This window comes from Thermosynechococcus sp. M98_K2018_005, assembly GCF_015295825.1.
Lineage (GTDB): Bacteria > Cyanobacteriota > Cyanobacteriia > Thermosynechococcales > Thermosynechococcaceae > Thermosynechococcus.
On sequence record NZ_DVEH01000039.1, the window covers coordinates 1 to 54,445 of the forward strand.

Sequence of the window (54,445 nt, forward strand, 5' to 3'; positions counted from 1 at the left end):
TTATCACCATTTGCCCCCCCGCCCACCCCAAATGCACCAGCAGGTCTATGGCTGTCCCGCTGAGGAAGTGATTGCCTTCAGTGACACATTGACCTTTTTGCGAACACTGTTGACCCTGCGCTATGGTCCCGGCGATGCCTTGGTGGCGGCAACGCTGCGTTCCCTGTATCAACTCCGCCAGCGCGATCGCCAGTGGCTGGTGCAGGCAGCCCAATACCTGAACCGACTCCTCAAGGATGACTACGATCGTCTGCGGGGCATTATCGAGCAGTTAGGATAGCGGGCAAAACAAAAGCAGCCACAATTCCCAACAAAATAACAATTTCTAGACCCAACAACACTTGATTGGCAGGCTTGAGCCTACCCCCACGCCACCAGTTCTCGACCCGCCGATCCTCTGGCCGGATTGCAAAACTCACCATTGAAACCAAAAGTGGCCGCCCCCCTGCCTTTGCCCCCAGAATCAAGTGAGACAGCAAACTCAGGAGCACCACACTCCAAGCCCCCAAATGAGCCAAGTACCAGCCTCGATTTACCTCGCCTGTGGGCAACCACTCCTCCTGCATCATCCGTCCGGTGAGGAGGGCAAACGTGACGGCCACCAGCATTAGGGTATTTGCCAACCGTTGCCAAGCGTGCCAATTCCCTTGGCAAAGTTGCGCCCAGGATTTCTTAGGCAACAGCCGGCGATCGCCCCAATGAAAGCAGTAAAGCGCAAAGAAGGGAAACAGCAATAAAAGGAGGAGGGCAATTGTACCGTGGAGGCCTTGAATATCGGGAATCTTGGGTAGGGGCAGTGATCCCCAGCGGCCATCGTAGGTGTTATAAACCCAAAACCCTGAGATGAGAGCGAGGAGTGCCAAAATCGCCACCGCCCCATGGGCCAGGCGCAGCAGAAGGGGTTGATAGGGAATAGATTTGGCCATCGCTATTGACGAACAGGGTGTAATTGCTTGACGAGGCGATCGTACTGTTGAGTTTCTGCCCAATCAAGAATTTCCCGTGCCCGCAGAACAGGTAGAGGGTGGGTGAGTTGACTGGCTTGCAATTCCTTGAAAAGGTTGTACCAACCCCGATCAGCAGCCTCATATTCGCGGGCTTGGGCAACAAAGGCGTCGAGATTCAGGCGATCGCTCCACTGCGGCGAGCCACCACAGAGTTTCATGAGCACCGAGGCCACAATACGCGGGTCTTGGGTCACCAGTAATGCCGCGCGATCGCAGCTCAGTTCAGCACAGCGCAGCCAATGCATCAACTGGGTTTGCAGTCCTTGCGCCAAGAGCCAGCCCCAGGGGGAGAGTTGACTGGTGGCAAAAAGCAGCAGGTTGGCGATCGTCAGATACACGCCATGCTCGCACTTCAGATGTCCCAACTCGTGCGCCAGCACTGCCTGCAATTCCTTTGGTGTCAGCAGTTCCACAAGGGAGGAGTGCAGTACAACAAAGGGCTGCTTGCCCCGCATGGCAAAGGTATAGGCATTGGGGACAGGATGCTGTTTCAAATACAGTTGGGGTGGCTCTAGGTCTAAAATACGGCAAGCCTCGATATGAAGCCCGTAAATGTCTGGGAGTTGCTGTTCACTCAGGCGCAGGCTACTGCCAATATTTTCAAGGTAAAAGGCCTGCTCCGCCACCGAACCTAGGAGCGATCGCACGAGAATATCTAACCCCGCTAGTTGTTGGAGGGCTTGGGTGGCCTCGCGATCGCGGGGATGACGAAACTGATCAGCCCTGAGGTTGGAATACGCTGAAACAGGCATGAAATCGTAATGTTTACTCTGACCCCTCCACTGCCAATTTTAGAGGATGGCACAGGTTTCTTGCATCCCTGCCAAAACGTTCTGCGGTGCTCGGCATGATCTGTAACCTGAGACCAAAAAAGCTACGGCAAGGGCACCTACAGTTTGTCCTCAGGACATTCCTAGATTAGGTGCTAACCTCTACCGTAGCCTTCTGCAATCAAGGGAATTTTAGTTAGAAGGCGTCATCCTCCTCTTCCTCCCCATAGTCATCGTCCTCGTCTGTGAGGTCATCTTCCTCATCATCACTACTGGCGAATTCAAAATCGCGAGTCCGTCCAGTGATTTTTTCAATCACGTGGGGCGCCGTTTCATCGTCAATGAGGACATCCTCACCGAGGTCAGCGGTCACATTGACCATCATTGAGGGGGGTTCAGGTTCAGGGCTGATAACGTGGGTTTGTCCCAAACACTCCTCACCTTCTTCCCACTCCTCGTTGCCGTTGCTACTTTCCTCATAGCTGTTGAAGCCGGTTCCCGCTGGGATGAGACGGCCAATGATCACGTTTTCCTTGAGTCCCCGTAGCCAATCGGACTTGCCTTCAATGGCCGCTTCTGTGAGTACCCGCGTCGTCTCTTGGAAACTGGCGGCTGAAATGAAGCTATCGGTATTCAGCGAAGCCTTGGTAATCCCTAAAAGGACAGGGGTATATTGGGCAGGTGCACCACCGGTGAGTGCCATGGGTTCGTTGGCTTGCTCCGCTTGGCGCAGACTCATGAGTTCCCCAGAGAGAACGATTGTGTCGCCGGCATCATCAATCCGCACTTTTGAAGTCATCTGGCGGACAATGATCTCAATGTGCTTGTCAGAAATCTCAATGCCTTGGGTCAGGTACACCGACTGCACTTCGTTGACCAAAAACGACTGCACCTTTTCAAAGCTAATTTGGGCAGCTTTGAGTAACCCTTGGGGTTTGTAGTACTCAAAGTAAATCGAGAGGATGTCGTGGGGATCCACAAGGCCATCGGTGAGGGGGTCAGCGAGATTAACCTTTTGCCCATCCACCACCAAGGGGTTTTGACCCGGCAAGACAGGGTATTCCTGAATCGTGCCATCCTCTTCAATGACTTTGATATCTACGCTGTCATCACTGTTGTAGGTGACTTGACAGGTGCCGGGGCGCACAGCCAGCACGCATTTTTCCTTGGGATGGCGAGCTTCAAGGAGTTCTTCAATCCGAGGTAACCCCTGAATGATGTCACCCGTTTTCGCCCGCTCAAACACCAGCAGGGCGAGGTTATCCCCCCGTTGCACAAGGTCACCGTCCTCAATTTGCAGCACTGCCCCCGGCGAGACAAGGTAGGGACGGGCTAAGCGCAGGATGATGTGGTCATCGGCCACCGCCATTACCGCTGCTGTTTCTGGGGCAGTCACTCCCTTGGCAAGTTCATCGCCGGGACGCACGAGATCGCCAACTTTGACCGTAGGTTTAGCCCCGTTGGTCTCGATCCGCAGGCAATCGCTCTCGGTAACGACCAGAATGCGGCGAACCGCTTCCCCACTGCGCAAGATCCCCTGCACTTGACCCGCCTGCTTGGCTTTGATGTCCGTGCGGGCAATCACGGCACCGGGGCCAATGTGATCGCCATCTTTGACAAGAAGGGAAGTAAACGTACTGCCTTGGGTTTGATCCGCAGCAATGTCACGGCGAATTACCAAGGATTCCAGAATCACCAGTTGCAGGCGCTGGGCTTCTGCATCCACCTCATCCGTCACAATTTCAATGTCAGCAGCCAGTTGGGGGGCTTCGCTGCCAATCTCAAGGACTAACTGCGTCCGCAGCAGATCAACACCATCAACGGATTTCACTCGCTCATCGTGCTTGTAGGGCAACCGCTGTACGGCTCGCAGGCGAATGGACTGCCCTGAGCTATCGCTGGAGTCTTGGCTGGGTACCGATGGCTCATCAGGCACGCTAAATTCTTGGATGGGTCGCAGCAGAATCGCTGGCCCTTCAGGGGTGTCCTCTAGATAGTCCACTTGTGAGAGGGTTTCGACCACAAGGCCGGGGAGTACCTCTTCACCGGGACGCGCTAAGGTACCATGCTTCAGCCGCGCGGCTTCCGGATCATCTACAAGGTGCAGTTCGCCGGGCTTGATAATAATTTCCCGCAGGATGTCGTTTTTCTGGATGACTTCGACAACACCGCTGTTTTGACAGAAGATGTCCTTGACAACCTCCGTCCCCGCTTCGACGTATTGATTGTCCTCCACCATGAGCAGTGAGATATCTTTGTTGACCTCATGGGTTTCTTCGGGGATCCACAGGAGCGTCCCCCCCTTGAGGACTTCATAGCCCTGCTTGGCTTTGCCTTTTTTGGCCACTTCAATGTCGGCGTACTTGAGAATACCGCCAGTGATAGTGTGGTAGCGATCGTCAATGAGTTCAGCCACCACTTGACCATTGGCGACTTTTGTACCGGGGGCAGCCTTCAAGGAGAAGCGCTGACCAGTAGCGGTTTCAATAATGTAATGCTCGCGTCCCTGCTGCGTTTCTTTGAGCACCTTGGCCTTATCAAGCATCACCGAGGCAGTAATAATTTCCACCTCGCGACCTCCTTTGCTGTCCTGTTGCTCAGGGAGACGCACGACGCCGCCATGCTCGGTTTTCACCGTGGTTTCTGCAAGCACGGCTCCGGCTTCAATGCAATCGCCATTTTTAACAACCGGCTCCGCACCGGGAGGCAGGTTATAGACTTCCCCAGACAGTACCCAAATCAACCCACCTTTGGGGGCAATGCGCGTTGTGGTGCCTTGGCGATCGCGCTTCTCCTCTACCTCGAGGTTGACGAACTTCACTTGACCCGCCAAATCCGAGGCCACATCCTTGGTCACTTTCTCCGTGGACTTGCGGACACTGCGAGAGGCCTGCGCCACTTCCGCCAACAATTGACCCGCTTCAACGGTTTCACCATCCGCCACTAGCACAATTGACCCTTGGGAGAGGTCAAATTCTTGGCTCTGCTGACCACCTTTGATCACAAGCTTGCCAGCGGTTTCGACAATAAAGGCATCATCGCCATGACGAGTGCGGTAGGGACGTACCCGTAATTTCTTGCCGTACTCCACCGTGCCGGCAAAGGGCGCACGTTCTTGGCGAGCCACTTCCCCCGTAAACACCCCGCCGGTGTGGAACGTGCGCATTGTCAACTGCGTACCGGGTTCACCAATGGATTGAGCAGCAATAATCCCTACGGCTTCCCCCATATCCACGAGTTGGGCATGGGCAAGGCTCCAGCCGTAGCAGAGACGACACACAGAGCCAGTGGCCTCGCAAGTGAGGGGCGATCGCACCACTACTTCTTCGATACCGGCATTGACAATTTTCTTTGCTAGATCAGCAGAGATGGCTTGATTTTTGGCCACCAGCACTTCGCCCGTTTCCGGATGGCAGACATCATTGAGCACCACCCGACCCAAAAGCCGATCCTCTAGCGCCAGTACCTTATCCCCCACCGTCATACTGCGCAGCGTAATGCCCCGCTCCGTTTCACAATCCTCTTCGCGGATAATCACATCTTGGGAGACATCCACCAAGCGACGGGTCAGGTAACCGGAGTCCGCCGTCCGCAGTGCTGTATCCACCAACCCCTTGCGGGCACCATAGGAGGAAATAATGTACTCCGTCACCGTCAGCCCTTCGCGGAAGTTGGTTTTAATCGGCAGGTCAATGATTTCCCCTTGGGGATTGGCCATCAACCCCCGCATTCCCACCAACTGGCGCACCTGCGAGAGATTCCCCCGTGCCCCCGAGAAGGCCATCATGTACACGGAGTTGAGGACATCGGTATCGCGGAAGTGCCGCACCACCTCATTTTTCAGTTCTTCGTTGGTGGTGTTCCAAGTGTCAATCACCTTCTGGAAGCGTTCCACCTCCGTGATTTCACCCCGCGAGTAGCGCTCCTGAGCGGTTTTAATTTCCTTTTCGGCCGCTTCGAGGAGTTCCTGTTTTTTCGGCGGCACGAGCAGGTCATCCACACTGATAGAGACGCCGGCGCGGGTGGCATAGCGAAAGCCAAGGTCTTTGACTTTGTCGGCCATTTCCGCTGTGCGGGCGGTGCCAAAGTTGCTAAAGGACCAAGCAATCAGGTTCCGCAAGCCTTTTTTGTCAATGATGCGGTTAAAGAAAACAGGCTTTTTCTCAGTCATGGTGTTGGGGTCTCCCAAATTAACTGGCTAGGGCTTCTTGAATCGTTTGGTTGTAGATGATGCGACCGGGGGTGGTGCGGATGTATTGGGAAATCAGTTGACCGTTGGCATCCTCCTTGACCCGCCGCAGGGGATACTCCAGCAAACGAGAACCATCTTCATAGGTCGTAATCTGGGGTTCACTAGTGTCGCCATCGTCCACCTCACCGTCGTAGCGCACCCAGACAAAGGCATGGAGCGGCAAGTGTCCCTGTTCGTAGGCGATGACCACGTCTTGCAAGTTGGCATAGTAGCGATCGCTATAATCCGGCAGCTTTGGATTTTCTGCCGTCAAGTAATAGCAGCCCAAAACCATATCTTGGCTAGGGGTAATAATCGGCTTGCCCGTGGCCGGCGACAGAATATTATTTGAGGCTAGCATCAGCATCCGCGCCTCCGCTTGAGCCTCAATCGAGAGAGGCACGTGCACCGCCATCTGGTCACCGTCAAAGTCCGCGTTGAAGGCAGGACACACCAAGGGGTGTAGTTGAATGGCACGCCCCTCCACTAGAATTGGCTCAAAGGCCTGAATCCCCAAACGGTGGAGTGTCGGCGCACGGTTGAGCAGCACCGGGTGACCCTCAATCACCTCCTCCAGCACATCCCAAATTTGGGGGTCATTGCGCTGGATCATCCGCTTCGCTGCCTTAATGTTGTTGACAATTTGTTGGCGAATCAGGCGGTGAATCACAAAGGGCTGGAAGAGTTCAATAGCCATTTCCCGAGGCAGGCCGCACTGGTGCATTTGCAGTTTTGGCCCCACCACAATCACCGAACGACCGGAGTAGTCCACCCGTTTCCCCAGCAGGTTTTGGCGGAAGCGACCCTGTTTGCCCTCAATAATGTCGGAAAGAGACTTCAGGGGACGGTTATTGGCGCCCACCACTGTGCGACCGCGACGACCATTATCAATCAGGGCATCCACCGCCTCTTGCAGCATCCGCTTCTCATTGCGGACAATAATCTCCGGGGCGAGAATCTCTTGCAGGCGGGCAAGGCGGTTGTTGCGGTTAATGACGCGGCGGTACAAGTCATTGAGGTCAGAGGTAGCAAAACGCCCGCCATCTAACTGCACCATTGGCCGCAGATCCGGTGGAATCACAGGAATCACCGTCAAGACCATCCATTCCGGCTTGGAGCCAGTGGCAATAAAGTTATCGATCACCCGCAGCCGTTTGATCAGCTTGGCGCGTTTTTGCCCCTTGGAGTTGAGGATTTCCTGCCGCAGTTGGTCAGCCTCCGCTTGCAAATCTAAATCCCGAAGCAGGCGTTGAATGGCTTCAGCCCCAATGCCCACCTCAATGCCCTCTAGCTCTGAGTCTTCGCTGTAGATCTCTTCCTCGATTTCCTGCCACTGATCTTCGCTCAGGAGCTGCTTGTAGCTGAGACCGGGGTGATTGCCCGGATCTAGCACTACATAGGAGTTGAAATAGACAATTTGCTCTACATCCCGCAGGGGCATATCCAGCAGGATCGCCATGTAGCTGGGAATCCCCTTCAGATACCAGACATGCGTAACTGGGGCAGCTAACTTAATATAGCCCATGCGATGGCGGCGCACTCGCGATTCAGTGACTTCAACGCCACAACGTTCGCAGACAATGCCACGATGGCGTACCCGCTTGTATTTACCACAGTGGCACTCCCAATCCTTAGCAGGCCCAAAGATCCGCTCGCAGAAGAGGCCGTCCATCTCTGGCTTGAGCGTGCGATAGTTAATGGTTTCTGGTTTGGTGACCTCGCCCACCACTTGACCGTTGGGTAGCGTGCGCTGCCCCCATTGGATGATGCGCTCCGGTGACGCGAGAGACACTTTTACATAATCAAAGCGTTGCTCGATTCTGGGCATAAGCTCACAAATCCTTTGACGGTGAATGGATCAAGGGGGCGATCGCCCCCAAACAAGCTGACTCAGTTCTGAGTGTTTAGAATGTCGTTGCCCCTTCTTTGTCGTCCGTGTCGTCTAGGGCACTGTAGTCAATTGTGGGTCGTGGCGGTGTACGGCGAGGGCTGACATCCACCATCAAGTCCACCTCGGGGTCAGGTTTCATTTCGCCATCATCATCAAAGCTGGGAATACTGGCCTTGCGCACGGAAATATCCAAGCACAGGGATTGTAGCTCCCGCATCAGCACCTTGAAGGACTCTGGCGTGCCCGGTCGTGGAATGGATTGCCCCTTAACAATGGCATTGAGGGCTTCATTGCGTCCTTGCATATCATCGGACTTGACCGTCAGCAACTCTTGGAGAATATAGGCGGCACCATAGGCTTCCAATGCCCACACCTCCATTTCGCCGAAGCGCTGACCCCCTTGTTGGGCTTTACCACCGAGGGGCTGTTGGGTAACCAAGGAGTAGGGACCTGTGGAGCGGGCGTGGATCTTATCGTCCACCAAGTGCACGAGCTTCAGCATATAGGCCATCCCCACCGTCACTGGTCGGTCAAAGGGTTCACCAGTGCGGCCATCATAGACGACCATTTTGCCCGGATCCTCAGGATTAAAGACCCAATCTTGACCCGTGACTTCTTTGGCCTCTTGCAGCTTGGCATGGACGGTTTCGCGGGATTTTTCCTTGCCGTGCATTTCATCAAAGGGAGTAATTTTGAAGCGACGCCCCAGGCACTCCCCAGCCCAGCCCAGCAAACACTCATAGACTTGCCCCACATTCATCCGTGAGGGCACCCCCAGGGGATTGAGGACAATATCCACGGGGCGACCATCGGGCAGGAAGGGCATATCCTCTACAGGGAGAATGCGCGAAATAATCCCCTTGTTGCCGTGGCGGCCAGCCATTTTATCCCCCACTTGGATTTTGCGCTTCTGTGCCACATAGACCCGCACCACCATATTGGCACCAGGGGGTAGCTCATCTCCCTGCTCACGAGTAAAGACGCGCACATCGACAACGCGACCTTTTTCACCATTGGGCACCCGCAGGGAGTTATCCCGCACATCCCGCGCTTTTTCACCAAAGATGGCCCGCAGGAGTTTTTCTTCGGGGGGCTGATCCGATTCCCCTTTGGGGGTGACTTTACCCACAAGAATATCGCCCGCCTCTACAAAGGCACCAATGCGGATAATGCCGTTTTCATCCAACTGCCGCAGGGCATCTTCAGAGACGTTGGGCACTTCGCGGGTAATTTCCTCAGGACCTAGTTTAGTTTGTCGCGCCTCGATTTCGTACTTCTCAATGTGGATGGAGGTATAGACATCCTCTTGCACCAGCCGTTCGCTGATCAGGATCGCGTCTTCGTAGTTGTAGCCCTCCCAAGGCATATAGGCGACAAGGATGTTTTGGCCAAGGGCAAGTTCACCCCCCTCAGTGGCGGAGCCATCGGCAATCACTTGCCCCGCTTGGACGCGATCGCCGACAAAGACAATCGGTCGTTGATTCAAGCAGGTATCTTGGTTGGAGCGCTGATACTTTTGCAGCGTGTAGGTAATCTCAGGGCCGTTATCGGTTTTGACGCGAATTTGATTGGCATCCACATAGGTGACCACGCCGTTGGTCTGGCTGAGAATTACCATCCCAGAGTCCCGTGCTGCCTGAGCCTCTAAGCCGGTACCCACTAAGGGACGGTGCGATCGCAACAGGGGGACTGCCTGCCGCTGCATGTTGGATCCCATGAGGGCACGGTTGGCGTCATCATGCTCCAAAAAGGGAATCAGCGATGTGGCCACAGAGATAATCTGTACTGGCGAAACCGCTACATAGTCCACCTGATCGGGGGTGGTGGTGGTGAAATCTTGACGATAACGTACAGGCACTACATCCCCAAGGATATAGCCGTTTTCATCGGTGGGCACATCCCCCGGCGCCACTCGCTTATCATCCTCTTCGTCAGCGGTCATGTAAACAGGAGGCTGATCCTTGAGGACGCGACCATCTTTCACCGGATAGAAAGGCGTCTCAATAAAGCCATATTCATTGACGCGGGCATGGGTCGCCAAGGAACCAATCAACCCAGCGTTGGGGCCTTCAGGGGTTTCAATGGGGCAAATGCGACCATAGTGACTCGGGTGAATATCCCGCACCGCAAAGCCCGCCCGCTCCCGAGTGAGACCACCGGGGCCTAGGGCACTCAAGCGCCGTTTGTGGGTGAGTTCCGCGAGGGGGTTGGTCTGATCCATGAATTGGGAAAGCTGGCTAGAGCCAAAGAATTCCTTAATGGCCGCCACCAAGGGCTTTGGATTCACCAGCGAAGTGGGTGTCAAAGAATCTGTGTCAGACACCGTCATCCGCTCACGAATAATGCGCTCTAGGCGATTGAGGCCAACGCGCACTTGGTTTTGCAGCAATTCACCAACAGAACGGACGCGGCGGTTGCCCAAGTGGTCAATGTCATCAATCGTTCCTAGATCAAACTCTAGGTTAATCAGATAATCAATGGCCGCAAGAATATCCTCTGGGGTGAGGATGCGCACTGAGTCAGGAATATTCAATTGCAACTTGCGGTTGAGCTTGTAGCGACCCACCCGGCCAAGGTCGTAGCGTTTGGGATCAAAGAAGCGCGATTCCAGAAGCTGTTGTCCCCCTGAAACCGTGGGCGGCTCCCCTGGCCGCAGTTTTTTGTACAGTTCAATAAGGGCATCTTCCTCGGAGAATTTGCCTTCTTTTTCAACGGTTTTTTGGTAGTACTCGGGGTGGCGCAGCCGCTCTAGGATTTCGCTATCGGTTAATCCTAAGGCTTTGAGGAGAACGTGCGCCGAGAGCTTACGGGTTTTGTCAATGCGTACCCACAGCAGATCGTTTTTATCGGTTTCAAATTTCAGCCAAGCGCCCCGGTTGGGAATCAGGCTGGCATTGTAGGTACGGCGACCATTTTTGTCGGTTTCTGATTTGTAGTAAACGCCGGGACTGCGGACAATCTGGTTGACAATGACGCGCTCTGCACCATTGATAATGAATGTCCCGCGATCGGTCATCAGGGGCAGATCGCCAATGAACACATCTTGGTCAATGATATTGCCGTTTTCTTTGTTAATGAGGCGAGTCGGGACATACATTTGCATTGAGTAGGTGGCATCCCGCCGCTTGGCCTCATCTACGCTATACTTTGGCTCCTTGAGTCGGTAGTCCTTGGCCAAAAAGTGCAACTCAATTTTGCCAGTATAATCAGTAATTGGGGAAAAACTCTCTAGCTCTTCAATGAGTCCTTCTTCAAGAAACCATCGGAAGCTGGCCCGCTGAATCTCGACAAGGTCTGGCAAGGTAAAAGCGGGTGGCGTGTAAATCTGATTACTAGCCATGTATATCCTCTAGAGGGTATCGCTAAAACGCGGATCTTGCATCTTAAACGAAGAGGCGTTGCCCTGTCAAGCACACCAAAGACTCCGCTTACAGCAAAAGTTGCCGCCGGAGACCTCTGGCAAGATGAAGCTGTTGGGAACGAGAAGAATTGACAAGTGCCACTGCCGCGCTTGCAAGCCGCTACCTATGACCATAGCACAGAGTTCTTACACTTAATCAACGGTTATTCTCAATCCTGTGTGTAGGGTTTCCAAAACAAGGTTTAAATGACCATCTCTCAGGGCTGGCCAGGGTAGCCACAATCCAAGAAGTGCCTACTGCGAAAAATGCCGTGGTCATCGGGCGCTTGAGGATCGTAGGCGGCACTGCTACTGGCAATTGCGACAATGAGTTCAGGTGCCCCTTCAAGATAATCCTCCTCGCTGATACGGGAGGTGCCATTGACAAGACGCAGGAGGGCATCGGGTTGCACCACTGTTCGGGCATCTCAGCGGAGTGTGGCATGTCGAGCACCATGACGTTGGCCGTTGCTGCTTCAAAGGTCATTAGCCAGCCCATGATGAGACGGTGGGGACGGCTGTGGGAATTCACCCGCGTACACGACTCCGTTAATTAGTTCCGCTGTTTAATGTGGGGACATTGGGCATACAGGCGCTCAAAGGCCTCGCGACTGCGGCGATCGCCACTCTCTAAAATGGGTACTGTTCGAGCCACAAACATCATCAGCGGATTTATTCTAGGCTAGACGGAAATGCCAATCGTGGTTTCTGAGAGGCGGCCATCTTCCATGTGAATAATGCGATCGGCGACATCGAGAATACGGTTATCGTGGGTCACAATTAAAATCGTGCAGCCCTGTTCACGGGCAAGGGTACGCATAATTTCCACCACATCGCGACCAGATTTTTTATCGAGGGCAGCCGTGGGTTCATCTGCGAGAACAATTTTGGGATGTCCCACGAGAGCGCGGGCGATCGCCACCCGTTGCTTTTGCCCCCCCGAGAGTTCATGGGGATAGTAGTCAAGGCGCTCTCCAAGGCCAACGGCACAGAGCATTGCTTCCACTCGTTCTCGGACTTCCTGTCGACTGAGGTGGGGTTGCAGATCCAGTGCCATCTGCACATTTTGGCGAGCTGTCAAGGCATGGAGCAGATTGTGCCCTTGGAAGATATAGCCCGTTTGCCGCCGAATTTGAATCTGCTGCTCTTTTGTGGCGTTGCGTAGCTCCTGACCCAGCACCCGCAGACTGCCCTCTTGTGCCGATCGCAAAGCACCAATCAAGGTTAACAGTGTGGTTTTCCCTGACCCCGAAGGCCCCGTCATGATCACAATTTCACCCGCCTCAATGCGAGCGCAGAGATCAAAGAGAATTTGCTTACGCAGTTGCCCCTGACCAAAGTAGTGATTGAGGCCTTGAATCTGGATCACCGGCTCCATAACACCATCCTAGAAAATATCCGCAGGATCGGCTTGTTGAATCCGCCGCAGGGTGATCGCCCCTGAGAGAGTACACATAAGCACCGTGAGTGTAAAAACCAAACTGGCCCGCTCCACCGTCATCCAAACTGGCAGCGATGTGGCATTGGCAATGAGGATATACAGTAGAAACGAAACAATGAACCCCGGAATATAGCCCATACAGGAAAGAATTAACGATTCCTGCATCACCACACCATAGAAGAATACGTCGCGATAGCCCATCGCTTTGAGGGTGGCATACTCTGCCAAGTGATCCGTGACATCGGTGTAGAGAATTTGATAAACAATCACAGAGCCAACAATAAAGCCCATCAAGGCGCCGAGGGAGAAAATAAAGCCAATGGAGGTACTCTTTTCCCAGTAGCTGCGTTCAAACTCAGCAAACTCCTCACGGGTCATGACTAGGACATCATTCCCTAGGGCAGCCTTCATCCGCCGTGCCAGTGCCTTGGTATTCACCCCCGGCTGCACCCGTACTAAACCCACATCAATCAGCCCGGGATTCCGTTCGGGAAAGAGACGCAAAAAGTTCAAGTCACTCGTGAGTAAATTGCCATCGGCGCCAAAGTTAGCGCCCATGCGAAATAGGCCTGCTACGGTGATTTTGCGGCCAGAGACCTCGGTCGTGACCTCCTCCCCTTGGCGGTATAGCTCTGGAATTGGGCCAAACTCAGCGCGGGATTGAGCATCAAAAAGGACATGATCCGCTAGCTTAATGGCATCCTGCCAGTGGGGGGTATCGGATACGGAAATAGATACCGCCATCGGATCCACGCCAATCACCATTAGTTGGCGGGTACTTTTGTTAATGGGATTGCGCCACAGACCAAAACTGAGGTAGAGGGGAGAGACGGACTCCACCCCTTCAAAACCCGCTGCTTGGTAGAGTCGCCGTCGGGGGAAGCTGCGCATGGCAATGAGTGCCGTGGATTGGGGACTAATGAGAACAATATCGGTGTTTAGGCTCTCGTGGAAGCGCACTGCCGCCTTAAAAAGGGCATCCCGAAAGCCAAACTGCATGAGCATTAGCACCACGGCAAAGGCAATGCCAGCGATCGCCACCAGGAGGCGAATCCGTTCCCGAATGAGTTGCAACCAAGCTAAGGGAATCGCAAAAATCATCCGTGCACCTCAGCGGGGATCAATCGCCACTTCTACCTGCATATTCGTCAGACCCGCCACTGGCTCACTGTTATCTAAGCGAATTTTGACTTCCACAACCCGCGCATCGGTTTTGGCGGCTGGATCCGTATCAGTCACGTCATTCTTGGCCACCAACAACCCCACTTGAGCGACGCGGCCACTAATCGGCGCATTGAGGGCACTGCTGCGAATTTCAGCGGGCTGACCGACACGAACCCGAGGCACATCGGTCTCATAGACCTCAGCAACGGCATACATTTGGTCGGTATTCCCCAATTCAAGAATCCCCCGTTCATTGATCGTTTCGCCGGCTCTGGTGTGAATCCGCAGCACCCGACCATTGCGGGGGGCACGAATGATAGTGCGTTCAAGACGGGCTTCCGCCAGTTGTAGATTGCGCTCTGCTGAGAGGAGTTGCACTTGGGTTTGCACCCGTCCCAGATTGGCTTGGGCGGCCTCCACTTGAGCATTCGCGGTGGCTAATTCTGTGCGGCGCTCTTCCTGTAGGCGAACGAGGTTGGCTTGGGCGTTGCGTAGTTCTTCCTGTAAGCTCCGGACGCGGACAGTGCGATCGTCAAGATCCTGTTGCGACACTGCCCCATCGGCAAAGAGCTGGGCAAAGCGCTGATATTCCCGGTGGGCGGTCTCGAGTTCCGCTTGGATGCGCTGAATTGTGGCCTGCTGGGCTTGAATGGCGGCAATCGCCGGTTCATTGGCGCGATCGCGACGGCGTTCAGCTTCGGCAATTTGAGCAAGGGCTAAGCGGGTTTCGGCCTCATAGCGTAGGCGGGCTTCCTGCCATTGACTGGCAGCCAAATCGCGTTCGGCTTTGCGCTCCGGATAGGTATCTAAATAGGCAAGGGGCTGACCGGCAACCACGCGATCGCCCTCGCGCACTAGGAGCTGCCCCAACCGCTCGGTCATTGAGGGAGCACTGACGGCCACCACTTCCCCTTCGGGTTCCAAGCGACCCAAAGCCGTAATGCGATCGCTCACTGGATTGGCCAGGGCAGCTTGAATGGCTCGCTCTTCATTGGCGCGGTGTTGTTGCTGCCAGTAGCTAAGACTCAGTGCAAAACTTCCCAAGGCGATGGCGATCGCTCCCCCAATTAACCACGGACGACCAATTTTACTGAGAAATGGTTGTCCCATGGGACGACCTCATCAATCAATGTAGGGCTATCAAAAACAGGGGGTGTTACCTCGTCTATCTTAGTATAGTCCCTCAAGATTGTTAAAGAATGCTAAGCACGTTGAGCAGGTCGCCGACCACAAAGCTGCCAAAGAACTTGTTGCTCTTGGGCACAGAGTTCCCGCCACTGGCCGGGGGCAAGGTCACCCAACTGCAGGTGGGCGATCGCCGCCCGTACCAAGCGTAGTGTGGGAAATCCTACCGCAGCCGTCATGCGGCGGACTTGGCGATTGCGACCTTCCCATAGCGTCAAGCTCAGCCACTGGGTAGGGATATGGCGGCGATAGCGAATCGGGGGATCCCTTGGCGGCAAAGGGGGGTCTTGCTTCAGTACCTCTACACGAGCCGGTCGGGTGCGATAGCCTTGGATGATTACCCCCGCTGCCAATTGAGTCAGGGCTGCTGTATCAGGTTCACCTTCCACCTGTACCCAGTAGGTGCGCGGATGGCCATAGCGGGGATCCGTCAAGCGGTGTTGCAACCAGCCATCATTGGTGAGGAGAACCAGCCCCTCGCTGTCGTAGTCTAGGCGGCCAGCGGGATAAACATCGGGAATAGGAACGTAATCCTTGAGGGTCGATCGCCCCTCTTGATCTTGAAATTGACAAAGCACCCGATAGGGCTTGTACAGGAGAATGTAGCGATGGCTCATGGTTCGGAAAAGTCTAACCGCGACGCCGTTTTACCTCAGTTTATGACCTAGTAAAGACTAGGGGGGAATGCTAACCGCAGACTTAGAAGTTTCTGGCTCAAAGACCAGTTTACTGCCGCCCACAGTGTTGATTCCCAAATGTTTTGCAATTGTAGATCACAAAACAATATTGGCAGTCACCAACGCCGCAGCCAAACTAAAGCCACTATAGCACATTTACTCTAGGGACTGGTGTTAGATATCGAGGTTTTCTAGCGCCAACTGTGGGCCATAGGTCTCGATAAATTCGCGACGAGGTGCCACGCGATCGCCCATGAGGATCGTAAAAATGCGATCGGCCTCAGCGGCATCTTCAATTTCTACTCGTTTGAGAATCCGCGTCTCTGGGTTCATCGTCGTTTCCCACAACTGCTCAGGCATCATTTCCCCAAGACCCTTAAAGCGCTGGATTGTGTAGTTAGCATTTTCCGCGAAGGAGGCAATCTGCTGTTGTAGCTCGCGATCGCTATAGCAATAGAAGTGCTGTCGCCCCCGTTCCACTTTATACAGGGGAGGGCAGGCAATATACACAAAGCCTTGGTTGATTAATTCCTGCTGATAGCGATAGAAAAAGGTTAGCAACAGCGTGCGAATATGGGAACCATCCACGTCCGCGTCCGTCATGAGAATGACTTTGTGATAGCGCAGCTTGGTAGGATCAAATTCCTCGCCCTTCACGCCTAACCCCAAGGCAGTAATTAAGGACTGCACCTCATTATTTTTATAGATTTTGGCGTCGTCAGTTTTCTCAATGTTGAGAATCTTCCCCCGCAGTGGCAAAATTGCTTGAAAACGGCGATCGCGCCCCTGTTTGGCACTCCCCCCCGCAGAATCCCCCTCAACAATGAAGATCTCGGAGACAGCCGGATCTCGGGAACTGCAATCCGCTAATTTCCCTGGCAGTGTTGAAGACTCCAGCACCGACTTGCGGCGCACCATTTCCCGTGCCCGCCGTGCCGCTTCAGCCGCATTAAAGGCTTGGATCGCTTTTTCTAGAATGGCGTCAGTCACCGTTGGATGAAAGTCCAGGTATTCGGTTAGGGCTTCGCCCACAATGGCATCCACAATGCCGCGTACTTCTGTATTGCCCAGCTTTGTTTTGGTTTGCCCTTCAAATTCAGGGTTGGGGACCTTGACGGAAATGATCGCTGTCAGACCTTCACGAATGTTTTCGCCGGCAAGGTTGGCATCGTTGTCTTTGAGTTTGTTGCGCTTGCGGCCAAGGGCATTGAGGGTCCGCGTCAGGACTGCCTTTAGCCCCTCCATGTGGGTACCGCCATCAATGGTGCGGATATTATTGGCAAAGCCTAGCAGGTTTTCACTGTAGGCATCGGCACACCACTGTAGGGCTGCTTCCACCTGCACGTCGTTTTTTTCCCCTTGAATGTAGATGATCTCTGGGTGAAGGGGTTCCTTTTCCTGCACCATGTAGCGGACATATTCACGGATGCCGCCTTCATAGCAGTAGGTTTCACTCAGGGGAGGCGTAACGCGCAAATCTTGGAAATCAATGCGGACGCCAGCATTGAGGTAGGCCAGTTCCCGCAGCCGTGTCATCAGCACTTTGGCGTCAAATTCAATCGTTTCTGTGAAAATCTGGCGATCGGGAAAGAAGGTCACTGACGTACCCTGCCGTTTCTCACTATCGGGGGTCTTTTCGAGGGGAGTCATGGGAACCCCCCGTTCATAGCGCTGATGATGGACAAAACCATTGCGCCACACCGTCACTGCTAACCATTCCGAGAGGGCGTTGACCACAGAGACACCAACCCCGTGCAACCCCCCTGAGACTTTGTAGCCGCCATCGCCAAATTTGCCCCCTGCGTGAAGCACCGTCATCACCGTCTCAACCCCAGAGACGCCTGTATCGGGGTGAATATCCGTCGGAATACCGCGCCCATTGTCGGTGACAGTGACGGAGCCATCGGCATTAATCTGGACTAAAATGGTGGAGCAGTATCCTGCTAAGGCTTCATCAACGGAGTTGTCCACGACTTCATAGACCAAGTGGTGGAGTCCCTTGGGGCCGGTGCTGCCGATGTACATCCCCGGTCGTGTCCGCACGGGTTCAAGGCCTTTGAGCACCCGCAACTGGGCAGAGGAATACTCGGCGGTCATGGCAACTCCCTAATTGCTATAGAATCGAGGCAAATGCGTCTTTACTTGCCTAAATGTTAAATCTGACCTAAATCTTAGCACATAGGGGTTATAGGCGATTCTAGGAAATTTTCAGGCTGTATTTGAGTGGGGGATGCAGGACTAATTGTTATTGGGGGGGCCACGGCCACAGGCAAAACGGCGCTGGCGATCGCCCTTGCCCAGCAGTTGAATAGCGTGATTTTGAGTGCGGACTCCCGCCAAGTCTATCGAGGCTTTGATATTGGCACCGCCAAGCCCACCCCAGCCCAGCAACAGCAGGTGCCTCACCACCTCATTGATATTTGTGACCCCCGCGATACTTTGACCCTAGCGATTTACCAAGCCAAAGCCCAAGCCCTGATTGCCTACTACCACGCCCAAGGAATCACGCCTCTTTTGGTGGGGGGAACAGGATTGTACATCCGCAGTATTACCCAAGGGCTAACGATGCCCCAAGTCCCACCGCAACCGCATCTACGGGCACAGTTGATGGCGCTGGGTCAGCAGGAATGCTATCAATGGCTTCAGCAGGTGGATCCTGTGGCGGCGCAACGCATCCATGCCCACGATCAAGTGCGTACCCTGCGTGCCTTAGAAGTCTATTACGTAACGGGGGTACCCCTCAGCCAGCAGCAGCGGCGTGAACCGCCTCCCTACCCGATTTGGTACTTTGCCCTGGCGGGGGGCGATCGTCAGCAACAGCGGGCACGGATTGAAGAACGCACTGACCAGATGCTAGCCATGGGATGGCTCGATGAAATTCGGCAACTGCAAGCGCAGTACGGTGATGAACTGCCCCTATTAGACACGCTGGGCTATCGGGAAATGCGCCAATATCTGCGGGGAGAGGTCACACTCACGGAGGCCATTGCCCTCACAGTGCAGCACACACAGCAGTTTGCCAAACGACAGCGGACATGGTTTCGGGCAGAACCGGGGATTCATTGGCTGCAAGCCACTACCCTAGAGGAGCAACTCGCAGAGATTCAAACACAATTGGCAGAGTGGCTCAGCACTACCTCAACAAAGCGGCGGATCAACTGATTAGCGTAGGGGGTGGGACGGGCTGTTTGCTTGAGTTTTTCCAGTTCGGCAGTGCCCAATTGATAGCGATCGCAATAACGGCTAATGCGGGCAATCAGGTCGCGATCGTCCACCTCGGGATGAAACTGAAAGCCATAGAAGGGCTTGCCCGCCAACCGAAAGGCATGGTAGGGACACAACTCACTGTAGGCTAGTAAGGTCGCTCCCGTTGGGAGGGTCAAGGCGCGCTCCTGATGTCCGGAAATGGCCAAAAAGGGATTGGGAAAGCCAGCAAACAATGGATCCGCAACCCCCGCTGGGGTGAGATACAAAGGGTAGGTGCCCATTTCCATAGCCTCGCGATCCACAATCACCTGCCCCCCTAAGGCCTGCACTGCCAATTGAAAGCCAAAGCAGGAGGCCAACACGGGAATCTCCTGCTCAATACAGGCCAAAATTAAGTCCATTGCGGGCGGTACAAAGCGATAGATTTCTGGCTTGAGCACTGTGGCATCACTGGAGCCACCGATAAAAAGTGCATCAAAGCCTTGAATACAGTCGGGGGTAAAGTCAGCACACTCAAAGCCATTGAGCACCGTAAATTGCTCCGCGGCCAAACCGCTCAGGCGGATAAATTCCGCCAATTCCTCCTGCTGGGTGGTGCGATCGCCCCGTGCCTGAAGCAGTAGAATCCGTAGAGAGTTCACAGTTCTCTAGCGTTTAGAAATCTCAATGGGCTGAGGGGTTGGTGGACGTTGGGTGTCCACGAAACTAAACACAAGGAACGTTTCAAAGAGTCCCACGATTTGCTTGAGGGTTGGCTGCAGCCGCGTCTTGCCCGTCATTCCATAGGCCACAGCAAGGCCACAGGCGCCCTCAAGTGCATTGACCTCCTTGAGCCAATCGAGGAGCAGCGGACCACTTTCGGGGTCAAAGGTATCCAAAAGCCACAGATGATTGGCATTGGTTTGGGCAAGGAGCATGACTATTTGCTCGGGGCCTGAGAGGGGAAAGACCGTCAGATGGTGAATGCCGCCCTCCTCGGCAATTTTGGCGGCGCACGCCTCCGCTGCGGCTTTTTTGGTTTGAATCGTCAACACGGGGTAGCCCTCAATCGCCTCGGGAATCTCCCCGCGTTGATGGTAAGAGATGGCTGCTTGTAATTCCTGTAGCTCTTTAGGAGGAAACAACTTAAAGAGGATATAGGCCTCCCCAGGAATCGCTTCCGTATCAATGGGAATCTGGTGCTGTGATTGGCTCTCCTGCAAGTCACCATTGATTTCTGCCATCATCTCTGGCACTGTTGCCACTTGGACCTGATAACTAAGGGCAGAATGGCGCGGTGAAGGAATCTTGAACCTCAGGTCTAATTCAGGGCACTCTTCCTTCTCAAACTGTTTCTTGGTCTTTTTCCAGAATTTGATCAGAGCCGCGATCGCCACATAGACCGTTTCCGCTTCTTCAGGGGCGTAAAAGGGTCGTATTCCCTCCAAAGGATGGATCACACCCGGTTCAATGGCGTAAAGATGCCCCTTGAGAACGAAAGAGAGATCGTTGCCTAAATCCTCTTCGTCAACCTTGGAAAAGTTCAAGAAGAGACAATCATTGCGTAGAACCGTTTCCTCTAAGCGTTCATCATCGTCTTCGTCAATGTAGGGATACTCGTGATCAATCTGCTGCCAAAAGTTGCGTAGTGCCTCCTCTCCGCGGTAGAGCATCAGACCAAAGTCACGGTTGGCTCCTTGGGGGTTCACCAGTACCGCAAAGAGGGTAGGGGAGTCCCAAGCGTTGCAGTGGAGTTTAAGGGGGGGAACACTGTCTAGGCGCTGCCAGATGTCCAGTTGAGCAAATTCCCTAATTTTCTGTTTGCAGAGAGAAACATATTCAGGGGGGAGCACTTCAACATCCTCATCATCACTGGTTATTTCCGCCGCAATGAATTCAAAAAATTCATCCAGCAGGGGAATGTGGGCTTGATACTCCACCTGAATATCGAGGGGAGCAACCACGCCGCGCAGAAAAAATTGCAACTCGCGGTCATCAACGATGATGGTGTGGGGACGGCAGGGCGGAGCTTGGGGATGGCGGGGATATTCGATCGCCCGCACCAACAGCCGCATCAGTTGCTCTGGGGTGGGTGGAAACTGACCAACCTCCATGCTGCGTACCCCCTGATCCTTGGGATCGAGCCAAGCAGCACAAAAGACCTTGTCGTTCTCGCTGTCCAGACTGCGGCCGCCACCAACCCAAATGGCGGCAACTTGCGGTACATTCAACAGACGACGGATGGTCGCAGCGGGTAGGCTCACAGGGCGATCGCTCCCAATTCGATAACCTCTCCACTCTAGCAAACGACAAAAATGGGTCGCACTAAGTATTTGTTGGGGTTTGATCCAGGTCGGGACAAGTGTGGTTTAGCCCTTGCCCTTGGTCAAGAAGTGGTGCGCTATGAAGTGGTGGCCAGCGATCGCGCGATCGCCCGTGTCCAGGAGTGGCATCAAGCCTACCCATTTGAACAGGTGATTATGGGCAATCAAACCACCTCTCGCCAGTGGCAGCAGCAACTCCAAGCGGCTTTGGCTGTAGAAATTATTCCAGTGGATGAGCGCAATAGCACCCTAGACGCCCGCGATCGCTATTGGCAGCTCTTTCCGCCCCAAGGTTGGCAGCGGCTGATTCCCAAGGGGTTGCGTCTGCCCCCTCGACCCATTGATGACATTGTCGCCCTTGTCCTGTTGGAACGCTACTGTGGTTATCCCCTGCTGCTCAGTCAGAGGCAATAAACTTTATAATTATCAGGCTATGGTACAGTACGGCAGCCGTGGAGAAAGGCACCCTCATTGAATTTCGGGTCAATAACCAGCGTCGCTTGGCGGTGATCGATCGCCCCGAAGGTAAAAAGCATTGGATTGCCATTGATCAGCATTTGCAAGCCCACACCATTCATCCGCGCCAATTGACCTTTACGGTGCCGGAGGAGCGGTTTCGTCCCCAAGAGATTCCCACATTTTGGCAGCAGGTGCAGCCGCTCTTGGATGCCGACAGTTTAGAAGTGGCTTGGGAAATTATCCGCGAGGAAAACCGCGCCATTACGCCAGCGGATCTAGCGGAGCTGCTTTTTTCGGAGCGATCGGCGGTGGCCTGCTATGCTGCCTACTATCTCCTTAGTGAGGATCGCTTCTATTTCAAGCTCAAGGGAGAAACCTACGAGCCTCGACCGGCTGCCCAAGTGGCAGAACTGAAACATCAAAGCGAGCGGGAAGCTCAACGCTTGGCGGAGGAAGTCAACTTCCGTGAACATTTGACCCAAGCCCTGAAGGGGGAAACGGTGACGTGGTCCGCCAGCGATCGCAAGCGCCTTGAGCAGTTAGAACGTTATGCTATAGCCATTGAACCCAGTGGCCAACACCAAGCAGCCATTGACCTTCTCAGTGAATTGAAGCGTCCCACCCAACCCTTGGGCGCCTTCCAACTGTTGGTGGATCTCGGCCTCTGGTCAGAGCACGAAAATCTGTTCCTGCGCCGTAGTCAAATTGACGTTGAATTCTCTGCCAAGGTACTTGCTGTGGCCCATGAACGCCTCACCTCACCCCCCACAGATATTGACGCTCCCCTGCGCCGCGATCTCACCCATCTCAAGGTCTATACCATTGACGACGAAAGTACCCAAGAAATTGACGATGGCCTCAGCCTCGAAGTCGTGGGCGATCGCCAAAAGCTGTGGATTCACATTGCCGATCCCACCCGCTGGGTGATGGTCGATGATGTCTTGGATCAGGAGGCTCGCCGCCGCGCCACAACGGTCTATCTACCGACGGGGATGATTCCCATGTTTCCCACGGAGTTGGCCACAGGGCCGATGAGTTTGGTGGCGGGACAAACCTGCTGTGCGCTGAGTTTTGGCATTCTTTTAGCCGACAACGGCGAAGTGCGGGAGTACGAAATTTGCCCCAGTTGGATTCGCCCCACCTATCGCCTTAGCTATGACGATGTGGACATGATTTTGGAGCAGGGGGTAACCGGCGAAGCCGATCTGCTGGCGATCGCCCAATGGGGACAGCGGCGTAGTGAGTGGCGACAACAACGGGGAGCGATTCGCATTAATATTCCTGAACCGAACATTAAAGTGGCTGGTGAAGAGGTGGAAATCTCGCCCCTCCATGACTCCCCCGCCCGCCAACTGGTGGCAGAAATGATGATTCTTGCTGGTGAAGTAGCCGCCCATTTTGGGGCCCGTGAGGGCATCCCGCTGCCCTTTCGCAGTCAATCACCGCCAGAACTGCCCTCAGAGGAGGAATTGCTACAACTGCCCGCTGGAATGGTGCGCGACTGTGCCATTCGTCGCTGTATGCCCCGCAGTGAAATGAGTACCCAACCCAATCCCCATGCCAGCCTGGGCCTTGATGCCTACTGCCAAGTGACTTCCCCCATTCGTCGCTACACGGATTTGCTGGCGCACCGTCAGATTAAAGCCCACCTGCGCGGGGAACCCCCCCCCCTAACACCCGAGCAACTGAATGAAATTTTATTGGGGTTGGTGTCTTCAGTTCAGGAGGCCTCTCTTGTGGAGCGGCAGACCAACCGCTATTGGTGCTTGGAGTACCTGCGGCGGCATCGCGAAGAGGCGTGGCGGGGCATCTTACTGCGTTGGTTGCGTCCTGAAGAGGGGCTGGGGCTGGTTCTACTGGAGGATTTGGGGGTAGAACTGGCAATGCGCTTTCAACGGCAGGCTAATTTAGGAGAGTGTGTGCTGGTGCGGGTGAGTCGTGTTGATCCCCGCAGTGATCAAATTTGGCTGGAGGAAGTCCCCGCCGAGGCACCGATGCCCACAGAAACCGTTGCATTATCCTGAAAGCATGAAAAAATGGCAGTGTATGCAGGGGTGTGGTGCCTGCTGTTACCTTGAGTTGAGCGATCGCTCAGAGGTGCCCACCATTCTCAATGTGGAGGAATTTGCCCTCTACCAATCCCTCATTGGCGCTGATGGCTGGTGTATTCACTTTGACCCCCTCAGCCGCCGCTGTCGTATTTATGAGAATCGCCCCCGCTTTTGCCGCGTCACCCCAGAGGTGTTTGAGGACTTGTACGGCGTCACGTCCGAGGAACTAGATGAATTTGCCATTCAGTGTTGCTGTGAACACATTAGCGATCGCTATGGTGAGCGGAGTTTCGAACTGCTGCGCTATGAATATCTGGTGGAGCATAGCGTAGATGCCCCCCAAAAGGATAGCCAATCTGTTCATTGGTGAGCCGACTTCTATAATGACAACAGTTGTCTTCAGACAGAGCCAATGAGTGAACAGCGAATGCGGGTGAACTTGGTCGAAGGCTCGGTGAGTTTTTGCTTTTCTCCAGAAGCTGCAAAGACCCTACGGCAAGAGATTCAAGCCCTAATGGAACGGATGCGGGCGATCGCCCATGCCAAGGCTAGTGGTACCCCCCTACCTCCCCAAGCCACCATGGAATATCAGCACGTGGGCGAAGTCTTTCTCGAAGTCTTTTGTAATCCCAATATTTGGCCAAATCCCTACGCCGCTAAAGTTCTCTTGACAGTGCGCGATGACCGTATTCGCTTAACCACTGAAGCAGAGCTAAAGCACTTGGTGGAAGACCTCAACCAGTTTCTCGAAAGTGCTATCCCCTAGGGGGGCAATATCTGTTAGGTTGAGGATATGGTGACTCTTCCTAAAGCGAACCGCTCTGGCCGTTTTCGTCGTCTGCTGGCCTATCTGCGTCCTCACCAAACAAAAATTTGGGGAGGCATTGCAGCGCTTTTCATTGTCAACCTCCTAGGAACTTATTTGCCGCTGCTGATTGGCACTGCCGTTGATGAATTGCAGGCTAAGTTTGACTTTCAGCGAGTGGTGTTCTATGCCCTGCTGTTGATTGGCTTGGCCTCCCTAATGTGGCTGATTCGCATGGCCTCGCGCCTGTGGATCTTTGGCGCCGGGCGGTTGGTGGAATTTGACCTCAAGCAACGGCTCTTTGAACATCTCCTGCGTTTAGAACCCAGTTACTTTGCGGAGAATACCCCTGGAGACCTGATTAGCCGTGCCACCAGCGATGTGGATAATATTCGGCGGCTAGTGGGCTTTGCCCTTTTGAGTGCGGCGAACACCGTGTTTGCCTACGGTATGACGCTGCCCGTGATGCTGGCAATTCATCCGGGGTTGAGCTTGGGGGCGATCGCCGTCTATCCAGCCGTTCTTTTTATTGTTCAAACCTTTAGCGACCGCCTGCGCGCAGAGCAACTCGATGTGCAACAAAGCCTCTCGGAACTTAGCGATCTCATTCAAGAGGACATGAGTGGCATCGCCCTAATCAAAATCTATGGCCAAGAAGCCAATGAACAACGCCAATTTGACCAGTTAAATCAAGACTTACTCCGCAATAACTTGGTACTGGCCAAAACCCGCAACATTCTCTTCCCCCTCTTGGGGGGGATGGTCAGCTTTAGTTTGCTGATTTTGTTGTGGTTTGGCAGCCGCATGATTGCAGCCAATACGATTCAGGTGGGGGATTTTATTGCCCTGCTGCTGTACATTGAGCGGTTGATTTTCCCGACGGCATTATTGGGATTTACGATTACCACCTACCAACGGGGTGAAGTGAGCATTGACCGTATTGAAGCGATTTTCAGTGTCGAACCGCGCATTGCCGATGCCCCGGATGCCCTTGCCCTCTCCCGCGATCGCGTTCAGGGACACCTGCGTTGTCAGGACTTGACCTTTACCTACCCCAATTGCAGCACCCCTGCCCTCAATCACCTTAGTTTTGAAATTCAAGCGGGGGAAATGGTGGCGATCGTCGGCCCCATTGGCTGTGGCAAATCCACCTTGGCCAATGCCCTGCTTCGACTATTGGAGATTGCCCCTAATCAGATTTTCCTTGATGGCATTGACATTACGCGGCTGTGCCTTGCCGATCTGCGGGGGGCGATCGCCTACGTCCCCCAAGAAAGCTTTCTCTTTAGCACCACGATTAAAAACAACATTCGCTACGGCGAACCCGATGCCACAGAGCTAAAGGTGATTGCTGCCGCCAGCCAAGCCCAAATTCACAAGGAAATTCTCAACTTTCCCAAGCAGTACGACACCCTTGTGGGTGAGCGGGGCATTACCCTCTCTGGGGGACAGCGACAACGAACGGCCCTAGCCCGTGCCCTACTGGTAGATGCGCCGATTTTAGTCCTCGATGATGCCCTAGCCAGCGTTGATAACCAAACCGCTAGCCAAATTTTGCAAGCGCTGCGGCAGCAACAGCACACACGCACAGTGCTCTTTATTTCCCATCAATTGTCGGCAGCGGCAACCTGCGATCGCATTCTGGTGATGGATAAAGGGCGCATTGTTCAACAGGGTACCCACAACGAACTAGTGGCAACCGAGGGACTGTATCAATCCCTTTGGGAGCAGTATCAACTGGAAAGCTCCCTCGGATAGGGGAGTTGCTGACTGCATCTCGTGCAAAATAAAGGGGCAGCCCCTACGGCTACCCCCAGTTGGTGTTGTCAATATGCTACTAGGGATGAGAGGGAACTACTGCCCTGGGGTTTGCGGACTTGGAGATGGCGTGGGTGTTTGGTTATCGGTCGTGCCACCGCCACCCCCACAGGCAACCAGTGTCGCAGAAAAACCAACTAAAATTAAGCCTAAGGCGGCAAGTTTGTAAAGAGATTTCATAGAACTCCTCACGGCAGATAATAAAAAATAGGTAAGGATTAAACAGTTCTTTTCTATCAAGTTTGCTGCGGGATTGGCAACTACCGGGCAACCGTCTGCCATAGAGATTTCCCTCAAAAGTGCCACCACATCCTGGAAAGCAACTATAGCCCCTATGACGACTGAGCGATTACAAAAAGTCCTTGCCCATTGGGGAGTGGCCTCGCGACGCCATGCGGAAATACTCATTCGCAGCGGTCAGGTCTTTGTGAATGGTCAGCGGGCACAACTGGGGGACAAAGTCGACCCAAGGCGCGATCGCATTGAATACAGAGGACAATCCCTGAACCCACCCCGCCCACCCCATCGGCTCTATCTGCTCCTCCATAAACCCAGGGGGGTTGTCTGTACCTGTCACGATCCCCAAGGTCGAACCACGGTTCTGGATCTATTGCCGCCGCTGTATCAGGGCGTGGGGGGGCTACATCCTGTGGGTCGTTTAGATGCCGACTCCAGTGGTGCGCTGCTGCTTACCAATGATGGGGCTTTCACCTACTATCTCAGTCACCCCCGCCATCACATCCCCAAAACCTACCGCGTTTGGGTGCAGGGACAGCCGCCAGAAAAGGTGTTACAAAGATGGCGACAAGGGGTTCCCTTGGACGGGGTAATGACGTTACCGGCAGCGGTTCAGCTCCTGCGCAGTGAGGGCGATCGCTCCCTCTTAGAAATCATCCTGCACGAAGGCCGCAACCGCCAGATTCGCCGTGTGGCCGATCAGCTTGGTTATCCTGTTGTTGCCCTGCAACGGATCGCGATCGGTCCGGTTCACCTCGGCAATCTTCGCCCCAGAGCCGTTCGCCCCCTCAGCCGCCGTGAATTGGCCGCCCTTGCTTATCCAGCCAACCGCGAAGACTCAGCCTGAGCACCAGTGGCTTTCGGCGGAATATGCTGCACCGGATGATCGGGGTGGGTGGCTTCCCATTCGGCGAGAAATTCCTGCGTGTCTTTGACGGGCGGTAAGGGCAAGGAGCCACCGGGACCTACTAAGGGACGCAACCCATTCAACTCCGCTAGGATAGCTGTGCCGTTGTTAATGACCACCGCCAAAATCGGGTCAAGGGCAAAGAACACCCCCGACAGCAGAGCACCGATATTGGGAATAGCAACGATTGCTGTATTTTGCCAGACAATCTCCATTGCCTGCTTGGCAATGCGAATGGCAAGGGTCAGTCCCCGCAGATCATCCTCCATCAGCACCACATCTGCGGTTTCACGGGCAATATCCGTTGCCCCTGCAAAGGAAATAGAGACATCGGCATAGGCAAGAGCGGCGGAGTCATTGATGCCATCCCCACAAAAAGCCACCACTTTACCGCTGTCATGGAGGGCACGCACCACCTCCACTTTCTTTTCCGGAAAGGCTTCGGCGTAGATATTGTTGGGAGCAATCCCTAAGTCTTTGGCCACCGCACGGGCAACGCGGCCAATGTCACCCGTCAGCATATGGGGAGTAATGCCCGCCCCCTTGAGTTCACGGATGACTTCGGGACTTTCATTGCGGATCGGGTCGCTGTAGAGAATCACCCCAATCAAACGCCCATCCCCGGCCACATAGACAATCGAAGCCCGCCCAGAATCGAGATCGGGGAAGCGTTCATTGAGATCAACTAGGCAAATGTTTTCCTGCTCCATCATGCGGCGGCTGCCCACTCGCAGATCCACACCCCGCACTTTTGTGGCCACACCGAGGCCAACGCGGTATTCCCAGTCTTCACAGTCAAAGAGGGGCTGATGGGTTGCGCGGGCATGGCGGACAATGGCTTCAGCCACAGGGTGAGTGAGTCCCTGCTCAGCACTGGCGGCCATACTGAGGATGTCATCGGCGCTGAAGCGTCGATCCATGACTTTAATATCCGTCACGCCAGCATGGCCTTGGGTGAGGGTGCCTGTTTTATCAAAAACAATCGTGTCAATTTGCGCCAGTTTTTCAACCGCCCGGCCACTGCGAATGAGAACGCCATGTTGGGCCGCATAGGTGAGGGCCGACAAAATCGTGGTGGGTACTGAGACCCGAATCCCCGTACCGAGGTCAAGGGTCAGCAGGGCGATCGCCCGATTCAAATCCCCAGAAAGCAAACCCACTCCTGCCCCAATGGCCAAGGTAGGCACCACCATCTGGTTAGCGACAGCAGCCGCATAGTTTTCAATGCGAGTGTCATGCACCGGTGCCGACTGCATTAAACCGACAATCACGCCCGCACGGGTATTGTGACCCACCCGCTCCGCTAAGATCACCAACTGACCATCCACCAGTAGGGTCGAAGCAAAAACCTCCATCCCCTCAGTGCGCGTTACCGGTACGGACTCGCCCGTGAGTTTGCACTGATCAATCAGGCCTGTGCCCCGCAAAATAATGCCATCAACGGGAATTTGATCCCCCGGATAGACGACCACGCGATCGCCCTCCACGAGATCCTTGACTGCCACCTCCACCTCAAAGCCATCCCGTTCCACAAAGGCGGTTTTGCCCAGACAGTCGAGCAAATCAAGGTTCGCCCGCTCCGATCCCCGTGCCGTGAGGTCGCGGATCACTTCCCCCCCCTCAATCAAACCCAGCATAAAGGAGGGAGCAAAATAGTGTCCTTGCATAGTGTGGAGGGAAATTGCCAACCCATCGAGGAAGTCAATCGTTAACTGTTTTTCCTCCTGAATCGCTTCCCATGCTCGCTGAAACACCGGCATTGCCCCGGCAATCACCACACTGGCAATCACATAGCCGGGAATCGGTACCCCCATCAGGGAGGCCACACTCAACCCCAAACCCAGCGCCGGTAAGCCCAAGCGTTCCCAATAGTTAATTTCGTGAGCTTCAGTCGCAGGGGTGGCCCTCTCAGTACTGAGGGCGGGAAGGTCTGGATTGGCCGCCACTTGAATCGACTCAAAAATTTGCCCCTGAATCGTTGCTAGGGCTTCCCCAAAAAGCTTGGGGTTATATTCCACCACAAGGGAGCGGGCAGGGGGGTTAATGCGTGCGGTTGTCACTGCGGGTAAACTGCCAACAATGTAGAGCAGCCGTGCCCCATATTCTGCATCAAAGCCCAACCGCGGAATGCGAATCCGAAAGCGACCCCTAATCCAATGCACAACCTGATAGTGAACGGCCTCGGTAGTGATAGGGCGGGCAGGTATCTCAGACTGCGGGGAACAACTTCGGGCAATAGTGGTCATGATGGATTCCTACGAATGGTCGGGCAAGTGAAGCTGACTAAAGGTCTAAGTAATCATTCCCCCCAAATTGTGGATGATATAGACCAAAGTTGACTCAAATTAAACCAGTCTCAGACAAGAAACGCAATGCAATACAGGACACTTTATAGCTTAGGTCATCCTTAAGCCATTTCAGTTTTATCGGGCATCTATCGTACAATCTAGCTGCATATTGAGGATAAGCAGATGATGGATACGGCGATCGCAACGATTCGTGCCCGCGAAATTCTCGACTCGCGGGGGCGCCCCACGGTAGAAGCAGAAGTTGAACTGGATTGTGGCATTGTTGGACTGGCGCAGGTTCCTAGTGGTGCCTCAACAGGGAGTTTTGAAGCCCATGAACTGCGGGACGGCGATCCCAAGCGCTACGGTGGCAAAGGTGTCCTCACAGCGGTGGAAAACATTGAAACCAAGATTCTCAGTGCCCTTGTGGATCTCAACGCCCTTGATCAGACGGTGATTGACCAGTGCCTCTTGGAACTGGATGGCAGTGAGAACAAATCCAACCTCGGTGCCAATGCCATTCTTGCGGTTTCCCTTGCTACGGCTAAAGCAGCCGCAGAATATCTCGGTCAACCCCTCTACCGTTATTTGGGCGGGCCGCTGGCCAATGTGCTGCCTGTACCAATGATGAATGTCATTAACGGTGGTGCCCACGCAGCCAACAACATTGACTTTCAAGAATTTATGATCATGCCCATTGGTGCCCCTAGTTTTCGAGAGGGGCTGCGCTGGGGGGCAGAGGTTTTTGCTGCTCTGAGTAAGGTGCTGGCGGATAAGGGGTTACTGACCGGTGTGGGGGATGAAGGGGGCTTTGCGCCTAACCTCGATTCCAACCAAGCGGCCTTGGATATTTTGCTTCAGGCGATTGAAACAGCAGGTTACACCCCCGGCACTGACGTTGCCCTTGCCCTCGATGTTGCCGCCAATGAATTTTATAAAGACGGCAAATATGTGTTTGATAATGCCAGCCGCACCGGCCCTGAGTTAATTCGTTACTACGAAGAACTGGTGAGCAACTATCCCATTGTCTCGATTGAGGACGGGTTGCAGGAGGAGGACTGGGAGAACTGGGCACTCTTGACCGAAACCCTTGGTGGTCGCATTCAACTGGTGGGGGATGATCTATTTGTCACCAATCCCAAGCGCTTGCAACGGGGAATTGACAATGGCGTGGCCAATGCCATCCTGATTAAGCTCAATCAGATTGGGTCGTTAACCGAAACCCTGCAAACCATTGATCTGGCAACCCGCAAGGGCTACCGCTCAGTGATTAGCCACCGCTCTGGGGAAACCGAAGATACCACGATTGCGGATTTGGCTGTAGCTACCCGTGCGGGTCAAATTAAAACTGGTTCCCTCTGCCGCAGTGAACGAGTTGCCAAGTACAATCGCCTGTTGCGCATTGAGGCAGAACTAGGGGATCAGGCGGTCTATGCGCCCACGGTGGGCTTGGGGCCGCGCTAAGTGATTCGTGCCCGCAAACGGTTTGGCCAGCATTGGCTGCGCAGCGAATCAGTGTTAGCCCAGATCATTGCAGCGGCTGAACTGCACACGGGCGATCGCGTCCTAGAAATTGGTCCCGGTCGGGGTGCCCTCACTCGCCCTCTTCTCGCCAGCGGTGCTGAGGTAATTGCCGTTGAACTGGATCGGGATCTCTGTGGTCAATTGCAACGGCAGTTGGGCAGTGAGCGGTTTCAGTTGATTGCGGGGGATATTCTGCGGCTGGACTTAGCTCCCTTGGGGTGCAACAAAGTGGTGGCCAATATCCCCTACAACATTACAGGGCCGTTACTGGGGCATCTGCTTGGCAGTATTGCCCGACCGCGTCGGCCAGCCTTCGAGCGGTTGGTTCTACTGGTGCAAAAAGAAATTGGCGATCGCCTGATGGCCTCACCCGCTAGCAAGGCCTACGGCGCCCTTTCCGTACGGGTGCAATTTCTGGCCACCTGTGAGAAGGTGTGTGCGGTGCCTCCCCGCGCCTTTCAGCCACCGCCTAAGGTGGATTCTGTGGTGATCTGTCTGCGCCCCCACGGGACACTGCCAAGGGTGCGATCGCCCCAATGGCTAGAAACCCTGCTGAAACAGGGGTTTGCCACTCGCCGTAAGATGCTGGCCAATGCCCTCAAGTCCCTTGTGGAACCCGATCAAGTGCGCCAAGCGCTGCTGCAGTTGGGGCGAGATGTGAATAGCCGCGCCGAAGCCCTCAGCCTCGAGGATTGGCTAGCCCTCAGTGAACTGCTACAGCAACCCCACCAAGATCAACAAAACCCCCAACCCACCACAGGCGGCAGCACCAATGGTTGAGTAGAGCACGGCATTGCTGGTGTCTTGACTCAGGCTGTCTTCTGATTTCAGGGAGACAAAGAACTTTTGTCCCTTGACGGTGGGACGTTCAAGGCGCAGCGTGCCCGTTTGATCGCTGGCGGTGCCCACCACCAACACCTGCCGATCTACTGGCGTGATCCACTCCTCATAGCGATAACCAATGGTATTACCACTGCCAAAGGTGAGGCTGCCCACGTTTACCTGAACGCTGCCAAAGCCAAGGCGGACAGTGTGATTGGCCGGTCGAAATTCATCGAGGACTTGGATCGTTTCCATGTCAGCCCCCCGGGGATCGACTTCAATCTCGCCGTAGCGATCGCGCACGCGGAAAGGAATGGTCTGGCTATTGCTGCTAATCGTGTCGGAGCGGCGTTCAGTGCGCCAGTGGGTGCGGCCTTCCCCATCGGTTTCGCGCACCTGTTCTTCATACTCGCGGCTGACACACATGGAGTAATGGACGCAGGGCACCTGCTTTAACTCCGAGATCAGGGGTTGATCGACAACAATCTGACCAGAGACCTTCACATATTCCCGTAGGTTGCCACCGCCAATTTCTTGAGCCACCTGCTGTTGGAGCTGATGAAGATCCGCTGTGGTGGATGGCGTGGCCAGCTTGAGACTACGGAGCTTTAGGCGATAGTGGCGCTGGACAAAAAAGAGGACGATCGCCGCAATGAGCAAAAGGCCACCAAAAACGCCCATCGGAGACTCCGCAACAGTAGTGCCGCCAATCCCTAGTTTAGCGATGCGCAGCGCAGATGTTATGGGGCGATCGCCTGTCCTTCGGGGTCTTCAAGGACAAAACCAGCATCGGCTATCATTTGCCAGTCTTGGTGGGGGGCTTGGCCGGGAGTGGTCAGATAATCGCCGACAAAAATAGAGTTAGCGGCATAGAGGCCAAGGGGTTGGAGCGATCGCAGATGCACTTCGCGGCCACCAGCAATGCGGATCTCTTGGCGCGGCAAGAGCAAACGAAATAGCACAAGAATCCGTAAACAGTGGCGCGGATTGAGGTTGTGCTGTTGGCCAAGGGGTGTCCCCGGAATGGGAATCAGAAAATTCACTGGTACACTGGTGACCTGACGCTGCCGCAGGGAAAGGGCAAGATCAATGACATCGTCATCGGATTCCCCCATCCCCAAAATGCCGCCAGAGCAAGTTGTAATTCCAGCCGCTTGGATATTGGCTAAGGTCTGGGCGCGATCGCTAAAGGTGTGAGTGGTACAAATTTTGCCGTGGAAGTTTTCCGAGGTATTTAGGTTGTGATTGACGCGATCGACGCCTGCTGCCGCCAGCCGTGCCGTTTGCTCAGCGGTGAGTAAGCCCAAGCAGGCACAGATTTTCAGGGGATAGCGCTCCTTAACTGCCTGAATAGCAGCAAGTACCTGCTCAAAGACCTTTTCATTGGGCGATCGCCCAGAAATGACCATGCAAAACGTACCGGCCTTGAGTTGGGCAGCGCGATCAGCAGCAGCAAGAATTTTTTCCTGCGAGAGTAGGGGATACTTTTCAATCTCAGCCGTGGAGATTTTCGATTGTGAGCAGTAGTGGCAGTCCTCTGGGCAGAGACCACTTTGGGCATTGAGAAGATAGTGCAGCCGTACTCGATTCCCCCAGTAGTGGTAGCGTACCCGATAGGCCGCCGCCAGTTGATTCAGAAGTTCGGTCTCCGGGGCTTGTAACACCGCCCGGGCTTGATCGCGGCTGAGGCATTCATCGGCAAGAGCTAAATCAGCAAGGCGCTGCCAATCGGTCGTCAATACTGTACTCATAGGTCTTTCTTAGCTACGGAGGGTCACGGCGTATTTTTCCACAAGGCTGTCGCGAATGCGCTGATGTAATTCATTCACCTCGGCCTCGGTGAGGGTGCGATCGCTGGCGCGGTAGGTGAGGCGAAAGGCCAAACTGCGCTGCCCTTCAGGGACACCAGTGCCACTGTACTCATCAAAGAGCTCGACACTCTCAAGGAGGGAGTCGCGCCCGCCTGCAGCTTTCCAAATGGTGCGGCTGAGTTCTGCCACTGTCAGATCCGCCGGCGCAAAAAAGGCGAGGTCGCGATCGCTGGCGGGATAGGTTGAAAAGGGCTGAAAGATGATCTGGCGATAGCGTTCCTCAAGGTGACTCAGGAGTACCTCCAGCTCCAGTTCAAAGACATACACCGCCGCCGGCAGGTCGAGGGTCGCCGCATACTGCGGGTGTAACTGGCCAAAAATACCGAGCCGTTCCCCATTCAAACAAAGAGCCGCGGTCCGCCCCGGATGCAAGCGTTCTTCTTGGCGATCGCTCTGATACTCCACCTGCAAACCAAACCGCTGAAAGACACTCTCGAGAATCCCCTTGGCTTCATACCACGTTAGGGGTTGGGCTTGCTGTGAGCGACGCACCCATTTACCCTGCCACGGATCGCCACCGATGATGCCCCCAAGGCGATCGCTTTCCCAGAGACCTTCCTCATCTTGACCAAAAACACGGCCAATTTCAAAACCATTGAGGGGCGGATTCCCCTGTTCTTGGTTGTAGCGGAAGGCCTGCACTAGACCCGTAATTAGATCCGTACGCAGCGACGAAAACTCCGCCACTAGGGGATTCACGACGGTCACTTGGTTGGGCTGGCCACCTTTTACCCAAGAATAGTGCATCAATTCCGTCAGACCCGCTCCACGAAAGGCCGCCCGTAGCTCCCGCAGTAGGGTGAGTTCCAGCGGCAGTGCCCCCAATTCCGATTGAGCTGGCAAGGTTTCCTCAAAGCGGTCGTAACCGTAGAGCCGCGCAATCTCCTCAATGAGATCCACCTCCCGCTCAATATCACGAAAGCGGTAGGGGGGCACCGTCACCGACCAGACCACTAACTCGTCCTCAAAGGTTTCTTGAGGGCTGAGGTGAAAGCCAAGGCGGCTGAGTAGCTCTTCAACGGTCTCTGCATCCAAATAGGCGAGTTCCTCGCTCTCCGCTTCATCAGCAACCACGGCTCCCAAGAGCCGATGCACTTGTTCCAGCCGCAGAGTGAGGGTACGTTCAAGGGGCGGACGCTGATCTGCCAGTGTTGTGTAGGTCACTGTCCCTTGAGCCACCTCAGTCAATAGGGCGATCGCCTCAGCGATGGCCGCCTCTAGTTCTGCGGGGTTCACCCCCCGTTCATAGCGAGCCGAAGCTTCCGTGCGCAATCCTTGGGCGCGAGCTGATCGTCGAATCACCGGACTGGCAAAGAGGGCCGCCTCAAGGAAGACATTCTGCGTCCCCTCATCAACCTCAGTTTCTTCGCCCCCCATTACCCCAGCAAGGGCAACGGGCACATCTGCGGCGGTAATCACGAGATTGTCGGCACTCAGCACCCGCAGTTCACCATCGAGGGTTTTCAGCGTTTCCCCAGCCTTGGCCAAGCGCACGCCGACGCTCACTGGGGTTTGGGCAGCAACCCCTTGCAGCCGATCCCAATCAAAGGCATGGAGGGGTTGCCCCCACTTCAGCAGGATGTAGTTGGTGATATCCACCACATTATTGATGGCTCGCAAACCCGCAGCCTCTAAACGTTGCTGGAGCCAAAGGGGTGAAGGGGCAATCTGGACATTGGTGATCAGGGTGCCACAGTAGGCAGGACAGGCCTGAGGGTCAGCGATCGCAAGCTGTACGGGTGCCTTAGCACGGGACTTTTTGGGGGCGATTGCCTTTGGGGCGGGTAGCGTCAGGGGAGCACCAGTAAGGGCGGCCACTTCACGGGCAATGCCCACCATACTCAGGGCATCCGCACGGTTGGCGGTTGAGGTCAGGTGCAAAATCACATCATCCAAGCCAAGGAGAGGACGTACATCTTCCCCTACGGTTACTGCATCAGCGAATGTGTGGATGCCCTCAGACTCTTTGCTTAGCCCCAACTCAGCAAGGGAGCAAATCATCCCCTCAGATTGCACCCCTCGCAGTTTTGCTGGTCGAATTTTCAGATCAATTTTTGCCAGATATGCCCCCGGTAGTGCCACCGGCACATACAAGCCTGCGGCGGCATTGGGTGCCCCACAGACAATCGTGCGGGGTTCCCCTTGACCCACATCCACCTGGCAGACCCGTAATTTTTGGGCATTGGGATGGGGTTCACAGGCCAAAATATGACCCACCACAACCCCTTCTGCCCATGTGCGCCGATCTTCAATTTCTTCGACTTCAAACCCCGCCATCGTCAGGCGATCGGCCAAAGTCGTCACATCCAGATCAACAGCCACTAATTCCCGTAGCCAGCGAAGGGAAACCCGCATGGAATCCTCAACAAAACGTCATACTTTGCCATTTTTCAGCCTACTCTCCTGTGATGGCATTACACAAGTCTAGAGTTTTTATGGATCTTTTTAGATCGAATGGGCAGTTGGCGGATGCAGATAGAATCATCACTGATTGTAACGGCTGCACCTGCTATGAGTTCTGCTTCAACGGATGGCAAAATCTCTAACAGTCTTTGAGTCGCAGTACGGGGCTTGGCAGAGGATCACGGTAAGGTAATTAGACTGGGTAGCCTCACACTGCTGAGAGCAACCAGCATTGAAAAATCTAAATCCTGAGTTAAGACGATTCGACCTTGCGCCCTTGCAAATTCCAAGATTTCTTTTGATACTGATAGACAAATCACTGTTTACGGCTTAATCATGGTTCACTCTCTTCGAAAAATTCCCACGATTGCCTGGGAAGCAGGTGCCAAAATTGCAGTGAATCTGGTGCTGCTGGCTTTTGCCCTTGGGGCGATCGCCAAGCTAGTGCCCTATCAACTCAGTCAACTGCAAAAGCTCCATGCCCTCGAAGCAGAAGTGGCGCAACTGGAGGCACGAGTTAAGGAGTTGCAACTCGAACAGGAGCGCGATCGCCAGCCCCAAGCACGGCAGCGCATTGCCCAAGAGGAGGCCAATTTAATTGGCGCCAATCAGCGGCGGATCATCTGGGTACAACCTAACAACCCGAAGCAAGAACTTGACTAAAACAAGGTCAAGACTAGACCACAGACACCACAGAGGGCGGCACTCAGGGAAGCATAGGTCATTTTTCGTTTTTGCCGCTTGTACTGCTGGCTAAGCTGATCTTCAAAACTCAGGGAAATGATGAATTTCTGTCCCCTGTTTTGCGGCTTTTGCAGGCGGAGAACCCCCCCCTGATCTGAGGCCATGCCCACCACTGAGACAGGCTGCCCCAAAGGCAACACCCACTCCTGGTAGCGATAGCCGAGGGTTGTAGTATTGCCAAAGCGCCAATTCAATGACAAAAACCCCAGTGAGAGCGAAAAAGAATGGGGTTTATCCGCTGGCCGCAGCTCGTCTAAGACCTGCACTGCCTCAATCTCAGCGCCAATGGGGTTCACCTCAATCTGCCCTTGGTGATCTCGCAAAAAGAATAGGGCTGACTGCTCGTGGCGGCCAATGATTTCCGAGTGGTGTTCTCGACGATTGCCGCGATCGCTCCTTTCTTTTTTATACTCGCGGCTGATAATCGTTTTGTAATAAACACAGGGAATGCGCTTGAGTTCGGAGAGCAAGGGTTGAGACGTGGTGACTTGGCCAACCACCTGTACGTACTCGCGCCAACTGCCGCTACCGATTTCCTGAGCCACCTGTTGCTGGCATTGCTGTAACTCACGAATAGAGCTAGGGCTGGCCACCTTCATTGCCTTTAACTTCAGCCGATAATAGCCCTCAAGGGCAAAGAGAAAGGCCGACCCCGTTAAGCAAAGGTGAGCAAAAACGCCCATGGCTGCCGTTGAATTCCTCTGTGCTGATTTTAGTCATTCGCGCTAACAGAGCGTCACCCTTTTAACCCACAGATATTAGGCCAACAGTGAGGCCAAAGAGACCATCAACAACGAGCGTGCTCAACACAGCGCCCATAAATCCCCACATGGGCAAAACAGCGGGATAGCCACGACGAATCTGGGATTCAAAGAGGGGCAATAGACCAATGAGGAGTAAACTCAGGCTCAAGAGAACTCCCCACACCTGGCCACTAAAGGTCTGGGCTTGGGCGATCGCCTGTGCCAGCATCTCCTGAACTGAAATCACATCCCCTTCAAGGTACATGATGGCTCGCCAATGGGGAATCACGTCAATCAGGTAAAAGTAGGCATCGGTGATGGCGGTGCCCAGAAAAGATCCCAAAAAAAAGAACACCCCCACCAGTTGTTGCCGCTGCCGTAGGTGCCAGAGCATGAGCGGAAGGGGTAGCGCCTCAATGGGCAAGTGCCACAGGGGTTCCCAGCGCAACCACCCCCAGTAGAGCGATCCTGCCCCCCAGCACCAGCTAAATCCATAGAGCATCTCACCCCAATAGCGGTAGTGGGGTTGGCGTTGGAGGTAAAGACTGAGACCCAGCAGCAGCGGCGTCAGAGCCAAACTCAGCCAAGGCAGTGTCCGCACGAGGGGCGCTTCAATAAACACGGGAATGGAGACCAAGAAGGCGGCAAAGCCAAAGAGGAACCAAGCCAGCCGTGAGCCAAGGCGCAGCGCAGGAAAAACCGAGGGGGAGGTAAGGGCAGTCAAGGGAATCTCGGAAATTGTTAACTTTTATTTCTTTCCTTTAAGGTATCACAGGCTGGAACGTCGTGGTCGGGGCGATTGCCGAGGGGATTGTGAGCGCGCCTTGCGCCGCAGTGTTTCTGATAGATCAATAAAGGCATCCCGCTGCAAAATCGGGTAGGTGCCAATCCAAAGGCGATGGCGGGGCAGGAAGACTTCAGAAATCAGTTCCATCTCTGCCAGATCAGGGCGACGGGAGAGAACCAGCATTTCCGCTACATCGCCGGGGCGAATCCCTCGATGTTGACGCAGTAACTTGGCCTGCACTCTGGTTTCAAAGCCGGTTTTATCACCAATCTCCAGATTTAAGCAGCGTTCACGGTTCTCGATAATCACCAGTTGCCCCTTGTCGTTCACCGTCTCCTCTTTGCCCACCAATTCTTCAGTAACATAGACATCCAAGACGCGCCCGCGCCAAAAGCCCCCATAGGGAAACCGCCGATGGCGACGATTGCGAAATGAGGCCAACACTGCCGGTGCCCAGAGCCAATAGAGACCTGCAATCAGACCCAAAACGAGTTGGGTGCTATCCCCTAAAAAATTCAAACCAAAGGCGACAATGGCCACTGCTACCACAGAGAAGGTTAAGCGTCGCAGAAAGTCCTGAAGTTTGCCCCAAACATAGCGATACTGGGAACCCGTGGCCACCAGTGGCACCAATTGACGGACTTTTTCTTGGGTAAGGGGAATGAGCACAACCAGTTAGGGCGTAGGCGTTGTCTCCAGTGTATTCGTGGCGGGACGAGGCGGCTGGCGATCGCGCCACCAAGCAAGGAGGGTACTGGCAATAAAAATACTGGAATAGGCTCCCGTCGTGAAACCAATGATCAGCGCTAGGGCAAAGTAGCGCAGCGTGTCACCGCCAAAGATGAAGATCGTAATCAGGGGCAGGAGGGTTGTTAGGGTGGTATTAATCGAGCGGCCGAGGGTTTGGACAACCGCCTGATCCACCACCTCTTTAATGCCAAGGTCAGGATTGAGCTTCAGGGTTTCGCGCACGCGATCATAGATGACCACCGTATCGTTCACAGAGAAGCCAATGATCGTGAGCAGCGCCACAATAAAGAGGCTATCAATTTCCACCCCTGCCACGAGTCCCAAAATGGCAAAGACCCCCGTTGTCAGCAACACATCATGGACAAGGGCGACAAGGGCAAAACAGGCATAGTCAAACTGGAAGCGCAGCGTGAGATAAATCGTAATGCCAATAAACGACACCAGTAGCGCCAGCAACCCCGATCGCAGGATTTCTTCCCCAAGGGTGGGGCCAACGGTCTCAATCTGCGTTTTCTGGGGGTCAAAGTCACCCAATTTTTGGGCAAGGGCATCACTGAGGCGGGTGCGCTGATCCACATCGAGGGGCACAGTCCGAATACTCACCCCGTCCTGATCAATAATTTGCAGACTGCTGTTGCCCAATCCCTGTTGGTTGAGCACTTGACGCACCGCATCAATATCTATCGGCTGAGAACAGGTCTGCATAGCGCTACAGGCCAGTTCAAATTGCAGCCGTGTGCCACCGATGAAATCCAAGCCCAACCGTAGGGGACTCCCTAGGGATGCCCAAGAGATGGCCATTGCCCCAAGGCCACTGAGAATGACCACCAAGGATAACCCCCACCAGAGCGATCGCTGGCGATTGACACTAAAGCTCATCGCAAGCTCTCCAGTTTTGGACAGAACCAATTGGGCTTACGCAGACTGGGAATGCTAATGGCGTAAAACAGGAACGTGCGACTACAGGTCAGCGCCGTAAACATACTAATGCCAATGCCGATGGCAAGGGTCACGGCAAAACCGCGCACAAACCCTGTCCCCAAGGCAAAGAGGGCAGCACAGGCAATCAAGGTGGTGACATTACTATCGAGAATACTGGCAAAGGCGCGATCGAACCCCGATTCAACGGAACGGTAGAGGGTTTTCCCCGCCCGTAACTCCTCGCGGGTGCGCTCAAAAATCAGCACATTGGCATCCACCGCCATACCAATACTGAGAATAAAGCCCGCAATCCCCGGCAGTGTCAGCGTCACCCCAAACAGCAAAAACGCTGCATAGGTAAAGATGGCGTAGAGAATTAGCGCAATATCGGCAATCAATCCCGGCAGGCGGTAGTAGGCCACCATAAAGATCAGCACCAGCACCAAGCCTGCCAAACCGGCATAGAGGCTGTCACGAATGCTATCTTGACCCAGCGAAGCCCCCACCGTGCGGTTTTCCACCACCTCTAGGGGAACGGGCAGCGCCCCCCCTTGCAACTGAATCGCTAAATCATTGGCACTCTGGGCAGTGAAGCCACCAGAAATCTCCGCACTTCCGCCAACAATCCCCGTTTCAGCATATTCCACCGCCACCGTTGGCGCGCTAATCAGGCGATCGTCAAGAAAAATCCCAAGGCTGCGTCCCGTGCCAGCAATCTCTTTGGTCAGTTGGGCAAAAAGTTCAGCCCCTTGGCTGTCAAAGCGGACAATCACACTCCAGTTGGGGGATCCGGGGGCGACGGGACTGGCAAAGGCTTCCTTGAGCATTGCTCCTGTCAAATCCGAGGGCGTAAAGAGGCTGGCGATCGCCTGCTGGCTTTTTTCAAGGGATTCACGGTTTTTGGCCAGCTTCGCCTCAATCTCCTTCTGGGCTTCAGGATTATTGGCATTTTGAGCCTGCTCCGCCAAGAGTTGCGCCTGTTCCAAGAGCAGTTGCGACTGCAGTTGCCGCTCAATTTGCAATTGGGTCTCTGTGCCCGGCTTCTGGGCGGCAAAGAGCAGTTGTGCCGTCCCCTTGAGAATCCGTTCCGCCTGCTCAGGATCGGTCACTCCCGGCAATTGCACCAAGAGCTTGTCATCCCCAGCAGTTTGTACCACGGCTTCGGCAACCCCCAAGCCATCAATCCGCCGTTGCACTACCCCTTGAACTGCGGCCAGCACTTGGGGTGTAATTTGCGGCACCTTATCCGTTGTTTGCACCTGCAACGTCAGTTGGGCACCCCCCCGCAGATCTAAGCCCAGCCGAGCCGGTGTGCGCACAATGACCCACGTGGCGGCCATCAGCAACACCAAAATGGCAATTAGCCAGCCGCGATATTTTCCCATGGTTAAACCTGTCCCTGCACCAGCTTCTGCACGGCCGCTACAATTTGGGGCGGTTGCACAATTGTGAGATTCTCTAGAGTGCCGTTGTAGGGGGTGGGAATATCTTGGGAGGAAAGGCGGATCACAGGGGCATCCAGCTCATCAAAGTAGCGTTCCATGATCGAGGCTGAGAGTTCGGCACCAATGCCCCCCGTCTTCATACACTCTTCGACAATCAGCACGCGATGGGTTTTGCGAATCGAGGCACCAATTGTCTCAAAGTCCAAGGGCTTCAGGGAAATTAGGTCAATCACTTCGGGGTCGTAGCCCTCTTTTTCAAGGGTTTTCACCGCTTGCAGCACATGGTGACGCATCCGCGAGTAGGTCAAAATGGTAACATCTTCGCCACTGCGGACTATCTCAGCTTTATTGAGGGGTAGCAGGTATTCCTCTTCGGGGAGGTCTTCCTTGAGGTTGTACAGGAGCACATGCTCAAAGAACAGCACTGGGTTGGGATCGCGAATCGCTGATTTGAGCAAGCCCTTGGCGTTGTAGGGGGTTGAGCAGGCAACAATTTTTAATCCGGGGACTGCTTGAAAGTACGCTTCAAGACGTTGGGAGTGCTCTGCCCCCAATTGCCGTCCAACACCGCCGGGACCGCGAATCACAATCGGGATTTTGAAGTTGCCGCCAGAAGTGTAGCGCAGCATGCCAGCATTATTGGCGATTTGATTGAAGGCCAAGAGCAAAAAACCCATGTTCATACCCTCGACAATGGGACGCAAGCCGGTCATTGCTGCCCCGATCGCCATGCCGGTAAAGCTATTTTCAGCAATGGGGGTATCCAACAGGCGCAGTTCACCATACTTTTTGTAGAGGTCTTTGGTGACTTTGTAGGAGCCGCCATAATGTCCCACGTCTTCCCCCAGTACAAATACTGTGGGGTCACGCTCCATTTCTTCATCAATGGCAGCACGAAGGGCATTAAACATTAAGGTCTCGGCCATGGTTGCGCGGCATACACTCAATTAAGGACTATTTCCTAGGGTAGTTGAAACTGCACCCCTTGCGATCAAAGTGATGGTTGAACCCCTCAAGAAATGAAATCGGTATAATAATTGAGCATTTTCGCGTTGGGGGGGAGTCACTATTTCTCAGCATTGCCAGTCGCTACTGATTACGGGTGTGGATACCGGTGTGGGCAAAACGATGATCACGCGGGCACTGTGGTCTTACGCCCATCGCTATCGTCCCCAAGAACGCTGGGGCATTCTCAAACCGATGCAGAGCGGTACTGCAGTCGAAATCGGAGATGGTGACTACTACTGCCAAACCCTGGCCCTACAACAAACCGCCAGTGAAGTGTGTCCCCTCAGTTTTGCAGCGCCCCTTGCGCCTCCCATTGCCGCCGAGTTGGAACAGCGCACGATTGATTTAGCCCCTGTGTGGCAGACTTACCAACAGCTTCAGAAGCGGTTTGATTACCTTTTAGTTGAAGGGATCGGCGGTCTAGGGTCGCCCATTACTTGGGAGTGGACAGTGGCGGACTTGGCAGCCGCTTGGAAGTTGCCTATTGTCTTAGTGGCAACGGTGCGCTTGGGGGCGATCGCCCAAATTGTGGCCAATATTGCCCTTGCGCGGCAATACAAGCTGGACATTCGCGGTCTGATTCTCAACTGTGTCACCCCCTGTAGCGACACGGCTATTGCGCAGTGGACACCGCCAGAATTTCTCAGCCGTTTTACCCGAGTACCCGTGCTGGGGGTACTGCCCTGTGGTCAACACTCCAATGAACAGTTGGCGGAAATGGTGGCTGAATGGCCGCTGGATCTGCTTTGGCGTTGAGGACGGTGAGGCAGGAAATCATTTTGCGGCCGATCAAAGCGCATAATTTATAGAGTGACTTAGATTGAATTGACACATAGATCACTGAACTGACCTATGCTAAAGCTCTACGGCGGCGCCAAATCCCGCGCCATTATTGTTCGCTGGTATTTAGAAGAATTGGGAATTCCCTATGAATTTGTGCTGATGGATCTACAAGCCGGGGAGCAACATCAGCCCGACTTTCTCAAACTCAACCCCATGGGTAAAGTGCCCGTGATCGTGGATGGCGATGTCGTGCTCTGGGAATCCGGGGCTATTTTGCTCTATCTCGCCCAAGTCCACGGTGAATTGCCCAAGGATGCGGCTGCCGCTGCCCAAGTTTATCAGTGGGTGCTGTTTGCCAATTCCACCTTGACACAGGCGATGTTTCCGCCTGAAACGCGCGATCGCCAGCTTCCGCGACTCCTCAAAGGCATTGGGACCGCCCTCATGGGGCAATCCTACATTCTCGGCAATGACTTTTCCGTTGCCGATGTTGCCCTCGGATCAGTGCTCGCCTATCTGCAGATGCTCTTTCAGGTGGATTTGAGTCCCTATCCTGAGGTGGCCGACTACGTGACTCGCTTGCAACAACGGCCTGCATTCCCGAAGGAGTTACTGGGGGGTGGGGCATGAATGTCATCTTTCGCGAAGTGGATCCCTTTGATTTATGGATTTGGGTGGAATTTGCTGCACCGCCTTCGTCCGTCGAGCAGCAGTACCTTGAGGAAGTCTTTAACTCGTGGTTTTTCCTAGGGAAGCTGGGGGGATTCAACGCTGAGAATCTCCAAGTCCAAGAAACGGGGTTAGACCTCAGTCACCTCGAGTACGATCGCGCCCAAGCCGACAGTTCGATGATGGCCGTGATGCACAATATGGGCGAGTTTGAATACAATGATCGCTGGGCACGCTGCTGGTTTGACTTGGGCACCAGTGATGCTTTGGCCTTGGATGTCCTGATCAATGCCCTCAATCAGTTTAGTGAGGACTATGTGCCCCTAGAAACGCTCGTGATTGGCGGTGACAACCCCGAGTGGCCGATCGCCACTAGTGAACAGCGGGAAATGATTGAACAATCGGCGTGGCACTAAGTGCGCGGCGTCTTGCCCTCGATGCCCTAGAACGGGTGACCAAGGGAGCCTATGCCGATGTGGCGCTCCATCAGGTGTTGCAACAGCAGTCTCTCAAGGAAGGCGATCGCGCCCTGATCACTGAACTGGTCTATGGGACTATCCGCCAACAGCGCACCTTAGATACCCTGATTCAGGGGTTTTGTCAGCAACTGCCGCCTTTGAAGATACAGTTAGTGCTGCGCCTTGGCCTCTACCAACTGCGCTATCTGGATCGCGTTCCCCCCCATGCCGCCGTCCACAGCAGCGTTGAACTGGTCAAAGAGATTGGCTTAGGCGGCTTTGCCAAACTGGTGAATGGGGTCTTGCGCCGTTACACCCGCTCCACCACCGATCCCCTCGAGGCTTTCATTGCTCACCTGCCCTTGGTCTCTCAACTGGGGTGTCGCTATAGCTTTCCCGATGAACTGGTTGGCGCTTGGCTGGAGCGTTTAGGAGAGCAGGAGTGTGTTGCCCTCTGTCAGTGGTTTAATCACCCGCCCCGCCTCGATCTGCGCCTCAATCCCCTGCGAACAACGGCTGATCAACTGATTGCGGATTTTGAGACAGCAGGCTATCGATTGCAACCAATTCCCTACTTACCCCAAGGACTGGTTCTCCCCCACTGCGGCCAAGCCATGCCGGTACTCCCCGGCTATGCTGCAGGTCACTGGTCGGTTCAGGATCGGGCGGCGCAATGGGTCAGTCATCTGCTGGATCCGCAGCCCGGTGAAGTGGTGATTGATGCCTGTGCAGCGCCGGGGGGTAAAACCACTCATATTGCTGAGTTGATGGCCGATCACGGCCGCGTCATTGCCTGCGATCGCACCCCCAGTCGCCTGCGGAAGTTGGCGCAAAATCGCGATCGCCTCGGCCTGAAGAGCATTGAAATTCACACCCTTGATAGTTCCACGGCAGGGGATTTTGCAGCGATGGGCGATCGCGTTCTTTTAGATGTGCCCTGCTCCGGTACAGGTACCCTGCATCGCCATGCTGATAGCCGCTGGCAACCCCTAAGAACACGCTTAGCTGAACTGGTGCCCCTGCAAGCTCAACTCTTAGCCAATGTTTGCCAGTGGGTGAAACCCCAAGGTCTGCTTGTCTATGCCACCTGTAGTCTAGAGCCCGCCGAAAATGAAGCCCAGATTCAGCACTTTCTGGCTCACCATCCCCAGTGGCACATTGAACCGCCCCCTGCAGCCTTTCCCTTAAAAGCAGCTCCCGCAGGCTGGATCACCGTGTGGCCGCAACGGGACGATATGGATGGCTTTTTTATGGTGCGGTTGCGACGCGATAGCTAAGCCCTAAAGCCACCAGAATTAAAATACCTACCCCCATCAGGCCAGCGATCGGATTACCATTGATGCCCGTGAGCCACTCTGGCGCTATTCCCGTATAGCTGACTAACTTGCCCACATTGACACCAAAGTAGGCCCAGACCAAGCCGCCATGAAGTCCCATGGGAAAGCCCAAACGGCCACCAAAGACCCATTTACTCAAACCAAGAATCCAGCCCAACAGTGCCAAGCCGAAAAACTGCGGCCATGTGGCCAAAATCACCTCCAGGGGATGCAGATAGTGTAACGCTGCAAAGATCAGGCCATTGAGCACCAAGGCAAACCACGGTTGGTACTCTAGCTCTAGCTCCTGCAACAGCCAGCCACGAAACAACAATTCCTCAGCAAAGCCCACGGTCACACCGGTGAGGACGCCCTCCAACAGCAGCAGCCCAAAGCCTTCCGGTAGCCCCTGCCAGCTCACCCAGCCCAAGAATCCTTCGATGAGAAATAGCAGTGCAACCAAAAACACACCCCCCAGCCACCCCAGCAGGGCATCCCGACCAAAGTTCCAACCGCCCTTAAGGCCATAAAACCCTAGGGGCGATCGCTGTTGGTGTACCCGCCGTCCCCAGACTCGCAGCAAGAGAATAAAGATGAGATACAACAGCCCCATATTGACAAAGCTGGCCGCACCGCCCTCTCCCCAGAGAACATAGATACTCAGGCCGATGGGCAGCCACAGCAACACCAGCGTTAGGGCAAAACTAAAGATGCGAATCCAGAAGGGGCGGCGGATCATTTGCCGCCAAAATTGAGAGAAAAGTGGCTTATTCAGCGGGTTCAATGGTACTCGTCAGCCCTGCCATTTTCAGGCCTTCACAATAAAATTCAGCGTGCTCAAGGGCACAGGTAATGACCAAGGCCACCCCCGTCATGTGCGCTTCCATCATGATATCCACGGCTTGGGGTTGGGTGAGGCTCGGCACTGTCTTCAGCAATACCTCCACCACATACTCCATCGAATTCACATTGTCATTGTGCAGGAGCACACGATAGCGGGGCGCCAACTTGCGAACGGTTGCTGGTTTCTCAATGGTTTGCACTGACATTGTTGGCCATGCCTCCATTCAGTGGACATTCAGTATCAGGAATTCAGCAAATATGCTTAAGATTTTAGCAAACGGATCAAACTTGACCACCCGCTGATTCAGGACGTAACAGCGGGAAAGCAATTACATCGCGAATACTGGGCGAATCCGTTAGCAGCATTACCAAGCGGTCAATGCCAATCCCTAAGCCTCCTGTGGGTGGCATTCCATGCTCTAAAGCTGTGAGGAAATCTTCATCAACACTGTGGGCTTCTAAATCTCCAGCCGCTTTGCGCCGTGCCTGTTCCTCCAAGCGTTGCCGTTGATCCAAGGGATCCGTCAACTCCGAAAAACTATTGGCGTGTTCGCGACCAACGATAAATAATTCAAATCGCTCCACCAGTCCCGGTTGACTGCGGTGGGGCTTGGCCAAGGGCGAAATCTCCACAGGATAGTCAAGAACAAATGTGGGTTGAATCAATGTGGGTTCAACGGTTTGCTCAAAGACTTCGTTGAGCACTCGGCCAATCGTGTCACAGGTGTCTAAGTCTTTTACCCCTACTTTTTGGGCTGCTGTTTTTGCCGCTGCCAGATCGCTCAATTGCCGAAAATCAATCCCAGTGGCTTCCAACACCCCATCGTGCATCGTCACCCGTCGCCATGGGGGTGTCAGATCAATTGTTTCCCCCTGATAAGTCATCTTGAGCGTGCCCAACACCTCCATCGCTGCTGTGGTGATAATCGCCTCCGTCAGCGTCATCATATCGTTGTAGTCGGCGTAGGCCTGATAGATCTCAATGGATGTAAATTCAGGGTTGTGCTTGGTTGAGATGCCCTCATTGCGAAAGATGCGCCCCAGTTCATAGACCTTCTCAAAACCACCGACGATGAGGCGCTTCAGATGCAGTTCTGTGGCAATGCGCAAATAAAGCTGCATCTCCAGTGTGTTGTGGTAGGTAATGAAAGGACGCGCCTCAGCCCCCCCGGCTTCCGCCTGTAACACCGGCGTTTCAATTTCAATAAAGCCTTGCTCATTGAGGTAGCGGCGAATGGCTGCAGTGATCAGTGCCCGCTTACGGAACGTATCGCGCACGTGGGGATTGACGATGAGATCCACATAGCGCTGACGATAGCGTTTTTCCACATCCGTCAGGCCGTGCCACTTGTCCGGCAGGGGCAGCAATGACTTCGTGAGCATGGTGTAGGATTCCACAACAACCGAGAGTTCACCCTTTTCCGTGCGCTTGAGGGTGCCCACAGCGCCAAGGATATCGCCGACATCCGTAAGGTGCTTCAAATCGGCAAAGGCGGCTTCCCCCATGCCTTGGCTAATGGTTTGCTTATCGAGGTAAAGCTGAATTGTGCCGCTGTCATCCTGAAGTGTAAAAAAGGCCAGCTTACCAAAGACGCGCCGCGCCATAATCCGACCAGCGACACTGACGCGATCGCCCACCGCTTCGCCAGCAGCCAAGTGAGCATATTTTTCTTGCAGAACTGCCGCAGTATGGGTGCGCTCCCAACGATAGGCATAAGGGTTCATTCCCTGTGCTTGCAATGTTTTTGCTTTCTCAATCCGTGTTGCCCGAATTTCGGCTCCCGTTGCCCCCACGTCGGCCATATTGGTAGAAACTCTCCACAATTAGCAAACCTTAACCTTCTCATTGTACGCTCTGGAATCGGTACCAACGCTGCAAAAGGGGAATCGAGTACAGTGGAAGCTAGTGTGACCAATGAACAAGAACAAACGGCTATGCCCCCTGCGAAGTCCCCTCGCCGTAAAGCTCCCGAACCCATTGATCTGCATGATCCCCAGTACTACTTCAACCGCTCTTTAAGCTGGCTGGAATTTAATAAGCGGGTACTCCACGAAGCCTATGACCCCCGCACACCGCTACTAGAGCGGCTCAAATTTATGGCCATTTTCAGTTCCAACTTAGATGAATTTTTCATGGTGCGGGTGGCCGGTCTAAAGCAGCAAGTGGAAAGTGGCGTTGTTCAAGGGGGAGCCGATGGCATGCCCCCAGCGGAGCAATTACAAGCAGTGCGGCAGTATCTGCTACCAATCGTTACTGAGCAGCACCGCTATTTCGACCAAGAACTGCGTGCCCTCTTGGCCAAGGAAGCTATTTTCCTCACCTGCTTCAATGAGTTGACCCCCGAGCAGCAGGCCTATCTCAACGACTACTTCCAAGCCCAAGTTTTTCCGGTGCTCACCCCCTTAGCAGTCGATCCGGCGCACCCCTTTCCCTATATCTCTAGCCTCAGCCTCAACCTTGCGGTTCTGATCCGTGATCCCGAATCTGGTCAAGAGCGACTGGCACGGGTGAAAGTACCGAATCGGTTTCCGCGCTTTGTTGCCCTGCCCCAACATTTGCACTCGCCCCAAGGTGCCCATTGGCTGGGCGTTCCCCTTGAAGAAATTATTGCCCACAACCTCAGTGCCCTCTTTCCGGGGATGGAGATTCAGGCCTACTTTACCTTTCGCATTACCCGTAGTGCTGACCTCGAACTGGAAACGGATAAGGCGGATGATTTACTGATTGCCATTGAGCAGGAAATTCGTAAACGGCGCTTTGGCTCTGTGGTGCGTCTAGAGGTGCAGCGGGGTATTCCACCGCTTCTGAGGCAAACCCTGATGGAAGAGATGGATCTCGAGGAGATTGATGTCTATGAACTCGATGGCCTGTTGTGCTTGAATGATTTGTTTACCTTTATGGGATTACCCTTGCCCCAGTTCAAGGATCCGGAGTGGCAACCCCAAGTTCCCCCCAGTTTCCAGCGGGTAGAGGAACGGGAATCAATGTTTGACACCAGCAGCGAAATTACCACCCTCGGCACTGACTATTGGGAAGCCATGGCCAACGAACTCTTTAGTCTTATTCGCGAGAGGGATATTATCGTTCACCATCCCTACCATTCCTTTGCGGCAACGGTACAGCGCTTTATTACCTTGGCGGCCCATGATCCACAGGTACTGGCGATTAAGATGACCCTCTATCGCACCTCCGGTGACTCGCCGATTGTCAGTGCCCTGATTAAAGCCGCAGAGAATGGCAAACAGGTGGCGGTCTTGGTGGAACTGAAGGCACGATTTGATGAGGAGAACAATATCCTCTGGGCACGGAAGCTGGAAAAAGTGGGCGTTCACGTGGTCTATGGCGTACCGGGTCTAAAGACCCACACGAAAACGGTTTTGGTTGTGCGCCAAGAGGCGGGGCAAATTCGCCGTTATTTCCACATTGGCACGGGCAATTACAATCCCAAAACTGCTGGCCTCTATGAAGACTTGGGGCTGTTTTCCTGCTGTGAGGAATTGGGCGCAGATCTCTCGGAACTCTTTAATGTGCTCACGGGCTATTCCCGCCAACGGGATTATCGCAAGCTTCTTGTTGCGCCAACAACAATGCGCGATCGCACGCTGCAGTTGATTTACCGCGAGATTGAACACGCCCGCAACGGTCAACCGGGGCGGATTATTGCCAAGATGAATGCGATTACAGATACACAAGTGATTCGTGCCCTCTATGAGGCTTCCCAAGCAGGGGTGGAAATCGATCTGATTATTCGCGGCATGTGCTGTCTGCGGCCGGGGGTGCCAGGAGTGAGCGATCGCATTCGGGTGATTAGTATTATTGGCCGCTTTTTGGAGCACTCACGGATTTTCTACTTTGGCAACAATGGCGAGCCAGAGTACTACATTGGCAGTGCCGACTGGCGATCGCGCAACTTAGACCGCCGTGTTGAAGCCATTACCCCCATTCAGGATCCAACCCTTCAACTGGAACTCAAAGAGCTGCTTGAAATTATGTTGGCAGACAATCGCCAAGCGTGGGAGCTGCAACCCGATGGGACTTACCGGCAACGACAGCCAGCCTCCGGCGAACCCGAACGTGGTACCCACAGTGTCTTAATGGCACGCACCCTCAAGGAACTAGAGGCGAGCCGCTAGTTAGCGCCTGCATACCCTTGCGCCATGGCGCGAAAGTCTGGACTCGTTTGCAGGAGTTCCTGGTAGCTCCCAACAGCCGCCACTTGGCCATTGGCCATGAGGTACAGGCGATCGCAGGCCATAACGGTGCTGAGGCGGTGGGCAATCATAATAATCGTTTTCTCCCCACTCAAGGCTTGAATCGCATCCATGACTCCCGCTTCCGTTTGATTGTCGAGAGCGGCTGTCGCTTCATCCATGATCAGCACGGAGGGGTTGTGATAAAGGGCACGAGCAATCCCCACCCGCTGCCGCTGTCCGCCTGAAAGGCGCACCCCCCGTTCACCCACAACCGTATCTAGTCCCTCAGGGAGGGTACGGACAAAGGTGGATAACTGAGCCGCTTCTACCGCAGCCCACACAGCCGTTTCATCAATTGCCTCATCCGGTAAGCCAAAGGCAATGTTGCGCCGCAGCGTATCATCAGAAAGATAAATGGTTTGTGGAATATAGCCAATCTGCCGTTGCCACTGGGGCAGGTTCTGATAAATACTCTCACCATCCACGCGAATATCTCCTTGAGAGGGTTCGAGAAGTCCCAAAATTAGATCGACAATTGTGGTTTTTCCTGCCCCTGACGCCCCCACAAAGCCAACCATTTCCCCCTTTTTGATGGTGAGAGAAACCCCACAGAGGGCTAGCCGAGGCGCATTGGGATAGGTGTAGTGAAGATCAATCAGTTCGAGGCGATCGCGAAAAGGCTTGATGGTCACAGGTTCTGCCTGGTGAATTTCTAGCGATCGTGCCTCTAAAAGGTCATCGTAAATAATATCTAAAGAAGCAGAGTAAAAAATGACACTATTTAAACTCACCATCAATCGGGTCGCCGAGGGTAAAAGTCGAAACGCAGCGGCCGCAAACAAAGAAATGAGAGGTAACACCTGAGCCACTGACCCCTGCTGAACCAGTATCAGAATGATAATCAGAATAATGATTATGACCGCAAGGGTTTCAAAATAGGAGCGGGGCAGTTGGTTAATAAAAATCAAGAAGTAATGAGCCTTGCGATCCTCAATCAGATTTTCTTCATAGACATCAAGAAAAACTTGTTCTCGGCCGAGGATTTTGACTTCTTTAATACCACCAAGTCCTTGATTGATGCTTTGGACAACCTTCTGAGCGTAGTGAACCCGTTTAGCACCAATTTCCTTGAGCTTTCTGCGAAAGAACCTAAAGAAAAAATAGGATAGAATCGCTAGAACTGCAATAACAACTAAGGAAATAAATGGATTGCTCAAGATAATCACGGTAAAAATAGCAAAAACAATCAGTGATTCTGAAATGATAATCAATAAAGGCAGTACGTAGCCAGTAAAAATATTAATGGTTTCACTGCTGGCATTTTGAACGAGCTTGGCTGTGTTATTTTGCAGGTGAAAGGTATAGGGCTTAAAGAGATAGCTGCGTAGGAGCATCATTGAAAATTTAAGCTCCTTTTCGTTGAGAAATCTAGACTGAAGATAGTTGCTCCCCACAATAAATAAATTCTTGCCAATAAAGAGGATAGCGAAGCTAATGCTGAGAATGAGCAGCCATTGGTACTCTTCTTGTGGCGTTAAGGGGACTGCACTGTGGCGCCAAAACAGAAGATCATTGAGGCGACTGGGCTTTTCGATAATCGCAATAAAAGGGAGTACCAAGCCCACCCCCAGGGCCTCTAAAATAGTGCCAATGAGCATTAAGATACCCATCCCTACCAGCTGCCAGCGATCGCCCCGATCCAGTAGCCGCCAAATTTTGCCAAGGGAGCGTAGTGCAGGGTGCTTTAACATTCCGTTTTAGAGGTAACAACGCCTTAATCTTAGGCTACTTATGCCCAAGTCGTGCTTCCCAAATCTGGCGGAATATCTTGCCAGCGACCTTGACCGACCGCCCGAACCGCTTCCCGCAAATCCACTGCTTTGGTATAGAGTGCCTTACCGACGATCGCCCCCGATAAACCATATGGGCTTAGGGCAAAGAGACTGAGAATATCCGTGAGGGAACCCACGCCACCCGATGCAATGACCGGACGATCGGTTGCCGCCAATAACTGTCGTAGTGCGGGGATATTCGGCCCTTGGAGAGTGCCATCCCGCTGAATATCGGTGTAAATAAACCCTGCCACCCCCATTGCTGCCATTTTTTGGGCGAGATCTGTTGCCAAAATTGTTGAGGTTTCTAGCCAACCCCGCGTTGCCACATAGCCATCGCGAGCATCCAGCCCTACCCAAATGCGTCCGGGGTATTCTGCGGCCAACCTGGCCACTAGCTCTGGATTCTCAAGAGCCACAGTACCCAAAATGGCACGATTGACGCCTTGGAGAAAGAGATCAGCCACTGCTTGGCGCGATCGCAAGCCACCCCCCACCTGCACAGGAATTTCAAGGGATGCGACAATTGTGGCAATGAGGTCGTAGTTGCGCAGTTCTCCTGTTTTAGCGGCATCCAAGTCAACGACATGTAAGCGGGGAGCACCCAACCGTTGCCAGTAGAGAGCGACTTTTAGAGGATCATCATGAAAAACCTTGACTTTATCATAGTCCCCTTGCACTAAGCGCACACATTTGCCGTCAAGTAAATCAATGGCGGGGATAACATCCATTGGCGTCAGAAATCCCTATTGAAAAATTAAAAATTTAAGCATAGCTCCCATCTTAGCAGTTAGAACGGGTGATCCAGAGGTACTTGCATTTTTGAAAAGCGGGCACAACATTCAGGCTGCATTTCCTCGAGCGTTGTGAATTTGAGTGTTGCTCACCAGTCAAGGTAAGCTAGCAAACAGAGGATTTGCTTGGGGTAAAGGACATGGCTGTTACTGCCGCCATTATTCTCTTATTGTTGAGTGGCTGGGTAAATGACCATCCGTGGGGATGGCCACTGATTCTTGGTCTAGGATTGGGCTATTGGTACTGGCGGCGGCGATCGCCCGCTGCGCCAAACGTGTCTCCCCCTCAACCTTCCCTGCATCCTCAATTACTGGAAAAGCAACTGGCAGACACTCAGAACCTTTTGCAGGAACTTCCCATGGAGCGCCAAGCCTCCCTACAATCAACCCACAGCCAACTCCAACAGCGATTGGATAGCCCAACGGTTGAGGTGTGTGTCCTCGGGCAATCGGCCTATGCTCTCAATCGGGTGTACGATGCCGTCGCTACCCTACCCCTTGATAGCTGTACGCTTCAGCAGCAAACATTGGCAACAGTACCCCAAGCAGACTTAGTGCTCTTGACCGTAACGGGTGCCCTCACCGCCAGTGAGTTTGAGATGCTGCGGGTGTTGCAAGCAAGCCATTATCACGTTCTTGTGGTGTGGTATCCAGAAATGGGGCAGGGGGGCGATCGCCCGAAGGGCGCGCTTTGCGA

45 protein-coding genes, 1 other RNA gene and 2 pseudogenes are annotated in these 54,445 nt (G+C 54.0%); 17 read left to right on the forward strand and 31 right to left on the reverse strand.

Annotated elements, in window-relative coordinates; all coding sequences use genetic code 11:
• A pseudogene (locus tag IGQ15_RS04975) lies at positions 1–280 on the forward strand (hypothetical protein); the annotation flags it as partial.
• On the opposite strand, the gene IGQ15_RS04980 reads toward IGQ15_RS04975, so the two are convergent.
• The 12 genes from IGQ15_RS04980 to gyrB all read right to left on the reverse strand — a co-directional run bounded on the left by IGQ15_RS04980 (position 261) and on the right by gyrB (position 17,863).
• Entirely contained in the window at positions 261–926 is a 666-nt protein-coding gene (locus IGQ15_RS04980; RefSeq protein WP_297049197.1) for a cytochrome b/b6 domain-containing protein, read from the reverse strand. The pseudogene IGQ15_RS04975 and the gene IGQ15_RS04980 overlap by 20 nt on opposite strands.
• Positions 927–928: 2 nt before the next feature.
• Positions 929–1,759, reverse strand: a complete 831-nt coding sequence (locus IGQ15_RS04985; protein WP_297049199.1) for a M48 family metallopeptidase — start codon at positions 1,757–1,759, stop codon at positions 929–931.
• 214 nt (positions 1,760–1,973) lie between these two features.
• Complete coding sequence (locus IGQ15_RS04990; protein WP_297049201.1) at positions 1,974–5,948, reverse strand: DNA-directed RNA polymerase subunit beta''; 3,975 nt, start codon at positions 5,946–5,948, stop codon at positions 1,974–1,976.
• Positions 5,949–5,967: 19 nt separating this feature from the next.
• A complete protein-coding gene (locus tag IGQ15_RS04995; protein ID WP_297049203.1) occupies positions 5,968–7,836 on the reverse strand; it encodes a DNA-directed RNA polymerase subunit gamma in 1,869 nt (622 codons plus the stop codon).
• A 76-nt stretch (positions 7,837–7,912) separates the two neighbouring features.
• A complete protein-coding gene (rpoB, locus tag IGQ15_RS05000; protein ID WP_297049205.1) occupies positions 7,913–11,239 on the reverse strand; it encodes a DNA-directed RNA polymerase subunit beta in 3,327 nt (1,108 codons plus the stop codon).
• Positions 11,240–11,517: 278 nt separating this feature from the next.
• Positions 11,518–11,715: a hypothetical protein gene (locus tag IGQ15_RS05005; protein WP_297049207.1), complete on the reverse strand. Its 198-nt coding sequence runs from the start codon at positions 11,713–11,715 to the stop codon at positions 11,518–11,520.
• A 266-nt stretch (positions 11,716–11,981) separates the two neighbouring features.
• Positions 11,982–12,677 carry a DevA family ABC transporter ATP-binding protein gene (locus tag IGQ15_RS05010; protein ID WP_297049209.1) on the reverse strand — a complete coding sequence of 232 codons (696 nt, stop codon included), beginning with the start codon at positions 12,675–12,677 and terminating at the stop codon, positions 11,982–11,984.
• 9 nt (positions 12,678–12,686) lie between these two features.
• Entirely contained in the window at positions 12,687–13,841 is a 1,155-nt protein-coding gene (devC, locus tag IGQ15_RS05015) for an ABC transporter permease DevC (RefSeq protein ID WP_297049211.1), read from the reverse strand.
• Positions 13,842–13,850: 9 nt separating this feature from the next.
• Positions 13,851–15,014, reverse strand: coding sequence for an ABC exporter membrane fusion protein (locus IGQ15_RS05020; RefSeq protein ID WP_297049213.1), 1,164 nt, complete (start codon positions 15,012–15,014; stop codon positions 13,851–13,853).
• A 92-nt stretch (positions 15,015–15,106) separates the two neighbouring features.
• Complete coding sequence (locus tag IGQ15_RS05025; protein ID WP_297049215.1) at positions 15,107–15,706, reverse strand: pseudouridine synthase; 600 nt, start codon at positions 15,704–15,706, stop codon at positions 15,107–15,109.
• A gap of 10 nt (positions 15,707–15,716) precedes the next feature.
• Positions 15,717–15,903: non-coding RNA, 6S RNA (ssrS, locus tag IGQ15_RS05030), on the reverse strand.
• A 37-nt stretch (positions 15,904–15,940) separates the two neighbouring features.
• The gene (gene gyrB, locus IGQ15_RS05035) at positions 15,941–17,863 is read right to left on the reverse strand and encodes a DNA topoisomerase (ATP-hydrolyzing) subunit B (protein ID WP_297049218.1); all 1,923 of its coding nucleotides are present in this window, start codon (positions 17,861–17,863) and stop codon (positions 15,941–15,943) included.
• Between the two features lie 126 nt (positions 17,864–17,989).
• On the opposite strand from gyrB, the gene miaA reads away from it, so the two are divergent.
• Positions 17,990–18,928 carry a tRNA (adenosine(37)-N6)-dimethylallyltransferase MiaA gene (miaA, locus tag IGQ15_RS05040; protein ID WP_297049221.1) on the forward strand — a complete coding sequence of 313 codons (939 nt, stop codon included), beginning with the start codon at positions 17,990–17,992 and terminating at the stop codon, positions 18,926–18,928.
• Here miaA and IGQ15_RS05045 read toward each other — a convergent pair.
• Together IGQ15_RS05045 and IGQ15_RS05050 are read right to left on the reverse strand one after the other, a co-directional pair.
• A complete protein-coding gene (locus IGQ15_RS05045) occupies positions 18,871–19,614 on the reverse strand; it encodes a type 1 glutamine amidotransferase (protein ID WP_297049224.1) in 744 nt (247 codons plus the stop codon). The genes miaA and IGQ15_RS05045 overlap by 58 nt on opposite strands.
• A gap of 6 nt (positions 19,615–19,620) precedes the next feature.
• A complete protein-coding gene (locus IGQ15_RS05050; RefSeq protein WP_297049226.1) occupies positions 19,621–21,216 on the reverse strand; it encodes a hypothetical protein in 1,596 nt (531 codons plus the stop codon).
• Between the two features lie 51 nt (positions 21,217–21,267).
• Here IGQ15_RS05050 and IGQ15_RS05055 point away from each other — a divergent pair, with 51 nt between their 5' ends.
• Genes IGQ15_RS05055 through IGQ15_RS05075 form a run of 5 tightly spaced genes read left to right on the forward strand, consistent with a single transcriptional unit; the run spans position 21,268 to position 26,349 of the window.
• Positions 21,268–21,690 (forward strand): resolvase, encoded by a 423-nt coding sequence (locus IGQ15_RS05055; RefSeq protein WP_297049229.1) that lies wholly within the window; start codon positions 21,268–21,270, stop codon positions 21,688–21,690.
• A gap of 38 nt (positions 21,691–21,728) precedes the next feature.
• On the forward strand, positions 21,729–23,759 hold the full coding sequence (locus IGQ15_RS05060; RefSeq protein ID WP_297049231.1) for a ribonuclease R family protein: 2,031 nt from the start codon (positions 21,729–21,731) through the stop codon (positions 23,757–23,759).
• A gap of 4 nt (positions 23,760–23,763) precedes the next feature.
• A complete protein-coding gene (locus IGQ15_RS05065; protein WP_297049234.1) occupies positions 23,764–24,156 on the forward strand; it encodes a YkgJ family cysteine cluster protein in 393 nt (130 codons plus the stop codon).
• Between the two features lie 42 nt (positions 24,157–24,198).
• A complete protein-coding gene (locus tag IGQ15_RS05070) occupies positions 24,199–24,552 on the forward strand; it encodes a hypothetical protein (RefSeq protein WP_297049236.1) in 354 nt (117 codons plus the stop codon).
• Between the two features lie 27 nt (positions 24,553–24,579).
• The gene (locus tag IGQ15_RS05075; RefSeq protein WP_297049238.1) at positions 24,580–26,349 is read left to right on the forward strand and encodes an ABC transporter ATP-binding protein; all 1,770 of its coding nucleotides are present in this window, start codon (positions 24,580–24,582) and stop codon (positions 26,347–26,349) included.
• Between the two features lie 96 nt (positions 26,350–26,445).
• Here the strand turns inward: IGQ15_RS05075 and IGQ15_RS05080 are convergent, their stop codons facing one another.
• Positions 26,446–26,691 carry a hypothetical protein gene (locus IGQ15_RS05080; protein WP_297049241.1) on the reverse strand — a complete coding sequence of 82 codons (246 nt, stop codon included), beginning with the start codon at positions 26,689–26,691 and terminating at the stop codon, positions 26,446–26,448.
• A gap of 52 nt (positions 26,692–26,743) precedes the next feature.
• On the opposite strand from IGQ15_RS05080, the gene IGQ15_RS05085 reads away from it, so the two are divergent.
• Positions 26,744–27,493 (forward strand): pseudouridine synthase, encoded by a 750-nt coding sequence (locus IGQ15_RS05085; RefSeq protein WP_297049244.1) that lies wholly within the window; start codon positions 26,744–26,746, stop codon positions 27,491–27,493.
• On the opposite strand, the gene IGQ15_RS05090 is transcribed toward IGQ15_RS05085, so the two are convergent.
• On the reverse strand, positions 27,463–29,799 hold the full coding sequence (locus tag IGQ15_RS05090; RefSeq protein ID WP_297049247.1) for a heavy metal translocating P-type ATPase: 2,337 nt from the start codon (positions 29,797–29,799) through the stop codon (positions 27,463–27,465). The genes IGQ15_RS05085 and IGQ15_RS05090 overlap by 31 nt on opposite strands.
• Before the next feature lie 225 nt (positions 29,800–30,024).
• On the opposite strand from IGQ15_RS05090, the gene eno reads away from it, so the two are divergent.
• Together eno and rsmA are read left to right on the forward strand one after the other, a co-directional pair.
• On the forward strand, positions 30,025–31,305 hold the full coding sequence (eno, locus tag IGQ15_RS05095; protein ID WP_297049249.1) for a phosphopyruvate hydratase: 1,281 nt from the start codon (positions 30,025–30,027) through the stop codon (positions 31,303–31,305).
• 3 nt (positions 31,306–31,308) lie between these two features.
• Positions 31,309–32,145, forward strand: a complete 837-nt coding sequence (rsmA, locus tag IGQ15_RS05100) for a 16S rRNA (adenine(1518)-N(6)/adenine(1519)-N(6))-dimethyltransferase RsmA (RefSeq protein ID WP_363315793.1) — start codon at positions 31,309–31,311, stop codon at positions 32,143–32,145.
• Here the strand turns inward: rsmA and IGQ15_RS05105 are convergent.
• From IGQ15_RS05105 to IGQ15_RS12020, 4 genes are all read right to left on the reverse strand, one after another.
• Complete coding sequence (locus IGQ15_RS05105) at positions 32,080–32,868, reverse strand: E3 ubiquitin ligase family protein (RefSeq protein WP_297049256.1); 789 nt, start codon at positions 32,866–32,868, stop codon at positions 32,080–32,082. The genes rsmA and IGQ15_RS05105 overlap by 66 nt on opposite strands.
• A gap of 59 nt (positions 32,869–32,927) precedes the next feature.
• Positions 32,928–33,938, reverse strand: coding sequence for a biotin synthase BioB (bioB, locus tag IGQ15_RS05110; protein ID WP_297049259.1), 1,011 nt, complete (start codon positions 33,936–33,938; stop codon positions 32,928–32,930).
• A gap of 9 nt (positions 33,939–33,947) precedes the next feature.
• On the reverse strand, positions 33,948–36,413 hold the full coding sequence (gene pheT / locus IGQ15_RS05115; RefSeq protein WP_297049261.1) for a phenylalanine--tRNA ligase subunit beta: 2,466 nt from the start codon (positions 36,411–36,413) through the stop codon (positions 33,948–33,950).
• Positions 36,414–36,640: 227 nt separating this feature from the next.
• The gene (locus IGQ15_RS12020; RefSeq protein WP_363315792.1) at positions 36,641–36,781 is read right to left on the reverse strand and encodes a DUF5615 family PIN-like protein; all 141 of its coding nucleotides are present in this window, start codon (positions 36,779–36,781) and stop codon (positions 36,641–36,643) included.
• Positions 36,782–36,797: 16 nt separating this feature from the next.
• Here IGQ15_RS12020 and IGQ15_RS05120 point away from each other — a divergent pair, with 16 nt between their 5' ends.
• The gene (locus IGQ15_RS05120) at positions 36,798–37,124 is read left to right on the forward strand and encodes a hypothetical protein (protein ID WP_297049264.1); all 327 of its coding nucleotides are present in this window, start codon (positions 36,798–36,800) and stop codon (positions 37,122–37,124) included.
• On the opposite strand, the gene IGQ15_RS05125 is transcribed toward IGQ15_RS05120, so the two are convergent.
• The 6 genes from IGQ15_RS05125 to IGQ15_RS05150 form a co-directional block, all read right to left on the reverse strand.
• Entirely contained in the window at positions 37,121–37,888 is a 768-nt protein-coding gene (locus IGQ15_RS05125) for an E3 ubiquitin ligase family protein (protein WP_297049267.1), read from the reverse strand. The genes IGQ15_RS05120 and IGQ15_RS05125 overlap by 4 nt on opposite strands.
• A gap of 61 nt (positions 37,889–37,949) precedes the next feature.
• A complete protein-coding gene (locus tag IGQ15_RS05130) occupies positions 37,950–38,672 on the reverse strand; it encodes a DUF3120 domain-containing protein (protein WP_297049270.1) in 723 nt (240 codons plus the stop codon).
• Positions 38,673–38,717: 45 nt separating this feature from the next.
• Complete coding sequence (locus IGQ15_RS05135) at positions 38,718–39,404, reverse strand: phosphate ABC transporter permease (RefSeq protein WP_297049271.1); 687 nt, start codon at positions 39,402–39,404, stop codon at positions 38,718–38,720.
• Between the two features lie 6 nt (positions 39,405–39,410).
• A complete protein-coding gene (gene secF, locus IGQ15_RS05140) occupies positions 39,411–40,364 on the reverse strand; it encodes a protein translocase subunit SecF (protein ID WP_297049273.1) in 954 nt (317 codons plus the stop codon).
• On the reverse strand, positions 40,361–41,791 hold the full coding sequence (gene secD, locus IGQ15_RS05145) for a protein translocase subunit SecD (protein WP_297049275.1): 1,431 nt from the start codon (positions 41,789–41,791) through the stop codon (positions 40,361–40,363). The genes secF and secD overlap by 4 nt, the downstream gene beginning before the upstream one ends.
• Positions 41,792–41,793: 2 nt before the next feature.
• Entirely contained in the window at positions 41,794–42,777 is a 984-nt protein-coding gene (locus tag IGQ15_RS05150; protein ID WP_297049299.1) for an alpha-ketoacid dehydrogenase subunit beta, read from the reverse strand.
• 142 nt (positions 42,778–42,919) lie between these two features.
• Between IGQ15_RS05150 and bioD the strand changes: the two genes are divergently transcribed.
• The 4 genes from bioD to IGQ15_RS05170 all read left to right on the forward strand — a co-directional run bounded on the left by bioD (position 42,920) and on the right by IGQ15_RS05170 (position 46,046).
• Positions 42,920–43,615 carry a dethiobiotin synthase gene (bioD, locus tag IGQ15_RS05155; protein WP_363315794.1) on the forward strand — a complete coding sequence of 232 codons (696 nt, stop codon included), beginning with the start codon at positions 42,920–42,922 and terminating at the stop codon, positions 43,613–43,615.
• A gap of 96 nt (positions 43,616–43,711) precedes the next feature.
• Complete coding sequence (locus IGQ15_RS05160) at positions 43,712–44,272, forward strand: glutathione S-transferase family protein (RefSeq protein ID WP_297049279.1); 561 nt, start codon at positions 43,712–43,714, stop codon at positions 44,270–44,272.
• A complete protein-coding gene (locus IGQ15_RS05165; protein WP_297049281.1) occupies positions 44,269–44,727 on the forward strand; it encodes a DUF3531 family protein in 459 nt (152 codons plus the stop codon). Before IGQ15_RS05160 ends, IGQ15_RS05165 begins: the two co-directional genes overlap by 4 nt.
• Complete coding sequence (locus IGQ15_RS05170) at positions 44,718–46,046, forward strand: 16S rRNA (cytosine(967)-C(5))-methyltransferase (RefSeq protein ID WP_297049283.1); 1,329 nt, start codon at positions 44,718–44,720, stop codon at positions 46,044–46,046. The genes IGQ15_RS05165 and IGQ15_RS05170 overlap by 10 nt, the downstream gene beginning before the upstream one ends.
• Here the strand turns inward: IGQ15_RS05170 and IGQ15_RS05175 are convergent.
• The 3 genes from IGQ15_RS05175 to lysS form a co-directional block, all read right to left on the reverse strand.
• Complete coding sequence (locus IGQ15_RS05175; RefSeq protein ID WP_297049285.1) at positions 46,018–46,824, reverse strand: type II CAAX endopeptidase family protein; 807 nt, start codon at positions 46,822–46,824, stop codon at positions 46,018–46,020. The genes IGQ15_RS05170 and IGQ15_RS05175 overlap by 29 nt on opposite strands.
• Positions 46,825–46,852: 28 nt before the next feature.
• Positions 46,853–47,134: an ATP-dependent Clp protease adapter ClpS gene (clpS, locus tag IGQ15_RS05180; protein ID WP_297049288.1), complete on the reverse strand. Its 282-nt coding sequence runs from the start codon at positions 47,132–47,134 to the stop codon at positions 46,853–46,855.
• Between the two features lie 76 nt (positions 47,135–47,210).
• The gene (gene lysS, locus IGQ15_RS05185) at positions 47,211–48,731 is read right to left on the reverse strand and encodes a lysine--tRNA ligase (RefSeq protein WP_297049291.1); all 1,521 of its coding nucleotides are present in this window, start codon (positions 48,729–48,731) and stop codon (positions 47,211–47,213) included.
• Between the two features lie 132 nt (positions 48,732–48,863).
• On the opposite strand from lysS, the gene ppk1 reads away from it, so the two are divergent.
• A complete protein-coding gene (gene ppk1 / locus IGQ15_RS05190; protein ID WP_297049305.1) occupies positions 48,864–51,062 on the forward strand; it encodes a polyphosphate kinase 1 in 2,199 nt (732 codons plus the stop codon).
• On the opposite strand, the gene IGQ15_RS05195 is transcribed toward ppk1, so the two are convergent.
• A complete protein-coding gene (locus IGQ15_RS05195) occupies positions 51,059–52,873 on the reverse strand; it encodes an ABC transporter ATP-binding protein (protein WP_297049293.1) in 1,815 nt (604 codons plus the stop codon). The genes ppk1 and IGQ15_RS05195 overlap by 4 nt on opposite strands.
• A gap of 38 nt (positions 52,874–52,911) precedes the next feature.
• Positions 52,912–53,685 carry a 1-(5-phosphoribosyl)-5-[(5-phosphoribosylamino)methylideneamino]imidazole-4-carboxamide isomerase gene (gene hisA / locus IGQ15_RS05200; RefSeq protein WP_297049294.1) on the reverse strand — a complete coding sequence of 258 codons (774 nt, stop codon included), beginning with the start codon at positions 53,683–53,685 and terminating at the stop codon, positions 52,912–52,914.
• 203 nt (positions 53,686–53,888) lie between these two features.
• Here hisA and IGQ15_RS05205 point away from each other — a divergent pair.
• A pseudogene (locus IGQ15_RS05205) lies at positions 53,889–54,445 on the forward strand (hypothetical protein); the annotation flags it as partial.

Excerpts from the sequence above, each read along its gene's own strand:
- IGQ15_RS04980 (WP_297049197.1), bottom strand. The coding sequence starts at position 926 with ATGGCCAAATCTATTCCCTATCAACCCCTTCTGCTGCGCCTGGCCCAT.
- IGQ15_RS04985 (WP_297049199.1), bottom strand. The coding sequence starts at position 1,759 with ATGCCTGTTTCAGCGTATTCCAACCTCAGGGCTGATCAGTTTCGTCAT.
- IGQ15_RS04990 (WP_297049201.1), bottom strand. The coding sequence starts at position 5,948 with ATGACTGAGAAAAAGCCTGTTTTCTTTAACCGCATCATTGACAAAAAA.
- IGQ15_RS04995 (WP_297049203.1), bottom strand. The coding sequence starts at position 7,836 with ATGCCCAGAATCGAGCAACGCTTTGATTATGTAAAAGTGTCTCTCGCG.
- rpoB (WP_297049205.1), bottom strand. The coding sequence starts at position 11,239 with ATGGCTAGTAATCAGATTTACACGCCACCCGCTTTTACCTTGCCAGAC.
- IGQ15_RS05010 (WP_297049209.1), bottom strand. The coding sequence starts at position 12,677 with ATGGAGCCGGTGATCCAGATTCAAGGCCTCAATCACTACTTTGGTCAG.
- devC (WP_297049211.1), bottom strand. The coding sequence starts at position 13,841 with ATGATTTTTGCGATTCCCTTAGCTTGGTTGCAACTCATTCGGGAACGG.
- IGQ15_RS05020 (WP_297049213.1), bottom strand. The coding sequence starts at position 15,014 with ATGGGACAACCATTTCTCAGTAAAATTGGTCGTCCGTGGTTAATTGGG.
- IGQ15_RS05025 (WP_297049215.1), bottom strand. The coding sequence starts at position 15,706 with ATGAGCCATCGCTACATTCTCCTGTACAAGCCCTATCGGGTGCTTTGT.
- gyrB (WP_297049218.1), bottom strand. The coding sequence starts at position 17,863 with ATGACCGCCGAGTATTCCTCTGCCCAGTTGCGGGTGCTCAAAGGCCTT.
- IGQ15_RS05055 (WP_297049229.1), top strand. The coding sequence starts at position 21,268 with ATGGGTCGCACTAAGTATTTGTTGGGGTTTGATCCAGGTCGGGACAAG.
- IGQ15_RS05065 (WP_297049234.1), top strand. The coding sequence starts at position 23,764 with ATGAAAAAATGGCAGTGTATGCAGGGGTGTGGTGCCTGCTGTTACCTT.
- IGQ15_RS05070 (WP_297049236.1), top strand. The coding sequence starts at position 24,199 with ATGAGTGAACAGCGAATGCGGGTGAACTTGGTCGAAGGCTCGGTGAGT.
- IGQ15_RS05075 (WP_297049238.1), top strand. The coding sequence starts at position 24,580 with ATGGTGACTCTTCCTAAAGCGAACCGCTCTGGCCGTTTTCGTCGTCTG.
- IGQ15_RS05080 (WP_297049241.1), bottom strand. The coding sequence starts at position 26,691 with ATGGCAGACGGTTGCCCGGTAGTTGCCAATCCCGCAGCAAACTTGATA.
- IGQ15_RS05085 (WP_297049244.1), top strand. The coding sequence starts at position 26,744 with ATGACGACTGAGCGATTACAAAAAGTCCTTGCCCATTGGGGAGTGGCC.
- IGQ15_RS05090 (WP_297049247.1), bottom strand. The coding sequence starts at position 29,799 with ATGACCACTATTGCCCGAAGTTGTTCCCCGCAGTCTGAGATACCTGCC.
- eno (WP_297049249.1), top strand. The coding sequence starts at position 30,025 with ATGATGGATACGGCGATCGCAACGATTCGTGCCCGCGAAATTCTCGAC.
- IGQ15_RS05105 (WP_297049256.1), bottom strand. The coding sequence starts at position 32,868 with ATGGGCGTTTTTGGTGGCCTTTTGCTCATTGCGGCGATCGTCCTCTTT.
- bioB (WP_297049259.1), bottom strand. The coding sequence starts at position 33,938 with ATGAGTACAGTATTGACGACCGATTGGCAGCGCCTTGCTGATTTAGCT.
- pheT (WP_297049261.1), bottom strand. The coding sequence starts at position 36,413 with ATGCGGGTTTCCCTTCGCTGGCTACGGGAATTAGTGGCTGTTGATCTG.
- IGQ15_RS05120 (WP_297049264.1), top strand. The coding sequence starts at position 36,798 with ATGGTTCACTCTCTTCGAAAAATTCCCACGATTGCCTGGGAAGCAGGT.
- IGQ15_RS05125 (WP_297049267.1), bottom strand. The coding sequence starts at position 37,888 with ATGGGCGTTTTTGCTCACCTTTGCTTAACGGGGTCGGCCTTTCTCTTT.
- secF (WP_297049273.1), bottom strand. The coding sequence starts at position 40,364 with ATGAGCTTTAGTGTCAATCGCCAGCGATCGCTCTGGTGGGGGTTATCC.
- secD (WP_297049275.1), bottom strand. The coding sequence starts at position 41,791 with ATGGGAAAATATCGCGGCTGGCTAATTGCCATTTTGGTGTTGCTGATG.
- IGQ15_RS05150 (WP_297049299.1), bottom strand. The coding sequence starts at position 42,777 with ATGGCCGAGACCTTAATGTTTAATGCCCTTCGTGCTGCCATTGATGAA.
- IGQ15_RS05160 (WP_297049279.1), top strand. The coding sequence starts at position 43,712 with ATGCTAAAGCTCTACGGCGGCGCCAAATCCCGCGCCATTATTGTTCGC.
- IGQ15_RS05165 (WP_297049281.1), top strand. The coding sequence starts at position 44,269 with ATGAATGTCATCTTTCGCGAAGTGGATCCCTTTGATTTATGGATTTGG.
- IGQ15_RS05175 (WP_297049285.1), bottom strand. The coding sequence starts at position 46,824 with ATGATCCGCCGCCCCTTCTGGATTCGCATCTTTAGTTTTGCCCTAACG.
- clpS (WP_297049288.1), bottom strand. The coding sequence starts at position 47,134 with ATGTCAGTGCAAACCATTGAGAAACCAGCAACCGTTCGCAAGTTGGCG.
- lysS (WP_297049291.1), bottom strand. The coding sequence starts at position 48,731 with ATGGCCGACGTGGGGGCAACGGGAGCCGAAATTCGGGCAACACGGATT.
- ppk1 (WP_297049305.1), top strand. The coding sequence starts at position 48,864 with ATGCCCCCTGCGAAGTCCCCTCGCCGTAAAGCTCCCGAACCCATTGAT.
- IGQ15_RS05195 (WP_297049293.1), bottom strand. The coding sequence starts at position 52,873 with ATGTTAAAGCACCCTGCACTACGCTCCCTTGGCAAAATTTGGCGGCTA.
- hisA (WP_297049294.1), bottom strand. The coding sequence starts at position 53,685 with ATGGATGTTATCCCCGCCATTGATTTACTTGACGGCAAATGTGTGCGC.